The sequence below is a fragment of the Xenorhabdus indica genome, from assembly GCF_014467235.1.
Lineage (GTDB): Bacteria > Pseudomonadota > Gammaproteobacteria > Enterobacterales > Enterobacteriaceae > Xenorhabdus > Xenorhabdus indica.
On the sequence record NZ_NKHP01000004.1, the window covers coordinates 131693 to 189363 of the forward strand.

General features: G+C 41.8%; 50 protein-coding genes (2 of these 50 running past the window's edge). 16 read left to right on the plus strand and 34 right to left on the minus strand.

Annotation, left to right across the window (positions count from 1 at the left end; genetic code table 11):
• The 8 genes from rluE to Xind_RS04955 all read left to right on the plus strand — a co-directional run.
• Window positions 1–532, plus strand: partial view of a 23S rRNA pseudouridine(2457) synthase RluE gene (rluE, locus tag Xind_RS04920; RefSeq protein WP_187649586.1) — the 3' portion only. It extends 98 nt beyond the left edge of the window; only the last 532 of its 630 coding nucleotides appear in the window; its start codon lies beyond the left edge, outside the window; the stop codon is at window positions 530–532.
• Entirely contained in the window at window positions 525–977 is a 453-nt protein-coding gene (locus tag Xind_RS04925) for an NUDIX hydrolase (protein WP_047679736.1), read from the plus strand. Before rluE ends, Xind_RS04925 begins: the two co-directional genes overlap by 8 nt.
• A 110-nt stretch (window positions 978–1087) precedes the next feature.
• Complete coding sequence (gene mnmA / locus Xind_RS04930; protein WP_047679594.1) at window positions 1088–2191, plus strand: tRNA 2-thiouridine(34) synthase MnmA; 1104 nt, start codon at window positions 1088–1090, stop codon at window positions 2189–2191.
• Window positions 2192–2193: 2 nt separating this feature from the next.
• A complete protein-coding gene (gene hflD, locus Xind_RS04935) occupies window positions 2194–2820 on the plus strand; it encodes a high frequency lysogenization protein HflD (RefSeq protein ID WP_047679596.1) in 627 nt (208 codons plus the stop codon).
• A gap of 35 nt (window positions 2821–2855) precedes the next feature.
• Complete coding sequence (gene purB, locus Xind_RS04940) at window positions 2856–4226, plus strand: adenylosuccinate lyase (RefSeq protein ID WP_047679598.1); 1371 nt, start codon at window positions 2856–2858, stop codon at window positions 4224–4226.
• 291 nt (window positions 4227–4517) lie between these two features.
• Window positions 4518–5189: a two-component system response regulator PhoP gene (gene phoP, locus Xind_RS04945; protein ID WP_047679600.1), complete on the plus strand. Its 672-nt coding sequence runs from the start codon at window positions 4518–4520 to the stop codon at window positions 5187–5189.
• Between the two features lie 4 nt (window positions 5190–5193).
• On the plus strand, window positions 5194–6729 hold the full coding sequence (gene phoQ / locus Xind_RS04950; protein WP_187649587.1) for a two-component system sensor histidine kinase PhoQ: 1536 nt from the start codon (window positions 5194–5196) through the stop codon (window positions 6727–6729).
• Between the two features lie 122 nt (window positions 6730–6851).
• On the plus strand, window positions 6852–7973 hold the full coding sequence (locus tag Xind_RS04955) for a ribosomal protein uL16 3-hydroxylase (protein ID WP_187649588.1): 1122 nt from the start codon (window positions 6852–6854) through the stop codon (window positions 7971–7973).
• Window positions 7974–8121: 148 nt separating this feature from the next.
• On the opposite strand, the gene cobB is transcribed toward Xind_RS04955, so the two are convergent.
• From cobB to lolC, 4 genes are all read right to left on the minus strand, one after another.
• Window positions 8122–8940: a Sir2 family NAD+-dependent deacetylase gene (cobB, locus tag Xind_RS04960; RefSeq protein ID WP_047679606.1), complete on the minus strand. Its 819-nt coding sequence runs from the start codon at window positions 8938–8940 to the stop codon at window positions 8122–8124.
• A 186-nt stretch (window positions 8941–9126) separates the two neighbouring features.
• Window positions 9127–10374 carry a lipoprotein-releasing ABC transporter permease subunit LolE gene (lolE, locus tag Xind_RS04965; RefSeq protein WP_187649589.1) on the minus strand — a complete coding sequence of 416 codons (1248 nt, stop codon included), beginning with the start codon at window positions 10372–10374 and terminating at the stop codon, window positions 9127–9129.
• The gene (lolD, locus tag Xind_RS04970; protein ID WP_047679610.1) at window positions 10374–11075 is read right to left on the minus strand and encodes a lipoprotein-releasing ABC transporter ATP-binding protein LolD; all 702 of its coding nucleotides are present in this window, start codon (window positions 11073–11075) and stop codon (window positions 10374–10376) included. The genes lolE and lolD overlap by 1 nt, the downstream gene beginning before the upstream one ends.
• Window positions 11068–12270: a lipoprotein-releasing ABC transporter permease subunit LolC gene (lolC, locus tag Xind_RS04975; protein ID WP_047679612.1), complete on the minus strand. Its 1203-nt coding sequence runs from the start codon at window positions 12268–12270 to the stop codon at window positions 11068–11070. Before lolC ends, lolD begins: the two co-directional genes overlap by 8 nt.
• Window positions 12271–12715: 445 nt before the next feature.
• On the opposite strand from lolC, the gene mfd reads away from it, so the two are divergent.
• A complete protein-coding gene (gene mfd / locus Xind_RS04980; protein ID WP_187649590.1) occupies window positions 12716–16156 on the plus strand; it encodes a transcription-repair coupling factor in 3441 nt (1146 codons plus the stop codon).
• Between the two features lie 115 nt (window positions 16157–16271).
• On the opposite strand, the gene umoD is transcribed toward mfd, so the two are convergent.
• From umoD to yceD, 19 genes are all read right to left on the minus strand, one after another.
• Window positions 16272–16739: a UmoD family flagellar biogenesis regulator gene (gene umoD, locus Xind_RS04985; protein WP_047679616.1), complete on the minus strand. Its 468-nt coding sequence runs from the start codon at window positions 16737–16739 to the stop codon at window positions 16272–16274.
• Between the two features lie 466 nt (window positions 16740–17205).
• Window positions 17206–18510 (minus strand): NAD(P)/FAD-dependent oxidoreductase, encoded by a 1305-nt coding sequence (locus tag Xind_RS04990; protein ID WP_047679618.1) that lies wholly within the window; start codon window positions 18508–18510, stop codon window positions 17206–17208.
• 408 nt (window positions 18511–18918) lie between these two features.
• Entirely contained in the window at window positions 18919–19938 is a 1020-nt protein-coding gene (gene nagZ, locus Xind_RS04995) for a beta-N-acetylhexosaminidase (RefSeq protein ID WP_047679620.1), read from the minus strand.
• Between the two features lie 81 nt (window positions 19939–20019).
• Window positions 20020–20883 (minus strand): phosphotransferase, encoded by an 864-nt coding sequence (locus Xind_RS05000; protein WP_187649591.1) that lies wholly within the window; start codon window positions 20881–20883, stop codon window positions 20020–20022.
• Window positions 20870–21439: a penicillin-binding protein activator LpoB gene (gene lpoB, locus Xind_RS05005; protein ID WP_187649592.1), complete on the minus strand. Its 570-nt coding sequence runs from the start codon at window positions 21437–21439 to the stop codon at window positions 20870–20872. The genes Xind_RS05000 and lpoB overlap by 14 nt, the downstream gene beginning before the upstream one ends.
• A 118-nt stretch (window positions 21440–21557) precedes the next feature.
• Complete coding sequence (gene hinT / locus Xind_RS05010) at window positions 21558–21908, minus strand: purine nucleoside phosphoramidase (protein WP_047679626.1); 351 nt, start codon at window positions 21906–21908, stop codon at window positions 21558–21560.
• Window positions 21909–21939: 31 nt separating this feature from the next.
• Entirely contained in the window at window positions 21940–22716 is a 777-nt protein-coding gene (locus Xind_RS05015; RefSeq protein ID WP_047679628.1) for a metal-dependent hydrolase, read from the minus strand.
• A 22-nt stretch (window positions 22717–22738) separates the two neighbouring features.
• Entirely contained in the window at window positions 22739–23728 is a 990-nt protein-coding gene (gene holB / locus Xind_RS05020) for a DNA polymerase III subunit delta' (RefSeq protein WP_187649593.1), read from the minus strand.
• Window positions 23725–24366, minus strand: a complete 642-nt coding sequence (gene tmk, locus Xind_RS05025) for a dTMP kinase (RefSeq protein ID WP_047679632.1) — start codon at window positions 24364–24366, stop codon at window positions 23725–23727. Before tmk ends, holB begins: the two co-directional genes overlap by 4 nt.
• Complete coding sequence (mltG, locus tag Xind_RS05030; protein ID WP_187649594.1) at window positions 24363–25388, minus strand: endolytic transglycosylase MltG; 1026 nt, start codon at window positions 25386–25388, stop codon at window positions 24363–24365. Before mltG ends, tmk begins: the two co-directional genes overlap by 4 nt.
• Before the next feature lie 72 nt (window positions 25389–25460).
• Window positions 25461–26285, minus strand: coding sequence for an aminodeoxychorismate lyase (gene pabC / locus Xind_RS05035; RefSeq protein ID WP_047679636.1), 825 nt, complete (start codon window positions 26283–26285; stop codon window positions 25461–25463).
• Between the two features lie 176 nt (window positions 26286–26461).
• Window positions 26462–27703, minus strand: a complete 1242-nt coding sequence (fabF, locus tag Xind_RS05040) for a beta-ketoacyl-ACP synthase II (protein WP_187649595.1) — start codon at window positions 27701–27703, stop codon at window positions 26462–26464.
• Between the two features lie 74 nt (window positions 27704–27777).
• Window positions 27778–28014 carry an acyl carrier protein gene (gene acpP / locus Xind_RS05045; RefSeq protein ID WP_012989255.1) on the minus strand — a complete coding sequence of 79 codons (237 nt, stop codon included), beginning with the start codon at window positions 28012–28014 and terminating at the stop codon, window positions 27778–27780.
• A gap of 150 nt (window positions 28015–28164) precedes the next feature.
• Window positions 28165–28899: a 3-oxoacyl-ACP reductase FabG gene (fabG, locus tag Xind_RS05050; RefSeq protein ID WP_047679642.1), complete on the minus strand. Its 735-nt coding sequence runs from the start codon at window positions 28897–28899 to the stop codon at window positions 28165–28167.
• Between the two features lie 11 nt (window positions 28900–28910).
• Entirely contained in the window at window positions 28911–29840 is a 930-nt protein-coding gene (fabD, locus tag Xind_RS05055; RefSeq protein ID WP_047679644.1) for an ACP S-malonyltransferase, read from the minus strand.
• Between the two features lie 18 nt (window positions 29841–29858).
• Window positions 29859–30812 (minus strand): beta-ketoacyl-ACP synthase III, encoded by a 954-nt coding sequence (locus Xind_RS05060; protein WP_047679646.1) that lies wholly within the window; start codon window positions 30810–30812, stop codon window positions 29859–29861.
• Window positions 30813–30818: 6 nt separating this feature from the next.
• Complete coding sequence (plsX, locus tag Xind_RS05065) at window positions 30819–31856, minus strand: phosphate acyltransferase PlsX (protein WP_072032488.1); 1038 nt, start codon at window positions 31854–31856, stop codon at window positions 30819–30821.
• A 29-nt stretch (window positions 31857–31885) separates the two neighbouring features.
• The gene (gene rpmF, locus Xind_RS05070; protein ID WP_038260337.1) at window positions 31886–32056 is read right to left on the minus strand and encodes a 50S ribosomal protein L32; all 171 of its coding nucleotides are present in this window, start codon (window positions 32054–32056) and stop codon (window positions 31886–31888) included.
• A gap of 12 nt (window positions 32057–32068) precedes the next feature.
• On the minus strand, window positions 32069–32593 hold the full coding sequence (gene yceD / locus Xind_RS05075; protein WP_047679650.1) for a 23S rRNA accumulation protein YceD: 525 nt from the start codon (window positions 32591–32593) through the stop codon (window positions 32069–32071).
• A 144-nt stretch (window positions 32594–32737) separates the two neighbouring features.
• Here yceD and Xind_RS05080 point away from each other — a divergent pair, with 144 nt between their 5' ends.
• Complete coding sequence (locus Xind_RS05080) at window positions 32738–33331, plus strand: Maf family protein (protein ID WP_187649621.1); 594 nt, start codon at window positions 32738–32740, stop codon at window positions 33329–33331.
• Window positions 33332–33350: 19 nt separating this feature from the next.
• Here the strand turns inward: Xind_RS05080 and rluC are convergent, their stop codons facing one another.
• On the minus strand, window positions 33351–34301 hold the full coding sequence (rluC, locus tag Xind_RS05085; RefSeq protein ID WP_187649596.1) for a 23S rRNA pseudouridine(955/2504/2580) synthase RluC: 951 nt from the start codon (window positions 34299–34301) through the stop codon (window positions 33351–33353).
• A gap of 572 nt (window positions 34302–34873) precedes the next feature.
• On the opposite strand from rluC, the gene rne reads away from it, so the two are divergent.
• Both rne and Xind_RS05095 read left to right on the plus strand, forming a co-directional pair.
• On the plus strand, window positions 34874–38110 hold the full coding sequence (rne, locus tag Xind_RS05090) for a ribonuclease E (RefSeq protein ID WP_187649597.1): 3237 nt from the start codon (window positions 34874–34876) through the stop codon (window positions 38108–38110).
• Between the two features lie 148 nt (window positions 38111–38258).
• On the plus strand, window positions 38259–38903 hold the full coding sequence (locus Xind_RS05095; RefSeq protein ID WP_047679658.1) for an SDR family oxidoreductase: 645 nt from the start codon (window positions 38259–38261) through the stop codon (window positions 38901–38903).
• 34 nt (window positions 38904–38937) lie between these two features.
• Here Xind_RS05095 and tmaR read toward each other — a convergent pair whose 3' ends face one another.
• On the minus strand, window positions 38938–39258 hold the full coding sequence (gene tmaR, locus Xind_RS05100; protein WP_047679660.1) for a PTS system regulator TmaR: 321 nt from the start codon (window positions 39256–39258) through the stop codon (window positions 38938–38940).
• Between the two features lie 260 nt (window positions 39259–39518).
• Between tmaR and sbcB the strand changes: the two genes are divergently transcribed.
• Complete coding sequence (gene sbcB, locus Xind_RS05105; protein WP_047679662.1) at window positions 39519–40946, plus strand: exodeoxyribonuclease I; 1428 nt, start codon at window positions 39519–39521, stop codon at window positions 40944–40946.
• Window positions 40947–41063: 117 nt separating this feature from the next.
• On the opposite strand, the gene dld is transcribed toward sbcB, so the two are convergent.
• From dld to yieE, 8 genes are all read right to left on the minus strand, one after another.
• Window positions 41064–42779, minus strand: coding sequence for a D-lactate dehydrogenase (dld, locus tag Xind_RS05110; protein WP_047679664.1), 1716 nt, complete (start codon window positions 42777–42779; stop codon window positions 41064–41066).
• A 182-nt stretch (window positions 42780–42961) separates the two neighbouring features.
• On the minus strand, window positions 42962–44344 hold the full coding sequence (locus tag Xind_RS05115; protein WP_047679666.1) for an APC family permease: 1383 nt from the start codon (window positions 44342–44344) through the stop codon (window positions 42962–42964).
• Window positions 44345–45003: 659 nt separating this feature from the next.
• Window positions 45004–46986 carry a ligand-gated channel protein gene (locus tag Xind_RS05120; protein ID WP_187649598.1) on the minus strand — a complete coding sequence of 661 codons (1983 nt, stop codon included), beginning with the start codon at window positions 46984–46986 and terminating at the stop codon, window positions 45004–45006.
• Between the two features lie 146 nt (window positions 46987–47132).
• The gene (locus Xind_RS05125; protein WP_047679670.1) at window positions 47133–47921 is read right to left on the minus strand and encodes an ABC transporter ATP-binding protein; all 789 of its coding nucleotides are present in this window, start codon (window positions 47919–47921) and stop codon (window positions 47133–47135) included.
• Complete coding sequence (locus Xind_RS05130) at window positions 47918–49000, minus strand: FecCD family ABC transporter permease (RefSeq protein ID WP_047679672.1); 1083 nt, start codon at window positions 48998–49000, stop codon at window positions 47918–47920. Before Xind_RS05130 ends, Xind_RS05125 begins: the two co-directional genes overlap by 4 nt.
• A gap of 19 nt (window positions 49001–49019) precedes the next feature.
• Window positions 49020–50153, minus strand: coding sequence for an ABC transporter substrate-binding protein (locus Xind_RS05135; RefSeq protein ID WP_338114334.1), 1134 nt, complete (start codon window positions 50151–50153; stop codon window positions 49020–49022).
• Between the two features lie 228 nt (window positions 50154–50381).
• A complete protein-coding gene (locus tag Xind_RS05140) occupies window positions 50382–51869 on the minus strand; it encodes an amino acid permease (protein ID WP_047679676.1) in 1488 nt (495 codons plus the stop codon).
• Window positions 51870–52027: 158 nt separating this feature from the next.
• A complete protein-coding gene (gene yieE / locus Xind_RS05145) occupies window positions 52028–52891 on the minus strand; it encodes a DNA-binding transcriptional regulator YeiE (RefSeq protein WP_047679678.1) in 864 nt (287 codons plus the stop codon).
• A gap of 191 nt (window positions 52892–53082) precedes the next feature.
• Here yieE and Xind_RS05150 point away from each other — a divergent pair, with 191 nt between their 5' ends.
• Together Xind_RS05150 and nfo are read left to right on the plus strand one after the other, a co-directional pair.
• Window positions 53083–54165, plus strand: coding sequence for a YeiH family protein (locus Xind_RS05150; protein WP_047679680.1), 1083 nt, complete (start codon window positions 53083–53085; stop codon window positions 54163–54165).
• A 125-nt stretch (window positions 54166–54290) separates the two neighbouring features.
• Window positions 54291–55133, plus strand: a complete 843-nt coding sequence (gene nfo, locus Xind_RS05155; protein ID WP_187649599.1) for a deoxyribonuclease IV — start codon at window positions 54291–54293, stop codon at window positions 55131–55133.
• Here nfo and fruK read toward each other — a convergent pair.
• Window positions 55119–56072, minus strand: a complete 954-nt coding sequence (gene fruK, locus Xind_RS05160; protein ID WP_047679684.1) for a 1-phosphofructokinase — start codon at window positions 56070–56072, stop codon at window positions 55119–55121. The two genes, nfo and fruK, sit on opposite strands and share 15 nt — an antisense overlap.
• A gap of 425 nt (window positions 56073–56497) precedes the next feature.
• On the opposite strand from fruK, the gene mtr reads away from it, so the two are divergent.
• On the plus strand, window positions 56498–57671 hold the 5' portion of the coding sequence (mtr, locus tag Xind_RS05165; protein WP_047679686.1) for a tryptophan permease. The gene runs 71 nt beyond the window's last position; 1174 of the gene's 1245 nt are visible here — the first part of the coding sequence; it begins with the start codon at window positions 56498–56500; the stop codon falls past the right edge of the window.

Sequence of the window (57671 nt, forward strand, 5' to 3'; positions counted from 1 at the left end):
GATATTTAATAAACCTTATGATGTTCTCCCCCAATTCACAGACGAGACGGGAAGAACAACATTAAAAAATTTTATTCCTTTTAATGACGTTTATGCCGCAGGTCGTCTGGATCGTGATAGTGAAGGGTTGTTGATTTTAACTAATGATGGAAAATTACAGGCTAAATTAACGCAGCCCAGAAAAAAAACGGCCAAAGTTTATTATGTTCAAGTAGAAGGAATACCCAATGAAGCCGCACTTAACAAGCTGCGCAACGGTATTATTCTGAAAGATGGTCCAACACTCCCTGCTGGAGCGGAATTAGTAGAGGAACCCATCTGGCTTTGGGAACGCACACCACCAATTCGGGAAAGAAAAAGCATCCCAGTGAGCTGGCTGAAAATTACGCTTTTTGAAGGTCGTAATCGCCAGGTACGTAGAATGACAGCTCATATTGGTTTTCCAACATTACGTCTTATCCGTTTCAGTATGGGCTCATTACAGTTGGGGGAGCTGTCCCCTGGAGAATGGAGGGAAATTGATTTTGTTTAGTCCACATATCACTGTTGCCTGCATAGTACATGCAAAAAATCAATTCTTAGTTGTTGAAGAACTTATCAATGGTAAACCTCTCTGGAATCAGCCTGCCGGTCATCTTGAAGCTGATGAAACATTACAGGAAGCTGCTGAACGTGAATTATGGGAAGAAACCGGTATTCGTGCTAAGCCACAGGCATTACTGAAATTACATCAATGGGTCGCTCCTGATGGAACACCTTTTATTCGTTTTTTGTTTTTGATTGAACTGGAAAAAACCGTGAATACGACTCCCCAGGACAGTGATATTCATTGCTGTCATTGGCTCAGCGCAGAAGAAATCATCAATAGCTCACAGCTACGTTCACCACTGGTTGCTGAAAGTGTACGGAGTTATTTAAAACATAAGGCTTATCCATTAACAATACTGGGTAGCTATGGGCCACCTTTTGCCAAATAGTTTCTTATTCAATGGAAAGTAAATCACAAGAGCGTAAAGACGTTTGGTGCACCTTGCCTGGCAACGTGCTACAGTATTACGTTTATGTTTTTCCGCAGTGAGATATATCCATGTCAGATAACAGCCAGAAAAAAGTCATCGTCGGGATGTCCGGTGGTGTTGATTCATCCGTTTCCGCTTACTTACTGCAAAAGCAGGGTTATCAGGTAGCTGGCCTGTTTATGAAAAACTGGGAAGAAGATGACGATGAAGAATATTGCTCAGCCGCCGCTGACCTGAACGATGCTCAGGCAGTGTGTGACAAACTGGGCATTGAACTACACACCATCAATTTTGCAGCCGAGTATTGGGATAATGTATTTGAACATTTTCTTGCTGAATACAAAGCAGGCAGAACTCCAAACCCAGATATTCTCTGCAACAAAGAAATTAAGTTCAAGGCATTCTTAGAATTTGCCGCAGAAGACTTAGGTGCTGATTACATTGCAACGGGTCATTACGTCCGGCGTCGGGATGTGGATGGCATCAGCCAATTACTTCGTGGCCTTGATGGCAATAAAGATCAAAGCTATTTCTTATATACTCTGAGTCACCAGCAAGTTGCAAAAAGTTTATTTCCAGTCGGGGAACTTGAAAAACCTGAAGTTCGCCGCATTGCCGAAGAAATAGGGCTGGTCACAGCAAAGAAAAAAGATTCCACAGGTATCTGTTTTATTGGTGAGCGTAAGTTCCGTGACTTTCTGGGGCGTTATCTGCCAGCTCAACCTGGCCAGATTGTTACCGTTGATGGACAAACTATCGGGCAACATACTGGCCTGATGTACCATACACTTGGTCAGCGCAAAGGGTTAGGTATCGGAGGAACGAAAAATGGCAATGAAGATCCCTGGTATGTTGTTGATAAAGATGTTGAAAATAATACGCTGATTGTTGCTCAGGGGCATGAGCATCCTCGTCTGATGTCTGTCGGCTTAATTGCACAACAACTTCATTGGGTTGATCGCCAGCCATTGAAAACAGAAATCCGCTGCGTGGTAAAAACACGCTATCGCCAGCAGGATATCCCTTGTACCGTCATTCCTTTGAGTGAAGATAAAATTGAGGTTCATTTTGATAGCCCCGTTGCGGCTGTCACCCCCGGCCAATCAGCCGTGTTTTATCAGGGAGAAATTTGTCTCGGTGGTGGTGTGATCGAACAACGTATACAGGAGTAATCGTGGCTAAAAATTATTACGACATTACATTAGCCCTGGCAGGTATCTGCCAGTCAACTCGTCTAGTACAGCAACTGGCCCACGAAGGGCAATGTGATGCCAGTGCTTTTGAAATAACACTCAACAGTATCCTGAACATGAGTCCGACTTCCACATTGGATGTCTTTGGCAATGAAACTTGCAATCTGCGCGTTGGCCTTGATGCTGTTATGGGAGTGCTCAATGGCACAAACAGCGGAGTTTCCGCTGAGCTTACCCGCTACGTTTTAAGCATAATGGCACTGGAACGTCGCCTAAGCAAAAATTCATCAGCAACCAATGAACTGACTAAGCGTATTTCTCAGCTAGAACGCCAACAGGCGTACTTTGAGCCTATGTCCGAAGGAATGCTCAATGCTCTCGCTGGCATTTATGTCGATGTTATCAGCCCATTGGGGCCACGTATTCAGGTTATGGGTTCTCCTGATGTCTTGCGCAATACGTTAGTTCAGGCAAAAGTCCGTGCTGCATTACTGGCAGGTATTCGTAGCGCCGTCTTATGGCAACAAGTAGGCGGTAGCCGTCTGCAATTTATGTTTTCACGTCAGCGCCTGATCCGACAGGCAAAAGACATTCTTGCTCGTTGTTAAATAAATCGTTAAATAAGATCCGGGAGTTTCTACTAATGGAATTATCCTCACTGACCGCTGTTTCTCCTATTGATGGCCGTTACGGCGATAAAGTTAGCGCACTGCGCGCTATTTTTAGTGAGTTCGGCTTACTGAAATTCCGCGTGCAGGTTGAAGTACGTTGGCTACAAAAACTGGCTGCCACAACAGAAATCGCAGAAGTCCCTGCTTTTGATGCAAACGCAAACGCTTACCTTGATGAAATCGTTGTAAATTTTAATGAAAAGGACGCATTACGTATCAAGGAAATTGAACGAACCACTAACCATGATGTTAAAGCCGTTGAATACTTTCTGAAAGAAAAAGTAGCTCACAGGCCTGCTTTACATCAAGTTGCTGAATTTATTCACTTTGCCTGCACCTCAGAAGATATCAATAATCTGTCATATGCATTGATGCTTAAAACTGCCCGTGAGGAAGTACTGCTACCACAATGGCGTCAGTTGATCGATACTATTAAGCACATGGCTCATGATTACAGTGAATTACCTTTGTTGTCACGAACACACGGGCAACCTGCGACACCTTCCACTGTTGGTAAAGAATTTGCAAATGTGGCTTACCGTCTGGAACGTCAGTTCCGTCAACTCAGTCAAATTGAAATTCTGGGTAAAATCAACGGCGCTGTCGGCAACTATAATGCCCATCTGTCAGCCTATCCTGAGGTTAATTGGCTCCAGTTTAGTGAATCATTCGTGACTTCTCTGGGTATTCAATGGAATCCATATACCACTCAGATCGAACCACATGATTACATTGCCGAACTATTTGATTGTATCGCGCGTTTCAATACCATCCTGATTGATTTCGATCGCGATATCTGGGGTTATATTGCCCTTAACCATTTCAAGCAAAAAACAGTCGCTGGCGAAATTGGCTCCTCCACCATGCCACACAAAGTCAATCCAATTGATTTTGAAAATTCTGAAGGAAATCTGGGGTTGGCAAATGCAGTATTTGGTCATCTTGCCAGCAAGCTTCCGGTTTCACGTTGGCAACGTGATCTGACTGATTCTACGGTATTACGTAATCTGGGAGTTGGTCTGGGATATACATTAATCGCGTATCAATCTACTATGAAAGGTCTGAGTAAGTTGGAAGTCAACGAGCAACACCTGTTGGATGAACTGGATCAAAATTGGGAAGTTCTGGCAGAGCCGATTCAGACTGTCATGCGTCGTTATGGTATTGAGAAACCTTATGAAAAATTAAAAGAATTAACACGTGGTAAACGTGTTGATGCTGAGGGAATGAAAAGTTTTATTGATAACCTTGAACTTCCTGAAAAAGAAAAAATACGTCTTAAATCTATGACCCCTGCAAATTATATCGGCTATGCTGAATTACTGGTCAATAAATTAAAATAAAACGTTTTTATTTATATAATAGTGAACGGGAAAATTCCCGTTCACGTATTGCAAAATAGTCAAATCTTATATGAAATATAAATAAGTTGTAAAGTTATAAGCTATTATTGAATCAACTTATTGTTTTTGACAATTCATTCATTAACATACCAACAATAGACTGAATAGTTACTATAGTTGGTTTAATCATAACAGTATATCTATAATCTATTTAAATCCACTGATTAATTTGACTATCTGGCTATTTAAGATTTATTTGATAAATTTTACTGGTTAGCATAAGGAATCATTATGCGAATATTAATAGTTGAAGATAATGCGTTACTTCGCCATCACCTAAAAGTACAGCTCCGGGATATTGGCCATCAGGTTGATGCTGCCGAAGATACAAAAGAAGCAGATTATTACCTGAAAGAAAACCATCCTGATGTCGCAATCATTGATCTGGGATTACCAGGAGAAGATGGTTTGAGTTTAATTAAACGCTGGCGTAGCGATCATATTAATATCCCCATTCTCATTCTCACTGCCCGTGAAAGCTGGCAAGAAAAAGTGACTGTGCTGAATGCCGGAGCAGATGATTACGTTACCAAGCCTTTCCAACTAGAGGAAATTAATGCGCGTATACAAGCCCTGATGCGTCGTAATAGCGGATTAGCATCTCAAGTTGCCGAATTACCGCCGTTTTTAATCGATCTCTCACGTAAGGAGTTTTCTGTTAATGGTAAAAAGATAAAATTGACCGCCTTCGAATATACGATTATTGAAACCTTGATGCGTAATAATGGTAAAGTTGTCAGTAAGGAACTATTGATGAGGCAGTTGTATCCTGACGCTGAATTACGTGAAAGTCATACAATTGATGTATTAATGGGGCGTTTAAGAAAAAAAATACTGAACGAGTGGCCGGATGAGGTTATTGTTACTGTCCGTGGTCAAGGTTATCGTTTTGATGTGAAATAGCGTAATGTTTAAATTACCGGGAAAGCATGTCTCTCTGAGAACACGATTTCTCATGGCGACGACAGTTATTATTCTCGCATTGACTTTGCCATATGGAATTGTCGCCATTGTCGGGTATTTAATGCGTTTAGATAATGATACTTATGCTATACTCAGTAACCAGAGTAATTTATTTTATTCCCTTGCCAGATGGAAAGAAAATAAGCTGGATATTCTTTTCCCTGTAAATTTCCACACAGATAATCGCTCATTAACCCTGATTTATGACGATAAAAATAAAATCCTCTGGCGTCAGCATTACGCACCAGAACTTGAAAAAAAAATCCCCTCTAGCTGGCTGAAAAAGAATGGCCTATATGAATTAGAGGCTTATTATGCAGATATAAATTCTAAACTATATTCTGAATCAGACAATAAACACACAACGAATAACCATGCTGGCACCAATAAGAAGAACAATATCAGCAAAAAAAATAAGAGTGACAATAACAACAAGGTTATTACTAATAGTGATAACATAGATGAGAGAGAGCTATTAACTTATTCTGTTGCTATCAATATTTATCCAGCCACTAAGACTCTCCCTGCAATGACCATTGCTGTTATCAATACCCTTCCACAGAATATACTGCCGTCAGAAAAAATCTGGGAATGGTTTGGATATGTATTGATTGCCAACCTGATTTTAGTTGCTCCATTGATCTGGCTTGCGGCTGACTGGAGTTTACGTCCGATTAAGTCGTTAGTCCTTCAAATAAGCTCTCTGGAAAAAGGTGAACGTGAAGAATTAGATGAAAACCCTCCATCCGAATTAAAAGGTTTGATTAAAAACTTGAATGCATTATTGGATAATGAACGCCAGCGTTATACGAAGTATCGAACAACCTTATCCGATTTGACACATAGCCTGAAAACTCCCCTGGCTGTGCTGCAATCCACACTCCGTTCCCTTCGCTCAAGTGAACAGATGACCATTGAACAAGCAGAGCCAATCATGCTTGAACAAATTGACCGGATTTCCCAACAAATTGGTTATTACTTACATCGAGCCAATATATACAACGATCACAACCTCATTCTAAAAAAAGTTTTTTCAGTTCCAACCTTACTCGATAGCCTTATCAATGCATTGACAAAAGTTTATCAACACAAAGGTGTCAACATCACCTTAGATATTTCCCCTGAACTGCCTTGGTTAGGTGAAAAAAATGATTTTTTGGAAATCATTGGGAATATTTTGGAGAATGCCTGTAAATATTGTCTGGAGTTTGTCGAAGTCACTGCTCTGACAGGTGAAAATTTCATTACCATTATTATTGATGATGATGGGCCAGGTGTTCCTCCCGATAAACGCAGTATCGTTTTCGAACGTGGGCTAAGAGCAGATACATTACGTCCGGGACAAGGATTGGGGTTATCGATCGCCTCAGAAATTGTGGAACAATATGAGGGTAATATTAGCATTGGCAATAGCCATTTGGGAGGTGCCAGAGTGAGTGTAACCTTCCGAAACCAGCGGATAACGAACAATGCTCCCTGACAATTCTCATTAACAACTCATGTTTAATGGGAGCAGGCTCGAATTATTTCATCCAAATCTGATAACTCCATTAACTATCCGTTATAATAGCCAGAAATTTTCTTGTCACTCAGGATATCACCATGAATTATCAGCTGAATCTGGACTGGCAGACGTTTTTGCAGAATCATTGGCAAAAACGACCACTGCTGATCAAACAGGGGTTCCAGCAATTTATCGACCCACTTTCTCCCGATGAACTGGCTGGATTGGCAATGGAAAACGAAATCGATAGCCGTTTAGTCAGCCAGAAAAACAGTCACTGGGAAGTTTCTCATGGGCCATTTGAAAGCTATGACCATCTGAGCGATAAAAACTGGTCACTACTCGTACAAGCCGTTAATCATTGGCATCACCCCTCCTCCGCACTGATGAAACCATTCCGTGTACTTTCTGATTGGCGGATGGATGACTTGATGGTTTCTTTCTCCGTTCCGGGCGGTGGTGTCGGCCCTCATCTTGATCAATATGATGTATTTATCATCCAAGGACAAGGTCGCAGACGCTGGCGTGTTGGCGACAAGATCCCGATGAAACAGCATTGTCCTCATCCCGATTTATTACAAGTTGAACCTTTCGAAGCCATTATTGATGAAGAAATGCAGCCAGGCGATATCCTTTATATTCCGCCTGGTTATCCACACGAAGGTTATGCTATTGAAGATTCACTAAATTATTCTGTAGGCTTCCGCGCCCCGAATGCCCGTGAATTATTTAGTGGTTTTGCCGACTATATTCTGGCGAATGAGTTAGGAAGCCACCGTTATAGTGATCCTGAACTGACATTCCGTGATAACCCCGCGCTAATTCAGGAAAATGAACTGACCACCTTGCGTGCCATGATGCAGGACTTACTGGATCAACCTGAAACATTCCAGAACTGGTTTGGGGAGTTTATCTCCCAGTCACGTCATGAACTGGATATTGCTCCACCAGAACCACCCTATGAAAGTGACGAAATCTATGAATTACTCAAACAAGGTGAAAACCTGACTCGTCTGAGCGGATTACGTGCTTTGCGTGTTGGTGATAAATGTTTCATTAATGGCGAACAGATGGATACACTTCATTTGCAAGCGGCTGATGCACTTTGCCAATATGATAGTGTCAATGCTGATATTCTGGGCGATGCCATTGATGATGTATGCTTTATCAGCTTGCTTACCGCCTTAGTTAACAGTGGTTATTGGTACTTTGATGATTGACTGCTCAATGACTAAATTAAATTTTAAGTTTTATTAAAGCAGTATCAGTGAAAAAGCAGTACCAATGAGTGCCCCAGTCACATCGCTAACAATGTGACTGGGGGACATGGCTGATGAATATAGCTAAAGATGTGTACCTGAGAAAAGATCAATCCATCTGCTGGAGTAGTGATTGAATATATTGAGTGACTATCTGGCTGGCATTACCATAATGTTTTTCATCAAACATACTTTCAACCTGACTAGGCTCTAAATTCAGCTCAACAGTATGCGCACCGGATAACTTCGCTTCATGCACAAAACCTGCCGCGGGATAAACGTGACCAGAAGTACCAATAGCAATAAAAATATCTGCCTTAGCCAAAGCAGAATAAATTTGCTCCATCCCTAATGGCATTTCCCCAAACCACACAACATGGGGACGCAGTAACGAGGGAAATTGACAGCAATGACAGCGATCTTCCATAGACAGTTTCGATGTCCACTCAATGACCTGTCCTGATTGACAGCAACGGACTTTCAGGAGTTCACCATGCATATGAATAATATGCTGGCTTCCCGCCCGTTCATGCAGGTTATCAATATTTTGTGTCACTAACAGGAAGTTATCACCCAGTTCTTGTTCAAGTTTTGCCAAAGCATAATGTGCAGCATTGGGCTGGATTTCCGGCTGTTGTAGCTGCTCTCGACGTGCATTGTAAAATTCCTGAACTAATTCAGGATCACGTTTAAACCCTTCAGGTGTAGCAATATCTTCAACACGATGCTCTTCCCATAAGCCATCAGAAGAGCGAAAAGTTCTGATCCCTGACTCAGCGGAAATACCCGCTCCGGTCAGTACTACCACATGGGGATTTTTTATTTTATTTGCCAAGCGGATATCCCTGTAAAAAATTTGCCTATGAAATCGCTGACGCCGCAGTCGCCTAATCTTACAGAATTTACTGAGCCGATGAATAACACGCATATGACCATCTCCTTAAACTACTCCTTTTTGAAGACCAGTGACTTTTAAAATCAGTCTCTTTAGGAACATTCCCTCAGCATCTGTTAATTTTACCGCTGTTCTATCCCGGACATGTTCAAGCCGTCTTTTCTGCTCAGTTAACTCCGTAAGATAACGCGCTTAGGTAATAGTTAATACTATGGAATATTATTGACCACTCAAAATCCGCGCTGGATCAAGTTTACTGGCCCGACGAGCAGGATACCAACTGGCCAACAAGCTCAAGATAAGAGCTGTTGACAGCACATAGAAAATATCCATAGCATGTAACTCTGACGGCAGAAAATCAATAAAATAGATATCCCCGGAAAGGAATTGATGCCCGAACAACCTTTCCATCCATTTAATGATAGCCGTCAAATTAAGCGATGTGAAAATTCCAACAATAACGCCAATGATACTACCAACCATGCCAGTCAGTAATCCATACCATAAAAATATCGCCCTGATATGTCCATCTTTGGCACCCAATGTACGCAGAATAGCGATATCACTGCTTTTATCTTTGACTGCCATAATAAGCGTTGAAACGATATTAAAACAAGCCACCCCAATGACCAGAATCATAGCCAGATACATGATGCCACGTATCATCTGAATATCGTTATACATGTAACCATAATCTTTAATCCACGTACTGATATAAACATATCTTCCTGTTGCTTTACCTGCATCCAAGACTCTCTGTTCTGCGGCAAAAACATTGTCAGCTTTGATGGCAATGCCGGTAATACCATCACCATAATCCAGATATTGTTGCGCATCAGATAATGGGACCAAAGCTAAACGATGATCCAATAAACCACTCAACTGAAAAATTCCAGCAACCTGTAAACGGAGCCGTTTAGGTTGTAATAATTTCAGACTCGGATCGCTATTAGGTATCATGACTGTTAGCCAATCACCTTTCTTCACATTGAGTGAACTTGCCACTCCTTGTCCTAAAATCACCTGATGTTTTCCCGCCTGAAATGTTTGCCAGGCTCCGTTGCCAACAAACTGAGGCAAAGTACTGACATCAGGCTCAGTGGAAGGTTCTACTCCACGTACTTGAACAGCATGGAGTTTATCACCTCGCTCCATCAAACCGGTAAATTCGATATAAGGTGATGCTCCTACAATACCCGGAGTTCTTTTTACTTGTTCAAGTGCTCGTTCCCAATGCGGAAAAGGTTGTTCCACTGCAAAAATTTGCCCATGTGGTACAACAGAAAGTACCCGGTTTTTCAATTCACGCTCAAAACCATTCATGGCACTCAATCCGATAATCAACACCGCAACACCGAGCATAATTCCCATTGTCGAAATAATTGAAATGAGAGAAACCATTCCCGCATACCGACGACCCCGGCTGAAACGTAATGCAGTGAACAATGCAAGAGGCAGATTTGCCATTACATTCCCCCCATTAGGGTTAATTCATCCTGTAAATATCCGTCGCGCATTTCTACCTGACGAGCCAATCGGTCAGCCAATTTCAGATCATGAGTTACTACCAAAAATGCCGTACCTTGCCGCTGATTCAGTTCTTTCAAAAGCTCAAAGATACTGTCAGCATTACGTTGATCAAGGTTGCCTGTCGGTTCATCTGCCAGTACTAATGATGGTTCATTGACTAATGCACGGGCAATGGCGACTCTTTGACGTTCTCCTCCTGATAATTCAGAAGGTCGATGGTGTGCCCGATTTTCCAATCCAACTGACGCCAGCATCTCCAGCGCCTTTTGTTGAGCCTGACGCTTTTTACCTCCGATAAGTAATGGCATAGCGACATTTTCTAGTGCATTGAAATCAGGTAGCAAATGATGAAACTGGTAAATAAAACCAATTTCACTGTTCCGTAATTGCGCTCGTCCGGAAGCAGACATCTTATTAAGAGACTTTCCCTTGAAAAGAACTTCACCAGCAGTCGGTGAATCCAATCCACCAAGTAAGTGCAACAGAGTACTTTTGCCAGAACCAGAGCTCCCGACAATTGCCATCATTTCTCCCTGTTGCATAGAGAAAGTGACGTTTTTTAATACCTCTGTAGAAACCTGCCCTTCCTGATATTTTTTGCACAAATGATGACATAACAATAAAGGTTGGTTACTCATAACGTAAAGCCTCAGCAGGTTGAATGGCAGCCGCGCGCCAGGAAGGGTATAAAGTTGATAGCAACGAGATAAACATGGCAATAATGGCGATTATTACCACTTGAACAGGTTCAATGGCGACAGGTAACTGCATACCTTCAGTCAGCAGGCCGATAACGGGCATTAAATTATTTAACTGACTGGAAAGCAGTATTCCCAGTCCCGTTCCCAATAAAGCACCAATGATGCCCGCTCCTGCTCCCTGGATCATAAAAATAGTCATTATCTGACGACGGGTCAGCCCTTGTGTCTGCAAGATAGCAATCTCTCCTTGTTTTTCCATCACCAATAAAGAGAGGGAAGTAATAATATTGAAAGCAGCGACTGCAATGATCAGGCTAAGCAATAATCCCATCATGTTTTTTTCCATTCGCACAGCCTGAAAAAACTCTCCTTTGCGTTCACGCCAATCTTTCCAGATTAAATCTTTTGGCAGTGGTTGCTGGCTCAATTCATCCACTTTTAATGGCTCATTGAGGAACAAACGCCAGCCTGTAATATTATTAACGGGATAACGTAAAAGACGTGCTGCATCTTGCTGATTAACCAACATTTCTGTGTCATCAACTTCACTGTTAGCAAAGAATGTTCCAGCTACCGTAAATAAACGCTGACTGGGTATCCTCCCCATAGGAGTTAGTTGGCTGGCACTCGGCACAATAACACGAATTTGATCACCCCGTTTTACTCCCAATCTTGCCGCCAATTTTTCCCCCAAGATCACGGAATAACGACCCGGCTGTAATTGGCCAGGGTCAACATCGACCGTATATTTTGCTAATGGGGTATATTCACCTGGCGTAATGCCCAACATCACTCCGACGCCCACATTACGGGCACTTTGCAGCACAACATCCCCCTGAACGAGCGGCTCGATGCGGGTAACACCTTTTAATCCTGAAAGTTGGCTATCAGGGTATTCAACAGGATTAATTGAACCTTTTTCTGAAGTAATGATTGCCTGAGGCATAAAACCCAAAATACTGGCTTCCAATGAACGCTCAAAACCGTTCATCACCGATAACACAGTAATTAATGCAGCCACTCCCAATGTGATGCCAATGGCTGATAACCAAGAAACAAAGCGGCCAAACTTATCGACCGCGCGTCCGCGCATATAGCGCAATCCGATAAATAATGAGACAGATTGAAACATAGAATCCGCCATATCAAAGGGAGTTATTTAAAAACAATAGATTATTAGAAAAGGTCATATCTTATCTCTGTATTTTGCGTATTCACTTTTACATTGTATTTTTGCATACATATCCTGTACAAAACTCAATCCATATAGTTTATTGATTACATATTATCATCGTTTAACTGAGATTTGCTTATCCCTCTTCCAATTCCCACATTCAGTGAATTAATATATCGCCTCAATACAAACATTAAATCTGTTATTCCCCTGTTGCCAAAGCAAAGTGTTCAGGGATAATAAAGAGGAGTTGTACCTTCATGGAGCCATTCATACTTCGGTTCTGTGTTTTTTACTTTCTCTCAACCTTGCCTCTCAACCTGCCAGCATATTTATTGTAAAGGCTACTGGGTTAAAAATGTGTTGGGAATGGACTGAATCTTAGAGAACACATTAAACGCTTATGTCCGCAAAATATCGTTACCAACTTCCTGAACGTCGCGGTGATATCCGCCAATTAGGCCACCTGATCGGCACTGCTTGCGCCATCGAATGCGCTGAAATCATTGAACGTCACTCAGGGCCTGTTCTGCTAGTAACAAAAGATATGCAGAATGCCTTACGGTTACGTGATGAAATTCCACAATTCACCCATGCCCAAATAAACATACTGTCAGATTGGGAAACATTGCCTTACGATAGTTTTTCACCCCACCAGGAAATCATTTCAAACCGTTTATCTACCCTGTATCAATTACCTTTCATGATGAAAGGTGTTCTTATCTTACCTGTGAATACATTGATGCAGCGGGTTTGCCCGCATGAATACCTCAGAGGGCATGCTTTGATCATGAATAAAGGGCAACGACTTTCCCGTGACAAATTACGTGCTGATCTGGAACAAGCCGGTTATCGCAGTGTGGATCAAGTGCTTGAGCATGGTGAATTTGCCACACGTGGCGCCCTGTTTGATCTCTTCCCTATGGGGAGTGAACACCCTTACCGTATCGATTTTTTTGATGATGAAATCGATAGTCTGCGCACTTTTGACGTGGACAGCCAACGTACACTCATGGAAGTGGAAAAAATCAATTTACTGCCTGCCCATGAATTCCCAACAGATAAAGAAGCTATCGAATTATTTCGCAGCCAATGGCGTGAGCAGTTTGAAGTTCGCCGTGATGCTGAACATATTTATCAGCAAGTCAGTAAAAAAACGCTACCGGCAGGTATTGAATACTGGCAGCCATTATTTTTTGAGCAGCCTTTATCCACACTCTTTGATTATCTGCCAGAAAACACCCTGCTTATTACACAAGACCTAATGGCAACAGCCGAACGTTTTTGGCAGGACACAGGACAACGTTTTGAGAGCCGTAAAGTTGACCCAATGCGGCCATTATTGCCACCTGAACGAATTTGGCTTCCTGTCGATAAGCTATTCGCTGAATTGAAAAATTGGCCCCGCCTCCAAATCAGAAACGAAGAACTGCCACAAAAGGCCGGGAGTATTAATCTCGCTTACCAGCCTTTACCCGATGTATCCGTTGCTGCGCATCAAAAAGCCCCTTTGGATAAAGTGCACCGTTTTATAGAACAATTTAACGGTAAGATCATTTTTTCAGTGGAAAGTGAAGGACGTCGGGAGTCTGTAAACGAATTACTATCGCGGATCAAAATTCATCCAATAAAAATACAACAGTTGGCGGATGCTAAGGAGCCAGGCTGTTTTTTAATGATCGGTGCAGCAGAACAAGGCTTCGTTGATGAGGAGAAAAAACTAGCCCTGATCTGTGAAAGCGACATGCTTGGTGAGCGAGTAAGTCGTCGCCGTCAAGATAACCGTCGCACAATCAATACTGATACCTTGATCCGTAATCTTGCAGAATTGCGTCATGGTCAACCCGTTGTACACCTTGAACATGGGGTTGGACGCTATCAAGGGCTAACGACACTGGAAGCAGGCGGAATTAAGGCTGAATACCTCATCCTGACCTACTCCGGGGAGGACAAATTGTATGTCCCCGTCTCTTCCCTACACTTAATCAGTCGTTACGCTGGAGGAGCAGAGGAAAATGCACCTCTGCACAAACTTGGTGGTGATGCCTGGAATAAAGCACGCCAGAAAGCAGCAGAAAAAGTCCGTGATGTCGCGGCTGAGTTACTGGATGTATATGCGCGGCGTGCCATTAAGCCTGGTTTTGCGTTTAAGCACGATCGGGAGCAGTATCAACTGTTCTGCCAGAGTTTCCCGTTCGATACAACACCGGATCAAGAACAAACCATCAATGCCGTATTGAGTGATATGTGTCAGCCCATCGCCATGGACAGGCTGGTATGTGGTGATGTTGGTTTCGGTAAGACAGAAGTGGCAATGCGCGCTGCTTTTACCGCTATCAATAATAATAAACAGGTCGCCATCTTAGTTCCGACTACTCTACTGGCTCAACAGCATTATGATAATTTCCGCGATCGTTTTGCGAATTGGCCTGTACATATTGAAGTTATGTCCCGATTCCGTAGTGCTAAAGAACAGCAACAAGTTATAAATATGGCGGAAGAGGGTAAAGTCGATATTATCATCGGCACTCATAAACTGTTACAGAATGATCTCCGTTGGAAAGATCTGGGATTGTTGGTTGTTGATGAAGAACACCGCTTTGGTGTTCGTCACAAAGAGCGTATTAAGGCTATCCGTGCAAATGTTGATGTTCTGACCATGACAGCAACCCCCATTCCCCGAACACTCAATATGGCAATGAGTGGTATGCGAGATTTATCAATTATTGCCACCCCCCCCGCGCGTCGTCTGGCAGTGAAAACCTTTGTGCGTGAATATGATAGTTTAGTGGTTCGAGAATCTATCCTGCGTGAAATTTTACGTGGTGGTCAGGTTTATTATCTTTATAACGATGTTGAGAATATTGAGAAAGCAAAAAATCGATTGGAAGAATTAGTTCCTGAAGCCAGAATCGTTGTCGGCCATGGGCAAATGCGCGAACGTGATCTGGAGCGGGTCATGGCAGATTTTCATCATCAGCGTTTTAATGTGCTGATATGTACTACGATTATTGAAACAGGTATTGATATTCCTACAGCCAATACCATTATTATTGAACGCGCAGACCATTTTGGTCTGGCTCAATTGCATCAATTGCGGGGACGTGTTGGCCGCTCTCACCATCAGGCTTATGCTTATTTACTGACTCCTCATCCAAAGGCGATGACCACAGACGCCCAGAAACGGCTGGAAGCAATTGCCTCCCTTGAAGATCTAGGGGCAGGATTTGCGTTGGCAACTCATGATCTGGAAATCAGGGGAGCCGGTGAACTTCTGGGCGAAGATCAAAGTGGTCAAATGGCAAGTATCGGTTTCACTCTCTATATGGAGTTACTGGAAAGTGCGGTTGATGCACTCAAAGATGGGCGAGAGCCATCACTTGAGGATCTCACCACTAACCAAACCGAAGTAGAACTACGCATGCCAGTACTTTTGCCCGATGATTATATTCCTGATGTGAATATGCGCCTTTCTTTCTATAAACGTATTGCGAGTGCTCAAAATGACGATGAGCTGGCAGAATTGAAGGTTGAATTAATTGACCGATTCGGTATTTTACCTGATCCGGGCAGACAGTTATTGCAATCTGCTTCTATCCGCCTGACGGCCCAAAAGTTGGGAATTAGACGCATAGAAGCCCATGAGAAAGGTGGCTTTATTGAATTTAGCCAAAACAACAAAGTGGATCTCAATTACCTCATCGACTTATTGCAAACTCAGCCCAATATTTACCGACTGGACGGGCCTTCTAAATTAAAATTCATGACTGATTTAACCGAAAGGGCCACACGTTTATCGTTCATCCAAACATTATTGGAAACATTTGAACAACATCAGATATAACAGCGACTATACCTAATAAATTTCGAGTTGTGTCGCGGCGGCCAGGAAACCAATCCCCAGGAGCATAGGCCACTATGTGACTGGGGGAGCAGCTCTTTTTTGAAACAGCCTGTTTCTACAAATACGGAGTGAGAATTAATCTCCCCTTTTCATCCAAAGGAATGGTTTGTTTTGGTTTATGTGTCACTCTCACCTTACCAGGTTTATCACCGATCATATAAATAACGTCATACCCAATAATACGTTTTTCCTTGACATAAACCATGACACAATTTTTTAATTGAGAATAGTTCAATGCATGATATTCTCTTTTTATATTTAACATTTCAATAAGAGTGAACATACTATTCTTATATACAGAAAAATGGTTATTCTCAATATTTCCCAATCCGATTAGAAATGGTAACATACCCCCATTACAATAATATTGATGAACATAAGCCATTGTTTTTATAGGCTCTGAAGAGATCACTTGCGCAATTTTAGGCTGTGGGTTTTTAAAATAAAATATTGCAGCGATACCAACGGCAATCATAACAATCAGAGAGTAAATCCCACACTGCCTTGTCTTTAGTTTACTCACATAGCACCTTGTTATATTAATAATTTTATATTCTCCTGAATTTAAACATATTCATTAACTATTTGTAGAAACCAAAAATGCGTTCAATTCATTATTAAGAAAAATCCTATGAGGCCACTAAAATAAATGCTATCAATATTTCAGTCTTTTGATTTTTATTAAGATTTAAAATCTGTTGAATAGAGTTTTTTCATTCAATTTATATCCTCTATTCTTTATACATCATTAGACTGAATATTTTTACTAAATTTTTTCAATTTTTACATATTGACATACATTGTTATGCCATAGTTACCTAATTAAAACTAGCCTTATTACAAGGATTAAACAGGTTTAAAAAACAATAGAGAAATAATTATGAAAGGTATAACAAAAAATATAATAAATAATCAAGACAAAATAATGTTTAATGGTTCATCTGAAATATTTTGGATATCTTAAATCCAGATGAACCACTTTAACCCAATTAATGCAATTTCAAACGTGGACGAATAACACGGTTAATTCCACCAACCAACATCATTAGGCCTGTTTTAATATATCCATGTAATGCAACCTGATGCATGCGGTATAAAGAGATATAAACAATACGTGCAATACGCCCTTCTACCATCATGGAGCCACGCATCAAGTTACCCATCAAACTACCAACTGTACTGAATTTAGATAAAGATACCAGTGAACCGTGATCTTTATACACATACTCCTTCAGTGATTTCTCATTCAATAGAGCCAAGATGTTGTTATAACAACGACTTGCCATTTGGTGAGCAGACTGAGCGCGTGGAGGAACAAAACCTCCCTCTTTTTTCGGGCATGATGCACAATCGCCGATAGCAAAAATATTGTCATCCAATGTTGACTGCAAAGTAGGTTTTACTACCAACTGATTTATGCGGTTTGTTTCCAGTCCCCCAATCTCTTTCATAAAATCAGGCGCCTTAATTCCCGCAGCCCAAACCATTAAAGAAGCCTTGATCTGTTCACCATCTTTGGTGTTCAATCCATGTTCATCTGCACTGGTTACCATAGTTTTGGTTAAGACTTTAACACCAAGTTTGGTTAATTCCTGATGTGCAGCACTGGAAATACGTGGCGGCAATGCCGGCAGAATTCGTTCACCAGCCTCAACCAAAGTCACATTCAATGCGTCTGAATTCAGACTTTCGAAACCATAACTGTTCAACTGTTTAACGGCGTTATACAGCTCTGCTGAAAGCTCAACACCTGTTGCGCCACCGCCAACAATCGCAATGTTAACTTTCTCTTCCGCACATTGATTTGCAGAATATTTCAGAAACAGGTTTAACATCTCATTGTGGAAACGATGTGCTTGTTGTGGGTTATCAAGGAAAATACAGTTTTCTCTTACACCTGCCGTACCGAAATCATTCGATTGGCTACCCAATGCCATGACAAGAATGTCGTAAGCCAACTCACGCTCTGGTACGAGTAAATCATCACTTTCATTGCGGATCTCAGCCAGTGTGACTTTCTTTCCTTCACGATCGATATTTGTAAATGTGCCTAACTGGAAGTTAAAGTAATGGTTACTGGCATGGGCCAGATAACTTAATGCATCAACACCATCATCAAGAGAGCCTGTTGCAACTTCATGCAATAATGGCTTCCATAAGTGGCTGTTGTTGCGATCTACCAAAGTAATTTCGGCTTTTTGCTTACGTCCTAATTTATGTCCCAAACGTGTTGCCAGCTCTAAACCACCAGCCCCCCCACCAATAATGACAATTCTTGTCTTTGGCGTTGTCATAACTACCCCACTGAAAATACAACTAATGTTATGTAAAGCGCTAAAACAATTTTTGGATAACGTTCTTAAATAACATCAGGCATAATAAATTTCGCACTGAAAATATCTCCAGAATATCATGGCTAGTCAGTAGGTCATACCAAAAATAGCCCCTATCAAATTCTTTTGATTAATTAGACGCCAATCACAAAATTTGTGTACTTAGTTTTAATTAATCAGACTTAAATCTGATTTATAAAAATTTGTAATTTACAATGTTAACATTATGTGATTTATGAGGTTTTCTGACAAAATGATATTTTGGAACCAATTTCAAGGAGAAATAGATATAAAGCAACAAAAGAGATAGGATCACCAGACAGTAATCCTACCTAGATTTGATAGCAATCAATCAGACAAATTCAATCATCAGCCGCAGCTTAGCCACTGTTCACATAATTTATTCAATTGCTTGTTTGCCTGCTGCCAACGTTCTGATTTTTTCAACTCTTCCAGACTGAATTGGCCTCCCTGATGATATAACCGTGTTACTTTATTCGAGTTAATCATTGGTAAGTTATCCAAGACATCCGTTGCCCCCTGACGGTTATTGCACACCAAAATCATGTCGCATCCCGCTTCCACTGAGGCTTTTGCACGTTCAGCATACCCTCCCATGACTGCGGCACCTTCCATTGACAGATCATCAGAAAAAATAACGCCATTAAATCCTAGTTGCTGGCGCAAAACGTTGTTCAACCAGTAAGGAGAAGCACTTGCCGGACGATGATCAATCTTAGAGTAGATCACATGAGCCGGCATAATTGCATCAAGCAAATTTCGTTGAATGAAATCACGGAAGATCAACATATCGTGACAGCTAATCGCATCCATTGAACGATCATCCAATGGCGTTTCTTTATGAGAATCTGCGGCTACTGCTCCGTGTCCGGGAAAATGTTTACCCGTTGATTTCATTCCTGCCGAATGCATCCCTCTGATAAATCGTTCAGCCATTATCATCGCCGGTTCAGGCTCTTCATGAAATGAACGTTCACCAATCGCAGTGCACTTATGTCCCAAGTCCAATACAGGAGCAAAACTGATATCAATATCCATTGAGATCATTTCTGATGCCATCAGCCAACCGGACTCTTCTGCCAAATATCCCCCCATCAGTTCATCATTCAAGCAGGCAAAAGACTGTGCGGCAGGTAAGCGAGTAAAACCTGCATGAAAACGCTGTACACGCCCCCCTTCCTGATCAACAGCGATAACTAAACGATGGCGGGAGGCTTCGCGGATCTGACGAACTAAATCACGTAACTGCTGAGTATCGTGAAAATTGCGGGTAAACAAGATCAAACCACCCACTAATGGATGTTGCAGAATTTCACGTTCTTCACTATCCAGCTCATAACCAACAACATCTAACATTACTGGACCCATAACATTCCTCACTTCTATTTGTATTAGTTATTTGTACTGGTTATCTATTAGATATCATCTTATTAATCACCATCCTGCGGACTAAAACGCCAGATTAAAACTCAGGCGCAAGGGATGAGCCAATGCTGAAAATTGTGGCTCTTTTGTCCGCTGCCAGCGGACTTCATACCACATCAACATCATATATCTCACCCACGGCTCCCACTGCTTAATTTTTTGCTCTAATAAGACGATATCAATGTAGCCTGATGCGTAGGTACAATAATAATTCAAAAAAGTCTTCTGCTGTATTTCACTCCATTGATTACCTTTAAATAAGGTTGCCAATGAGAAACCAATATCGACATCCGTTGCATATTCCCAATCAATCAATTTTAGACCTTCTGAAGTCATCAGCAGGTTATCGGGATGAATATCCATGTGAGCGGGTGCTATTTTCAAAGGAGTAGGCATTTTTGCTGTCATAAATAATTTATGTAGCCGCAACCAATCCGGTGAAAGCCTTTGATTATCAATCTGCTGCCACTGGGATGTGATTTGTTGTTTAAGCTGGAGAGAATAACCCAATGGTGAATGGTGATGGAGGTTAGCAACTATTTGCGCCAACGACTGTTGAAATGACGGTAAACCAAATGTTTCAGCCGTAACTTTTGTTCCGCTCAGCCACTCTAATAACAGCCAATCGCCATGCATGGCGATGACTTTAGGTGCAATACCAACAAAAGAGAGCTTGTGTAAGATCCGATTTTCCCGTTGACGATTCACCCCCAGAGTTCCACCATGCCACGTTTGCCTGCGTCCCACCATCTGATGCACGCCATCGGTAATATAGTGGCTTCCCTGGGTCAATCCTGTTAATGGCCTGATTTCCCAATTTTTTGCAGGAATATCAGGCCATTTCTGACGCAATACCTCAAGTAAGGCTGTATTATTAGTCAATATCACCACTACCTGACCAAAGTATCTCGCCTGTTTTGACTAGCATAAGCTGCATCTCTATCTTACGCTGTTCATTGTTACCAGACGCGACAGAATAGAGCACATAATCAGCATTCAAATAACGCGCCAAGCCGATAGATTTACTGCGTAATGCCAGACTATCTTCTGATGACAATCCTAATGCCTGCCGAGCGTAATACACCTGTTTTTTCGGTACTATTTGAAAAACCTGTTTTTTACTGACCACATCTGTAATCGCATCAGTAGCCTGAAGTGTTCTCAATGAGCCATTTGTGTTGTTTTTAACTGTATCAACAAGCAATATTTTTCCTGCCTCCACGCCCTGAGCATTGACCAATTGTTCAACTAATGGCTGAATGATGCTATTCCAGCTAATCGATTGAATCTTTGGAGGTTGAGGAACTTTCTCCAGAGGCTTTGCCGAAGGTTCCGTTTTTTGCTCTGGTTCAGCAGGAGTAACAGGAGCAGGCGGCTGTGGTGGTATTAATGAACAACTCGCCAGCAATATTGCTGATAATATAATTAAGAGAACTCTTTTCATTAATCTACTCCAGTTACAACACTGTTAAGCACAACTATCATACGAATCTGTTATACACCGTTCTATTAACGTAAATCCATTAACGAAAACTTATTAGCAAAAATAGTGACGAATAATATTACCCTGCCAATAATGGGCCTAATGGATGCCCACCTACCAAATGCATATGGATATGAAATACTTCCTGTCCAGAATGGCGGTTACAGTTCATGATAAGGCGATAGCCATCTTCTGCAATTCCTTCTTGTCTGGCGATTTTCGCTGCAACAGTGAACAAACGCCCCAATGCTGGTTCATGCTCTGGAGTAACTTCATTAACTGTTGGAATAAGGACATTAGGGACAATCAGAATATGAGTCGGAGCTTGAGGTGAAATATCCCGGAATGCCGTCACCAAATCATCCTGATATACGATATCAGATGGAATTTCACGACGAATAATTTTGCTGAAAATAGTTTCTTCTGCCATTTCACTTCTCCTTTCTTATCATTTAATTTTCTTAAATATTAATATGGAACAAGTCACAAAAGTTTCTTGTCGTTACTTCTGCCAACTTCTCAACGCTAACTCCTTTCAGTACTGCCATATACTCAGCAACATCACGGACATAAGCAGGCTGGTTCTGCTTGCCACGATAAGGAACCGGAGCCAGATAAGGTGAATCAGTTTCTACCAAAATACGGTCGAGAGGGACAAACCTTGCAGCTTCACGAATTTGTTCTGCATTACGAAATGTAACAATACCTGAGAAAGAAATATAAAAACCGAGATCCAGTAAATCCCTTGCTGTCTCTTTATCTTCTGTAAAACAATGCAGCACCCCACCACAATCCTGTACGTTTTCTTCTCGCAAAACCGTCAGAGTATCATCTCTTGCCTCACGGGTATGAACAATCACAGGCTTATTTAATTCACGACCGATACAGATATGCTGGCGAAATGAAGTTCTCTGTAATTCCGCATTTTCTTTCTGATAATAATAATCCAGTCCTGTTTCCCCCAGTGCGATTACATCATTATCCGTCGCTAATCGTGCAAGCTCATCAAAATCGTAACCCTCATCCAGATTCAATGGATGAATACCGCAGGAATACGCGATATTTTCACGTTTACCAATCATATTTTTCATTTGCTGGAAACCGGGCAACGTAGTCGCTACCGCCAGCATATACTTCACATCCCTTTCTGCAGCTTTAGCCACTACATCATCTACACTTTTGTGCAGTGTTTCATAATCTAAACAGTCGAGATGACAATGTGAATCCACTAAAAACATAATATGCCCGTACCTGAATGTGTTAGCGAGTGGAGCAAAGCTGACTTTCCCAATTGAGTAATTGTTCAGTCAGTAACAATTCCCGATTGATGCCCGCTACGGATATTAATTGATGACGACAACGTGTCCAATCATCAACCATATTTAATAATTTTTCCACACTTTGACTGGCAGCCAAATGGTGGATTAATACCTGCTGATCTTGATTGATACAGTAATTTTGTGCCTCTTGCCGCCATTTCACCGCATCAGACAGCAGGCTGATCAGCCAATATAACGGTTGCTGTGCATCATCACGATTCAATAATGGTAAAAGTGATAAAGTATCATCGCCATATAAGGCCTGTGTTATGGCCTGACAAAATGCAGTTCTCTGTTGCCATTTTTCAGTTTGGAGTAACTGTTTTGCAGCCAATGGCGCTCCCTGTGATAACTTTAATGCCGTCTGAATATCCTGCGATGATATTGCCGGAAGTTGATTTTGCAGCCAGTACAACCCTGTTTGATTTTCGGGAGCAGGCAGAAAATAATAAAAACAGCGGCTTCGCAATGTTGCCAGCAAACTCGCCGGATGTTGGCATCTCAATAAGAAATAGGTATTTCGGGGCGGTTCTTCTAACGTTTTCAACAAAGCGTTAGAAGCTGCATCAGTTAGCGCTTCTGTTGATAGTAACCACACAATTTTAGCGCCACCCTGTTGAGAATACTCGTAAAGTTTCTCACTAAGCTGGCGTACTGCATCTACACCAATGACATTTTTCCCTTTTTCGGGAGCAAGAACATGCCAGTCAGAATGGGTTTCTGCCAGCATCAAATGACAACCGTGACACTGACCACAACTTTTTGCTCCTTGTTTATCCTGACACATCAGCCAGCGGCTTAATCCGTAAAGTAATGCTTCCGCTCCGGTTCCTTCATGAGCGTGAAGCAAAAGGGCATGATGCCCACGACCTTGTTGATGAGATTCAATCAACTGGCGATACGCATGGTTAAGCCACGGATACCAATTCATTCCTGCATTTCCCATTGTTTCAGACAATGAAACAAAATCTGACGAATATCGTCCTGTACTTTTTCTAATGGCTGTGTTGCATCTACTTTTTTGATGGTCTTATCTTGTTCTATAAGTTCAAGATACCTTGTGCGGGTACGATAGAAAAAATCCAGCGATTCTTTTTCAATACGATCCAATTCACCACGCTCACGAGCACGCTGTAAACCAACCTCTGGCGGCAAATCAAGATAAATGGTCAAATCAGGGTAAAAATCACCGAGCGCGGCTTCACGCAATGAAGACAATAAGCTCTGGTTAATACCACGTCCCCCTCCCTGATATGCCTGAGAAGACAGATCATGGCGGTCTCCGACAATCCAACTGCCTTTCGCCAGAGCAGGCTTGATCACATTTTCCACTAACTGCACTCTGGCAGCGTAAAGCATTAATACTTCTGCTTTATCCGTCAATATTTCTCCTCCAATTCCTTCTTTGATCAATTGACGTAATTTTTCCGCTAAGGGAGTTCCACCCGGTTCACGGGTAAAAACAAGATCAGAAATACCATGCTGTTTTAGTGTATCAGCCACAGTTTGGATTGCCGTAGTTTTTCCTGCGCCTTCAAGCCCTTCAATAACAATAAATTTGCTGTTCATTTATCCTGCTTTAATCTCTGGCGATAAAGATTTACCGCTCTATTATGTGCTACTAAATTCGTAGTAAATGTATGCCCCCCATTACCATCTGCAACGAAATATAGATAATCAGTCACGGCCGGATGTGCTGCTGCTTTGATCGATGCAAGACCTGGCATGGCAATAGGCGTCGGTGGCAATCCCTCAATCATATAAGTATTGTATGGCGTAAACGTGGTCAGGCTGCTACGAAAAATGGTTCCGGTATACTTATCTCCCAATCCATATATGACTGTCGGATCTGTCTGTAATCGCATCTTTAACCGCAGACGATTAACAAATACTGACGCAACCTTAGCACGTTCAGAATCTACCGCAGTCTCTTTTTCGATAATAGATGCCATAATTAACATCTCATAAGCACTCTTATACGGTAAATTCTCTGCACGATTTTCCCATTCTTGTTCTACTAATATGACCATTTTTTGGTGAGCACGCCTGAGTAATTCTATATCACGTGTACCTGCGGTATAGAGGTAAGTATCAGGGTATAACCATCCTTCCAGTGATTCACCTGTTTTCATCTCCAACAACTTTGTCAGCTCTTGTGGTGTCTTTCCTTCTGCCACATGCTTCAAGTATGGCGCATTCTGCAATATCTTTGACCAGTCAGAGAGACGACTACCTTCAATAAAGCGGATAGAAAATTGAACCTCTTTACCACTGGAGAACAATTGCAGTATTTCTTTTAACGTCATATTTTTTTGTAGACGATAAGTACCTGCCTTAAATTTGGCCAATTCTGGTTCTAAACGGAATAACCACTGCAATAACTGATTATCTTCAATGAGTTTATGCTGAATTAATAGTGTCTCCAGCCCGGCATAACCTATTCCAGCAGGTACTGTAAGTATAAGATCTTGCGTCAGATTAACCTTCTGAGCAGAAAAATTTTCTATTTTCTTTGCAAAAAGAAAAAGTACTATTGCTGCAACAATAATAATCAATCCAGGTAAAATAAGAATGCTTTTTTTAAGTTTCATTCGATTACCACTTTTATCTGTTTTTCAATGATAGAGACGGATTAACCGCTGTTTAATACCTGCGAATGACAACTACAGTCTTAAACATTCAGGTAATAAATATTCATATAATTCTCTGGATTGATATTTCCACGCAGGTTGATTTTTATGAGCCAGGATCTGATTGACAGCCATCACTGGCATCAGCGAATTACAAATAATCACCTCATCGGCATGTGCCAATGCTTCAGGATAACGCATGACACATGATAAGTTATAATCACTCTCTTCCAATATCTGGATAATCTGCTGTCTCATTACTCCTTCTACACCGCATTGGCTTAAATCCGGTGTATAAACGTTTTTACCTCTTCGCCAAAAAATATTAGCGGTACAACATTCAACCAATAAACCATCGCTATCGAGTACCAACGCTTCATCAATTTTTGCTTGTTCGATAAACCGTTTTATCAAAACCTGCTCCAATCGGTTCAGGTGCTTGATGCCTGCTAAATGAGGATTAATCCCCATAGCAACAGGGCTAAGGCCCAACGAAACACCTTTTTCACGCAGAATACGATATTGTTCTGGATATGCATTTAACGAAAGGATTTGATTTGGCTCACCAATACCATCAACGCTGTACCCACGGCCACCATTCCCTCTGGAAAGGATCACTTTCAAAACACCTGATTCACACCCCGCAACAACTTGTTTAATATGGCTTTCCAATTGTATCCAATCCACTACAGGCATAAACAGTTTTTCAACGCCTTTTTGCAACCGTTTCATATGCAAAGGCAACAAAGCCGCTTGACCTTGCTCAACTCTTATTGTGGTAAAGCAGCCATCACCAAATTGTACCGAACGATCATTAACAGAAAGTTGATCGTGCAATTTACCGTTAATCCAATACATCATCTTATTTTCTGATTCTTAAATAAAAAGGCGTGAAAACCTCAGCTTATAAGGGGCGTTATAATAGTATATGAGTCGTGGCAGTGCAAAAATGTACATCTGAAAAGCATAGAGAAATAAAACATAAAAAAAACCCCAACATAAGAGTTGAGGCTTTTTCTCGGAAATTGACTGTGTTACATCTTACGGAATATCAGTGAACCGTTAGTTCCACCGAAGCCGAAAGAGTTACACAACGCATATTCCATTCCTTCAATGTTGCGTGCCTGACCAGGAACAAAATCCAAGCGGCAATTTTCATCCTGATTAACCAGGTTAATGGTTGGAGGAACAATCTGATCACGCAGGGAAAGAATGGTGAAAATAGATTCCACCGCTCCAGCCGCTCCCAGTAAGTGGCCTGTCATAGATTTAGTTGAACTCACTAATACTTTAGTACCTTTACCAAAAACAGACTCCACTGCCAGAGCTTCAGCAAGATCACCTGCTGGTGTTGAAGTACCATGAGCATTAATATAGCCTACCTGATCCGGAGAAATGCCTGCATCTCTCAAAGCATTTACCATAGCAAGTGCTGCACCTGCTCCATCTTCCGGTGGCGATGTCATGTGATACGCATCACTACTCATACCGAAGCCAACAACTTCAGCATAAATTTTCGCGCCTCGTTTTTTAGCGTGTTCATATTCTTCAAGAACAATAACGCCAGCACCATCACCCAAAACAAATCCATCACGATCTTTATCCCAAGGGCGGCTCGCACCTTGAGGATCGTCATTACGGGTCGATAGTGCACGGGCAGCGCCAAACCCTGCAACACCAAATTCTGTACTTGCTTTCTCAGCACCACCTGCCAACATGATATCGGCGTCATTATATGCAATAATACGCGCCGCATGGCCAATGTTGTGCACACCAGAAGTACAGGCAGTTGCAATAGAAATACTAGGACCACGAAGACCATATAAAATGCTCAAATGGCCTGCTACCATATTAATAATGGTTGAAGGTACAAAGAATGGGCTGACCTTACGAGGCCCGGCCGAAATCAATGTACTGTGGTTCTCTTCAATCAGGCCCAAGCCACCAATACCAGAACCAATAGCAGCACCAAAGCGGCTAGCATTGGCTTCTGTTACTTCGATTCCTGCATCTTCCATGGCTTGAATGCCAGCAGCAATACCATACTGAATGAACAAATCCATCTTTCGTGCATCTTTGCGCGAAATATTGAAATCTTCATGATTAAAATTCTTCACCACACCAGCAAACTTAGTTGCATGGTTAGCGGTGTCAAAATGTTCGATAAGGCCGATACCACTCTGTCCGGTACAAACAGCGTTCCAAGAAGACTCTACTGTATTGCCGACAGGAGATACCATGCCTAGTCCGGTCACGACTACTCGACGCTTAGACACGGTTATCCTCCAGGGAGGGAAAAAATGTAAGACAAAAAACATAGGCGGTCGAACGACCGCCTAGGTATATGTGCTTATTTACCTGCGTTTTCAACGTAGTCAATAGCAGCCTGAACTGTAGTGATTTTTTCAGCTTCTTCGTCTGGGATCTCAATATCGAACTCTTCTTCCAGAGCCATTACCAGTTCAACTGTGTCAAGAGAATCAGCGCCCAAGTCATCAACAAATGAAGCTGTGTTTACAACTTCTTCCTCTTTAACACCCAGTTGTTCAACGATGATTTTCTTAACGCGTTCGTCGATAGTGCTCATACTATTAAATTTCCTATCAAAACTCGCTTTTGCGATGGTTTTCGTAGTTTATAAAATACAGGAAAAGATGCAACCAAATCCCGGCTGGTCGAACCACCAACTGTCTTTTTTGTATAAAAAATACATCAAAAACAGTAGGTTCGCTCATTTTTAAATCATGTACATGCCACCATTGACATGTAATGTTTCACCCGTAATGTAAGCGGCCTCATCAGAAGCAAGAAACGCTACAGCACTGGCAATTTCCTTTGCATCACCGAGACGATTAGCAGGAACTTGAGATAAAATGCCTGCTCGTTGATCGTCTGTCAACGCTCTGGTCATATCCGTTTCGATAAAACCAGGTGCAATAACATTGACGGTAATGCCACGAGAAGCGACCTCACGGGCTAGTGATTTGCTAAAACCAATGACCCCTGCTTTCGCTGCCGCGTAATTCGCCTGCCCTGCATTTCCCATTGTTCCAACAACAGATCCAATGGAAATAATACGCCCATAACGTTTTTTCATCATAGAACGCATTACTGCTTTTGACAGACGAAAAATCGAAGAAAGATTAGTGTTAACAATATCTTGCCACTCATCATCTTTCATACGCATCAACAAGTTATCACGTGTGATGCCCGCATTATTCACTAGAATGTCTATTTCACCAAATTCAGCACGAATATTCGATAGCGCTTGTTCAATGGATGTTGAATCTGTGACATTCAGTACAAAACCTTTGCCTTTATCACCAAGATAGGCACTGATTGCCTCGGCGCCTTTTTCACTGGTCGCAGTACCAATCACACGTGCGCCACGTTCTGCCAATAATTCTGCAATCGCTCGACCTATGCCACGGCTGGCACCAGTAACTAGTGCAATTTTTCCATCAAAGCCCATGTTTTCCTCAGTCATTTATTCAGAGCAATTGTAAGTGATGATACATCATTTACTGCTACAGCACTTAAAGTATCAACAATTCGTTTTGTTAAACCAGTTAATACCTTACCTGGCCCTATTTCTAAAATTTTATCAATACCTTGCGTTGCAAAGTATTCAACAGATTCTGTCCAGCGTACAGGATTATACAACTGACGAACCAGCGCATCCTGAATCGCATCAGCAGATTCTTCTACCCTCACATCCACATTATTGACAACAGGGAACTGCGGTTGGTTAAACACAACAGATTGCAATGCAGTTGCTAACTGGTCTGCCGCAGATTTCATCAGCGCACAATGGGAAGGAACACTGACGGCCAAAGGCAAAGCTCGTTTAGCCCCGGCAGCTTTACATGCAGCCCCTGCACGCTCTACTGCTTCTTTTTCGCCAGCAATGACAACTTGTCCAGGTGAGTTAAAGTTAACAGGTGAAACAATTTGTCCCTGTGCTGATTCTTCGCACGCTTTTGCAATGGATTCATTATCCAGGCCAATAATGGCATACATAGCACCTTGCCCTTCAGGTACTGCCTCCTGCATCAGTTTCCCGCGGAATTCGACCAACTTGATAGCTTGTTGGAATTCGATTACACCAGCACAAACCAGCGCAGAATATTCACCAAGGCTATGACCAGCCAGCATGGAAGGAGCTTGACCACTCTGCTCCTGCCATATCCGCCAAATGGCAACGGAAGCCGCCAGCAACGCAGGCTGTGTTTTCCACGTTTTATTCAGTTCTTCTGCTGGCCCCTGCTGAACTAATTCCCATAAATCGTATCCGAGAACCTCAGAAGCCTCTGCGAAAGTTTGTTCGACAAGCGGAAATTCTGTCGCTAAATCAGCTAACATGCCAAGGGATTGAGAACCTTGGCCAGGGAATACCATTGCAAAATCAGACATGTTTATCTTCCTGTTAAGTTAAAAACGTACTAGCGCTGAGCCCCAGGTAAAGCCACCGCCAAATGCTTCAAGTAAAACAAGTTGGCCACGTTGAATTCTTCCATCACGTACCGCTTCATCAAACGCAGTCGGAACAGATGCCGCAGAGGTATTGCCATGACGATCGAGTGTCACAACAACTTTATCCATAGCCATATTCAATTTTTTAGCTGTTGCAGAAATAATACGTAAATTCGCCTGATGAGGAACCAGCCAGTCAAGCTGCGAATGAGCTAAATCGTTAGCTTTCAAAGTCTCATCAACGATATTCGCTAATTCTCGCACGGCAACCTTAAATACTTCATTGCCAACCATTGTGACGTATGCGGGTGAACTCAATTTTTGGCGATCTTGATGAGGGACTGAGAGTAATTCGCCATAATGACCATCTGCATGCAGGTGAGTTGACAGAACACCCGGCTCTTCCGAAGCACCGACAACCATCGCACCTGCCGCGTCACCGAAGAGGATAACTGTACTGCGATCTTTAGGATCCACAATTTTGGAGACAATATCAGATCCAATAACCAGTGCACATTTAGCGGCACCAGTTTTAATAAATTGATCAACAACACTTAATGCATATGCAAACCCGGCACAAGCAGCCGCAACATCAAAAGCCGGAATATTATTAATACCTAACAACTTCTGGATCTGACAAGCACTACTAGGAAAAGCATGGCTTCCCGTTGTTGTTGCAACAACAATCAAATCGATTTGCGTTTTATCGATACCCGCCATTTCAATGGCTTTTTCAGCCGCTCTGAATCCCATAGTAGCAACTGTTTCACCTTCAGCAGCTATACGGCGTTCACGGATACCTGTACGAGTCACGATCCACTCATCAGTTGTATCCACCATTTTTTCTAAATCTGCGTTAGTACGCACCTGAGAAGGCAAATAACTGCCCGTGCCTAAGATCTTTGTATACATTTATGCTTATTCACTCTTGGGTAATACTGCATCTAGCCGGGCTGCGATCCTTTCCGGAACCCGCTTCTCTACAGCCTTAACGGCTTGCTCGATAGCAGCTTTGAATGCGTATTCATTCGCGGCACCATGACTTTTTATGACAATACCACGCAATCCTAATAGTGTTGCGCCGTTATACTGATCAGGGTTTAGATGACCAAAGCGTTTTGCTATTTGCTTGAGCAAAAACTTCCTGAATATTTTCACCAACCATGACGATTTTTTCTTCTGCCCATCTGGTGATTTAACCAGAGACAGAACCACTCTGATTGCGCCTTCCATTGTCTTCAGCGTAACATTACCTGCGAAGCCGTCACACACGAGGACATCTGTTTTCCCCGTTAATAACTCATTACCTTCCACATAACCTATGTAATTAATTAAATTACTATTCCGTAATATCATGGCGGCTTCGCGGATATTATCTAGCCCTTTGGATTCCTCTTCCCCGATATTCAGCAATGCCACACGTGGATTATTTGCACCTGCAACATCTTCTGCCATCACAGCGCCCATAATGGCAAATTGCACTAACATACGACTATTACAATTAATATTAGCGCCCAAATCTAATACAACTGTTTTTTGCTGTTTCAGATTAGGTATAACTGTCACTAAGGCAGGCCGTTCAATCCCCTCGATCGACTTCAACATCAATTTAGCCAGCCCCATTAATACTCCGGTATTCCCCGCACTGACACATGCTTGCGCTTCACCTGATTTCACTAAATTTAGTGCAATACGCATTGAAGTACCGTGACTGGAACGAATTGCCTGAGAAGGCTTTACATCGTTGGCAACTACATGTTCCGCAGGAATAATTTGCAAACGGCCGAGCAGCTCAGCATTTTTATTTGCAAGCAAAGGAGAAATGGTTTCGGGATCACCGACCAACAGTAGTTTTAATCGCGGATTAGATGCCAGTGCCTGCAATGCAGCAGGCACTATGATGCGAGGACCAAAGTCCCCGCCCATAGCATCTAACGCTAGGGTTAGATTAGCCAAGATATCAACTTGCTAATAATTAGCTGAAATTACTTGTTGATTACCTTGCGGCCACGGTAGTAACCATCAGCAGTCACATGGTGACGCAGGTGAGTTTCACCAGAAGTTTTGTCTACAGAAACTTGTGCTGTAGTCAGTGCGTCATGAGAACGACGCATACCACGTTTAGAACGAGTTGGTTTATTCTGTTGTACGGCCATTGACCTTACTCCTTAAGTACTTTTCTTTAAACTGGCTAATACGGCAAATGGGTTTGGTTTTTCTACTTCAGGAGGCAGAACACCAAACACCATGTCCGCGTCGGACACTTCACAGTGTTCAGAATCATGTACCGGAACTACTGGTAGAGAGAGAATTATTTCATCTTCAATCATAGCCAGTAAATCTATTTCACCAAATTCATTAATGTCAATTGGCTCATACTCTTCCGGTAATGCCTCAGCCTGCTCATCATTGACGACCGGGCTAAAACAATACGTTGTGTGAACATGATGACTGAAATTACTGCCACAGCGCTGACAGGCAAGCGTAACATCCACATCTGAATGCCCTTTTACAACCGCCAGACGCTGATTATCAATCTGAAATGATAATGAGCTATCTACATCACTATCCACACTGACCACAGACTCTACGAGACGAGACACTTGTTCAGCAGAATAACTACCTGTGTAGTCTAATCTTTTCTGGGCTGCACGAAGTACGTCAATGGTCAGGGGTAATTTTACCTTCTGCATAAGGCGCGCATATTATCTTTGTAATGGGACATAGTCAAAGAAAAAGGCCACACATCTGCACCTTTCCGCCAAATATTCGCTTAATAAGCGGCGTATAGTTTAAAATGCCTGCAAATATTTCTCTACGTATTTTATGGAAAAATGATGCTTCCGATTGTTTTATCGTCAACTTCGATATATCGCCGCTTATTGTTAGAAAAAATAGGTTTACCTTTTACCTGTGCAGCACCACATGTTAATGAAAATTCGCAGGAGAATGAAACGCCAGAGCAATTAGTCATGCGCCTTTCACGAGCAAAGGCTATCGCATTACAAAAACATTATTCCAGTCACCTTATTATAGGTTCCGATCAGGTATGTGTTTTAAACGGTAACATTACAGGAAAACCCCATAATTTTGAGAATGCTCTCTCACAACTAAAAAAAGCCAGTGGGCAACGCGTTACTTTTTATACTGGCATTACATTATTCAATAGCAAAACAGGAAATACCGATACGCGCTGTGAACTATTTCATGTCCACTTCAGAACACTGAATGAAGCCGAAATCATCAACTATCTAAAAAAAGAACAACCTTTCAATTGTGCAGGTAGTTTTAAAAGTGAAGGTTTGGGAATTACATTATTTGAAAAACTTGACGGTAAAGATCCCAATACATTAATTGGCCTGCCATTAATTACCCTGACAGACATGCTTATCCGTCAGGGGGTAAACCCTCTGACGGCACAACATTCATAACCAACTTACAACCATTTAATTACATTTGACGCAATTTTTTTAAACATTGGCGTAACCCAGTATCCATTGGCGCTTCAAAGCACAAAGTTTCTCCTGTTGATGGATGGGTAAATTTTAATGAACTGGCATGCAGAAATAGTCGTTTAATTCCTGTTTCTGCAAGCTGTTCATCAAATGTTTTGTCACCGTAGCGATCATCAAATGCAATTGGATGCCCCGCATATAAGGTGTGCACACGGATCTGGTGAGTACGTCCTGTTACAGGGCTGGCTCGTACCAGTGTGGCAAATGCATACCGCTCTTCAACCTTGAAACGCGTCTCCGATGGTTTACCTTCACTGCTAACCTTAACGACCCTCTCACCGCTTTGCAGAATATTTTTTAATAAAGGTGCCTGCACTACTTTACAATGGGATTGCCATTGGCCACGCACCAATGCCAAATAATCTTTCTGCATTTGTTTTAAACGTAATTGTTCATGTAATGAACGTAAAGCTGAACGTTTTTTTGCGATCAGTAAAACCCCGGATGTATCACGATCTAGGCGATGTACCAGTTCAAGAAAACGCGCTTCAGGCCGTAATGCACGCAATCCTTCAATCACACCAAAGCTCAGCCCGCTCCCACCATGTACGGCTGTTCCTGATGGTTTATTGATAACTAAAATATAATCATCTTCATAAAGAATACATTCTGCCAAAGCAGCTACTTTATCCAGCTTTGCAGAAACAGGAACATCCTGTTTTTCTGCTACTCTGACAGGCGGAATTCTGACAATATCATTGGCTGTCAATTTATATTCAGGCTTAACTCTTCCTTTGTTGACTCTAACTTCACCTTTGCGCAAGATCCGATAGACCATACTCTTAGGTACACCTTTTAAGCGAGCCAGCAAAAAATTATCAATTCTCTGGCCTGCTTCATCGTCATCAATAGTGACAAACTGTACAATTTGATTATTTGTTTTCATAGACGCAATTTTAATTATCCAGTAAACAGAGTGCCAATCATTTTTAAATTATGTATAAATAACATCCATATTTTTATTCTTTATTATTAAATTGTCTTAGAATAAAGACTAAAGATTAACAACTTATCACCATTTCATGATAAAAAACTCTTAAAGCGATAAAGTCACCTTGCTATCACCCCAACAGCAATGGAATAATGCTTTCCGGCCACAGTTTACTAAACTATGAATGGCAGATTGAAATTGTTTGTTATCTGTTTGTTTGAACAAAAACGCAGCAATGGCGTAAGACGTAATGTTTAATCAAACAATTTATGGGCTGTGGGTTGCAACTTACTGGACTGGGTAGAACCTGTACTAATTTATTACAGTATCCCCCCCCAATAAAGAGCGCTGCGTTTCTTCCAATGAAAGAAATGAAATTCAGGCTCGCCGACAATCAGGCACCTCTATACAAACGATAGCCGTGAGGCTGGCGGTTTTGTAAAAGACACGAGGTCATCGGTTACCAGTAGTGCTTCTCTTTTTACTCGCAGCTCTATACTAATGTAAAAAATAATGAGTAAGTTAGAATGAAAAGAATGTTAATCAACGCAACCCAACAGGAAGAGTTGCGTGTCGCCCTTGTTGATGGGCAACGTCTTTATGATCTGGATATTGAAAGTCCTGGACACGAGCAAAAAAAGGCAAATATCTACAAAGGTAAAATTACACGGATTGAACCTAGCCTTGAGGCCGCTTTTGTTGATTATGGTGCAGAGCGACACGGCTTCCTTCCTATAAAAGAAATTGCTCGTGAATATTTTCCAAGTAATTACCATGCCCACGGTCGCCCCAACATTAAGGATATACTGAAAGAAGGCCAGGAAGTTATCGTTCAGGTCGATAAAGAAGAGCGAGGCAATAAAGGTGCAGCCTTAACAACCTTTATCAGTCTGGCTGGCAGCTATCTGGTTCTGATGCCAAATAATCCAAGAGCAGGTGGTATTTCCCGTCGTATTGAAGGTGATGATCGCATCGAACTAAAAGAAGCACTCTCTTCTCTTGAAGTACCTGAAGGTATGGGGCTTATCGTCCGTACTGCCGGTGTCGGCAAATCCGCAGAATCCTTACAAGGAGATCTGAACTTCCGCCTGAAACACTGGGAAGCGATTAAGAAAGCTGCAAACAACCATCCAGCACCCTTTTTGATTCATCAGGAAAGTAACGTTATCGTACGAGCTTTTCGTGATTATCTGCGTCCAGATATTGGGGAAATCCTGATCGATAACCCTAAAATCCTCGATTTGGCACGCCAACATATCACAGCTCTTGGCCGCCCTGATTTTGCCAGCAAAATCAAACTGTATAGTGGTGAAGTCCCCCTGTTCAGCCATTACCAAATAGAGTCTCAGATCGAATCCGCTTTCCAACGTGAAGTGAGACTGCCTTCTGGAGGTTCAGTCGTCATTGATACCACTGAAGCGTTGACTGCAATCGATATCAACTCATCCCGTGCAACCCGTGGGGGAGATATTGAAGAGACCGCTTTTAATACGAATCTGGAAGCCGCAGATGAGATTGCCCGTCAATTACGCCTGCGAGACCTCGGTGGTCTTATCGTTATCGATTTTATTGATATGACACCCGTTCGTCATCAGCGTGAGGTTGAAAATCGCTTGCGTGATGCAGTTCGCCAAGATCGTGCCCGTATTCAGATCGGCCGAATCTCCCGTTTTGGTCTGCTGGAAATGTCACGTCAGCGCTTAAGCCCGTCACTGGGTGAGTCCAGTCATCATGTCTGTCCACGCTGTAGCGGTACGGGAACCATTCGCGATAATGAATCACTTTCCCTGTCTATTCTTCGTCTAATAGAAGAAGAAGCATTGAAAGAAAATACTCATCAGGTGCATGCCATTGTTCCTGTTCAAATCGCTTCCTACTTATTGAATGAGAAACGTAAAGCTGTCAGTGCGATTGAACATCGTCAGGGTGGTGTCGGCGTGGTTATCGTTCCAAATGATCAAATGCAGACCCCGCACTTCTCTGTTTTACGTGTCCGTAAAGGTGAAGAAATTTCTGCCCTGAGTTATCAGCTCTTACAGGTTCATGAAACGGAAATGGCAAATGTTCAGGAAGATACACAGCATGAACGTAAGCGTCCTGAACAACCTGCTATTTCGACTTTCGATCTGCCTACAGAAACTCCTGCACCTGTAACGGCAAAAACAAAAGAGAAAAAAACACCAGCAAATAATCAGCAAAAAGCAGACAAACCGGGTTTGTTCAGCCGTCTTTTAAAAGCCCTGAAAAAAGCATTCAGTGGTGAGGAAGAAAAACAACCACGGGAAAAGAGCAAAAAATCTTCCGGTAACGATAATCGCCGTTCATCAGACCGCCGTAATTCACGCCGTCAAAACCAACGTCGAGAGCGCAATGAAAATGAAACTCGTAATAATCGTGAGCGTGATGAACAACGTAAAGGACGTAATGCTCAGCCTAAAAATAATGTGCAGGATGATACCGTAATAGATAACGAGGCTCGTGAAACTCAGCAGCAACAGCGCCGTGAACAGCGTGCAGAACGTCAACGCCGCCGTCAGGAAGAAAAACGCCAACAGCAGTTAGAAATCAAAGCACAACAAGTAAGCAAAACTGAAGTTCCAGAGGAAGAAATAGAGGAACGTCAACCTGTTATGCCGAGGCGCCAACGTCGTCAGCTTGAGCAGAAAATCCGTATTACAGATAGCGTGAAAGAAGAAGCTGTTATTGCTGCCTTGTCAGCAGCCACGTCTGGATCTGCCTCAGTAATTGTAGAAGAAGAGAAAAAAGTTTCTGTACCGACTGTTATCAATACAGAAATGGAAGTAACGGCTCAGCTTTCTACCTCAGACGAATCCATCGCGCAAAATGCAAGTGTGCAAGCCCCATCTGCACAAAGTTCTCTGCAAGGTAATGAGCAGCAAGATAACATCATGCCACGTCGTTCTCGCCGTTCACCACGCCATTTGCGTGTCAGCGGGCAACGTCGTCGTCGTTATCGCGATGAACGTAATCTGACCCAATCACCTGTCCCTCTTGCAATGGCAGTAGTTTCACCTGAATTAGCATCAGGTAAAGTTTGGGTTAGTTACCCTGTCACACCTGTAATAACAATATCTGAAACAGAGATTTCAACTGAAATTTCTGCTGTTGAAGGAATAGCATCAGAACAATCCGTTGATGTCATGCAAATTCCTGCGGTTGCAAAAATGGCTGAACCAGTCTCAATATTTTCTGTTACTGAAGCAACAAAGACAGAGAAAACCACAAGCAATCACAAAGATGTTAAAGCTGAATCAGTGATCTATTCTGTGGCATCAGCTATAGAGCCTGCCTCTGAACTGACTGAAACAGCAACACAGGAAACTGTAGGAGCAGCTATCAGCAATGATATCGTATATCAGGTTAAAGCTGTTGTGCATAACGCGGTATTACATGAACCTGAGGAAAAAGCACATCATGCAGCAGAACCGATCATCGTGACCTCTATCGCTGAACAGGAACACAATGAAGAACAGCCAACTGTCGCAACGGAAATATGCTCTCAGGCAACGGAAATTAAAGCGAAAGAGACAAAAGCTGCTGAACCACAGATCATCATGGCAAAAAATCATCACGCTTATTCCCCAATGACTAAAGCTCCGGCACCGGATATGGCGGGACAACCTGTCATTATTACTGAATGGCAACGCCCTGCTTATCCATTTAAAGGAAAAGGAGGTGCAGGTGGGCATTCTGCAACCAACGTCGCAACATCAGCAATGTCAAAGCCACAGTCATTCGAATAATCGAATAATGTAATCGCCTATAAATCAAATGGCTCCCAGAAAAGGAGCCATTTCTTATCATTCGCGCTAGAAAAACCGTCTGTTTCATTTCCTTTGAGCTCTGATTCCAATAAACTCAGATAGTTATCATTTAAAATGGTGAATTATTATGGATAAAATTTCGTCTACGAAACCTTGGTTGATTTTTGGTGCGGGCAAAGGTATCGGGCGCTATCTAACCGATATCGCACTAAAACAAAAACGTCCGATTACGGCATTAATTCGTAATGAACAACAGGCTATTGAACTAAGTTCAATAGGTGTGAATGTGATACAAGGTGATGCCTGTGACAGCCGAAGTATAGAAAAAGCTATTGAACATGCCGGAGAAAATCCCATTGTTTTTTCAACCATCGGAGGAGGTAATTCAGATCACTACGGCAATATTTCCATCATAGATGCGTTGGAAAACGCGCAAATTTCTCGCATGCTCTTGGTGACATCCATAGGATGTGGTGATAGTTGGCACACCTTATCACCACGTGCCAAATCATTATTCGGTCAATCAGTCAGGCTCAAATCACTGGCAGAAAGTTATCTGCAAACCAGTACATTAGACTTTACAATTATTCGTCCCGGTGGTCTGACTAATCAAGCAGGTACAGGGCATTGCCAACGTTATCAGGGGGAAATTCACGGTATGGTGAGTCGTGAGGATGTCGCTTTGCAATTGGCACATATGGCTGAAGATAAAGAGACTTATTACCAGATTTACGCTTTGGTCGATCCTGAACTAAAACCTCACTGGGGTTGATAAAGTAACCACGCCTTCCGGCGTGGTCAATCGCTTATTTTACTCCACCATCCATTGCCTTAAGCTTTTTGGATAATTCGCGGCGTTCTTTAGACAACTCAGCATTTTTGATAATGTATTCGTCTACTCGCTCTTCATAATCGCTACGCATATGGACGATAATTCCTTGAATATCTTCAACTGACATTCCCGGTTTAATGTAATCACTCAGATTATCCAGTAACAGTACACGTTTTTGGTTGTCGCGGATCTTTTTCTCATTATCTACGATTTCTCGTTGTAATTTATTTTTGCGACGAAAAATACGCACAAACTCTAATACATTATGGAATGTCGGCTTATTCGCGTTGTCCATTTTTTACACCTTTCTTTAATTAGAACGATAATTTTTTATGCTGACTACACAATACAATTTCAGGCAACACATAGACAAGCCAGTTTCGATAATTTATTGACGTAATGAGCCTATAGGTTACCATATCTTTAATCTAGCCACACAACAAACTAACTTACCGCGGATAAGACAACTCAAATTATATGAGCATGACTGATAGACAAGAATAATACATTGAAATCTAATTAGTTAAACCAACAACCAATGGATACAGAATTGCCTTGAGTAACGATAAAACCCCCACTTTCTACGTTCATGATTATGAGACCTTCGGTAAACATCCTGCCTTAGATCGTCCTGCGCAGTTTGCAGGAGTTCGTACTGACAGTGATTTTAATATCATTGAAGAGCCTTTAGTGGTGTACTGTGCCCCTGCTGATGATTATCTCCCTGATCCTGAAGCTATCATGATTACGGGAATTACTCCCCAATTAGCGCTGAATAAAGGGGTTAATGAAGCGGAGTTTGCACGCTTGATCCATGCTGCATTCAGTAAACCCAATACCTGTATTCTCGGATATAACAATATCCGTTTTGATGATGAAGTCAGCCGTAATATCTTTTATCGCAATTTCTACGATCCTTATGCTTATAGTTGGCAAAAAGGTAATTCTCGTTGGGACTTGCTTGATGTGTTACGTGCCTGCTATGCCCTGCGCCCAGAAGGGATCATCTGGCCAGAAAATGATGATGGTCTACCTAGCTTTAAACTGGAACATCTGACAAAAGCCAATGGCATAGAACATACTCAGGCCCATGACGCGATGTCAGATGTTTACGCCACTATTGCTATGGCGAAACTGATTAAACAGGCACAACCTAAGCTGTTCGATTATTTTTTCCAGTTAAGAAATAAACAGAAAATCAGCAATCAGATTGATATTCCACAAATGAAACCGCTGGTACATGTATCAGGTATGTTTGGCACTTTACGTAGTAATATTAGCCTGATTGCACCTTTGGCCTGGCATCCAACAAACCGTAATGCCGTTATCATGTGTGATTTAGCGGGTGATATCACACCTCTGCTGGAACTTAGTGCAGATGAATTACGTGAACGCTTGTATACCCGACGAAATGAATTACAGTCAGATCAAGCACCTGTTCCCATCAAACTAGTGCATATCAATAAATGCCCGATTATTGCGCCTGAAAATACTTTGCGCCACCAAGATGCAGAGCGGGTTGGATTAGATCGCAACCAATGTGCACAAAATCTGGCTATCTTACGTAGCAATCCACAAATCAGGGAAAAAGTGGTCGAATTGTTTTCTCATCCAGAAGAATTTCCAGAATCCGATAATGTTGATGCTAAGCTATATAGTGGCTTTTTCAGTGACGCTGATAAAACTGCAATGGAAATTATTCGTGAAACCACTCCTCAAAATCTGCCTGCGTTGGATTTAACATTTCAAGATACACGCATTAAAGCACTTCTGTTCCGTTATCGCGCCAGAAACTATCCGGCAACTTTGGATTATGATGAACAACAGCGTTGGTTGCAGCATCGTCGGGAGATACTGACACAAGAAAATATCACCCAATATTTTGCAACTATTGAACAACTTTTTATTGAACACCAATCTGATGAAGAGAAATGCCGTCAATTAAAGGCGTTGATCGACTATGCAGTTCAACTGGCTGAATGAATTTCAGTCAAAACAGAAAAAGACAGAACCCAGGTTTTGTCTTTTTCAATCCTTGTACAATGACTCTAGTTATGCTGATGATCAGAGCATTTATCAAAACATTGACCTGCACACTTTTTACCCCAATTTACCCCAATTTTTCAGCTTAGATGTTTTACCAATCCCTGGATTCAAACTATTAGTCGGATCATTCTTTTGATAAAACTGTTTAAGCGGGGGCTTAGCCTTATACAAATGACCTACATTGTGCTCAGCAGGATATTCTGCTCCTCTCCGGTCTAAAATTTCCAGCATCTTCTCTTTCAATGCTTTAATATTTTTACCTTTTTTGACAATGTAATCCTGATGAAATACATGACACATAAAGTGACCATAATATAAACGATGTACCAGTGCATCATTGATTTCTGGCGGCAGATGTTCAAACCACTCACGATCATTACGTCTGAGAGCAATATCCAATGGCAAAATATCTTCTACTTCATTGCTGTGCACTGCCTGATACCGAATAGCGGCTCCTGCTGCTACAAAGCGATGTAAAAAAGCCTTGGCACCTTCTTCTGGGGTACAGACGAAATATTCCCCCTCTGCCTGTTTGAAATAACTCTCTAACCATTCATTCGCTTCTTTTATACCTTCACCAGACATTTTTAATAACAAATGATGTTCAAAACGATCCCGATATGCTTTCAGACGCGCGGGTAAATGTGAAGGTAACAAACGGCTTAGTCCCTGCATTACCCGATCTATTAAATGTGCTGGCAAAAAAGGAATTTTGCCGAAAATGGTATCCATCCGCCCTTTTAAGCTGAAGAACTTTGGCATTTTATCAGTGCCAAGTTTATCAATCATAACGAAGATATCTTTGCCATAAACTTCAGCGACATCAAAAATATCCCGATGCATATACTCACCAGCAATCGGCAAGTGCTGAAAACTCGATAAGATATGTCGGCGTAATTCTGTCAAAACTTCCGGTTGATTCGTACCGATATAGAATACTTGTGTAGAAGGTTCTGCCGCGAAGGTATCTAAACGAACGGCGAAAACAATCAATTTACCTGCGCAACCTGAGGCTTCAAACAACCTGCGTTCATCAGCATTAAAACGTGATGGGGTATCCGCATCAATATCACGAACCCGCTGGGTATATTCATGATCAGAAGCGACTCTTTTATTTTGCTGAATATCTTCAATACGGTAACGTTGTTCTTCTAAACAAGTCAGGATTTCTTCTGGCGAATTCCCCAATTCTATACCTAAATGATTGATAAGCTCGGCTTCACCTTTTTCATTCACACGTCCATACAAAGCCATTTCGGTATAAGCAGGCCCACGCTGAACTAAGGAACCACCAGAATTGTTACAAACTCCGCCAATAACCGATGCACCAATACAGGAAGAACCAATGACCGAATGCGGTTCACGGCCAAGCGGTTTTAATACTTTTTCCAGATTCCACAATGTGCTACCAGGGAATGCAATGATCTGATTGACAGATTTGAGAACCTGTATTTTATCCATTCTCAATGTACTGATAATGATAATATCGCGATCATAATCATTACCATTGGGCGTAGAGCCTTCCGTTAACCCCGTATTAGCAGCCTGCATTAAAATAATCTTGTCTGCTTCTACACATGCCTTGAAAACTTTCCACTGCTCCAGTAATGAGCCGGGAAAAACAACAGCAAGGGCATTTCCTTGCCCGGAACGAAAGCCTTTGCGATAGCGTTCTGTTTTTTGAGGTTCAGTAAGAATATGAGAAGAACCCACAATATGAGTAAGAATTGCAATGAGTTGCTGATTTTGAAGAGTCTTAACATCATTCATAATGATTTTCTTACCTTAATGTAGAATCAAACGGAAATACTTTTAATGACATTATTAAGGACAAAGTTTAATCATATTATATGACGTATATTGGTTATTTTTTAATTAAAATTAATTTGTTATTGACAAAAAAAACAGCACTCAAAGGTGCTGTTTCTTAAAAAACAATATGGCAATGAATTTTATACAGATTCACTGAATTGTGGCATGGGCTGCCGGAAGCTGCGAGTCAGGAAGAACATATAAAGCAGACCGATACCTGCCCAAATTAGACCCAACTCCATAGAGCTTGCTTCCAGATTTGTCCACAATACCCCTACTGTTGCTGCACCAAATAATGGCAACAAAAGGAAATTGATAGTGTCTTTCAGAGTATTATTACGGCGTTCACGAACGTAATATTGCGAAATTACGGCTAAGTTTACGAAAGTAAATGCAACCAACGCCCCGAAGTTGATCAATGCCGTCGCCGTCACCAGATTTAAAAATCCACTTGATAAGGCAACTACCCCAACCAAGATAACGTTGATTGAAGGCGTGCGCCATTTCGGATGAATATAGGCAAATATTTTCTCTGGCAATACACCATCGCGCCCCATAACATAAAGCAAACGAGCCACACCCGCATGTGCCGCCATACCAGAAGCCATTACAGTGACACAAGAAAACACCAGGATAATGGCCTGGAACAGTGCACCAGCAACATACAGCATAATTTCTGGCTGAGATTCATTCGGGTTTTTAAACCGAGAAACATCTGGGAAATAGAGCTGTAAGAAATAAGAGACAGCAATAAAGATAACACCACCGATCAATGCAGTGAGGAAGATCGCTTTCGGGATCACTTTACCTGCATTAGGTGTTTCTTCAGACAGAGAAGTGATGCCATCAAAACCAAGAAATGAGAAACAAAGTATCGTTGCCCCGGTAATCATTGGAATTAATTTCGCCTCTTCTGATGTAAATGGCCGGGCACTAAATAGTGTTCCTGCACCTTCACCGCTATGTATGCCGTGTATTAATAAACCGACAAACGCAACTATAACGGCAATCTGAACAACGACAATCAGACCGTTGAGATTAGCAACAACATTAATACCACTCAGGTTGAAAACGGTCATTAACACCGCCAGACTAACTACGAAGACCCACGGATCAATACCAGGGAAAATGGCCTGAAGATAAATTTTTGCCAGCAAGATATTGATCATCGGCATCAGCAGATAATCCAGCAAAGATGACCAACCTACCATAAACCCAAGATGGGGATTCATTGATTTTTGTACGTAAGTGTAGGCAGAACCTGCTGACGGGAATCTTTTTACCAGTTTCCCGTAACTCAAAGCTGTAAATAAAATTGCAATCAGCGCGATAGCATAAGATGTCGCAACATGCCCATCCGTCAATTTGGAAACGATACCAAAGGTATCAAAGATAGTCATTGGCTGTATATAGGCAAGCCCCATCATGACCACTTGAAATAAAGTCAGTGTTCTTTTCAGTTGAACACGATTGCTGGCACTTGCCTGAACAGTACCGAGAGTGGCTGTAGTATTATGCGACATGAGCGAAACCTCCCATAACTTCGATCTGGGTATTACTACAACTACTTAATCGATAGTTACTGGGTAGACTTCGCATCTGTCTATAAACAGAAAAGAAAGAAGAGTTGGAAGATAGCGAACTGACAGAGGGCCGTGCCCCATAATCGTCATTGCAGCAGCGAGCGCCAATTGGCACAAGTGCAAAAGCGAATAATTGCTCCATATTTGCGTTCCTCAATACAGCAGCTCTTTTCATTAGTAGCTGCTTATGGTCAGTATCGATCCGGAGAATGTCCGGTCTCTTGGTGTTGTAAAAAATAACTCAATGCAAAAAAAATAACTGATGCATAATTACGCACCAGTTATTTTTAGTGGACGCATTTTGCACTTCAAGTCCAGAAATAGCAAGGGCTATCACACTAAAAATTCATTATTTTTTACAATACAAAAGAGTACGCTGGAATCTCTTCTTACTGAAAGAGTTCAAAAACGCAATGCTATCACATCCTTTGATTGGCGATTAATAATCTTTTAGCACAGAAGTAAATTATTTGCTATTTAAATATGACAAGCATGATATCAAAAAAATCTGCTCTTAGTCATAATGACGATAAAGAGCAGATTTAATATTACATTTAATCGATAATAATAACTCTAATTAATATAAACCGAAATGTTAATTAAAAGTCATAATTAATGCCGATATTGTAACGGCGACCGTCAAGAGTAGCTCCGTGGATTTCATCCGTCACACGTTTATCAAAGACGTTATAGACACCACCTAATACTCTCAGATTTTTCGTGAGACTATAAGTCATACCCAGATCAACAAAAGAATAGGAAGGTGTACCACTTCCTATTGATGAACGGTACTGAAAGTTCTTTGTTTTCCCACGGAAATTAATACGAGCCCATGTTTCCATTTCTGGCAATGTCTGCCAGTTTAGGGTTGCATTAGCCATATGTGTTGGCATCTTATTCAACGGTTGGCCCTTAAACTTGCCCGTTTTCTGCTTAGAATAGGAATAAGTATAGTTTGCTGCCAATGATAGATTTTCTCTGATATCCCAATTTATGGTCGTCTCTATACCACGAATGTTCGCTTTACCAACGTTCATTCTTCCATTAACAAAATCATAATCACCCTTACCAATTGATTTACAAGATACAAGTGATTTACAAATGTTAAATTCAGTGATTTTATCTTTAAAGTTTGTATTAAAGATTGTGATACCCACATTAAAATTTTCTTGGTTGTTCCAGATCACGCTAATTTCTTCATTAATGCTTTTTTCTGGTTTCAGTTTTGGATCACTTTCGATCACGCCATTGCTACGTCCCCCTCCCGTCACTTGCAACCAATTAGGCGCAACATGTCGCAAGTTAGGTGAGCGATATCCTGTAGTGATACCACCTTTAATTGTCCATTGCTCATCGGCACGCCAGACGCCATATAAGCGAGGGGTTACATGGGCACCAAAAAGTTGATCTTTATCTAGACGAATACCTCCCGTCAGAGCGAAGTCATTGATGATTTGCCATTCATCTTCAGCAAACAACGCCCAACTCCAGCGAGTAAGCTTATTTGTATTTGTACCGTTCTCAGACGCCGATTTATTGCCATTATCGCGCAGGTCTTCATAACGATATTGTCCTCCTACGCTTACTGTATGATCATCTAAGGTAAATGTGGTTTGATTATTAAAAATAGTATCTGCGAATTTCATCTCACGTTCAGGGTTCTTCGATTCATCCCGCTGAATATAAGATGTCATTGTGCCAAAGTCATAAACACCGTTATGTGTTATCGAGTAATTATTACGCGCATAACGGCTGGTGTTATCTTCACAAGATCTTTTCGTACATGGACGAGTTTTACCAATTGTTGAATCACGATCTTGCTCATAACGCCCGACTTCAAAATCAAAGCTATTTTGCTCATTTGGTGTTAAAGAAAAAGTCGCCGCACCATTACGCATTTCTTGTTTTCTATATCCATCAATAAATTTATCTTCATTACGGTGAGAAAACAGGCCAGTCACTTTTAATCCTAATAAACCATCAATTAACGGTCCTGCAACATAAGCGCTGGTTTGGTAGCTATTACCTGATTTTGTACGTTCAGTCAGGGTAGTATCTGCACGTAAACTGCCATTCCACTCTTTATGAACCTTACGAGTAATGATATTGATAACACCGCCCATTGCATCGGAGCCATAAAGGGAAGACATTGGCCCACGTACAACTTCAACACGTTCAATTGATGCCAGCGGTGGCAGCCATCCCTGCTCAATACCTGAACCATCACTGTTTGGACGAGTGCTGCGAGTGTCAACACGCTTACCATCAATTAGTATCATTGTGTATTGTGATGACATACCACGGATACTAATATCACTGCTGCTACCGCCCCCCGTAACGACGACTCCCGGAACATCTTTCAATGCATCCGTCACGTCACGGTAAGCTTTGGTTTCCAACTGCTTACGACTAACCACCGAAATGGAGGCTGGTGCATCTTCAATTTTTTGCTGGAAACCCGCAGCAGTGGTAACAATAATTTTATCTTCGCCATTATTAGCTGCATTAGCAGCCAAAACAACGCTGGATGAGACAGCAGCAATAACGCCTAAGACAAGTTTCTTCTTTGCAAAAACGACCATTCCCGATTCTCCAAGATGTAAAATAAAACTATTTAATTTGGATAATCGACATAAACTCAATATGCAGGGATAAGAATTTATCCCTACCAGTGTTATCTTTTTATTTACTCTTCAATTAAATAAAACAACTTATGCTTTTTATTATTTTAACCAGCCAAATCCATTACGAGGCCATCAATTAATACTTGAGGTATTCCCTGAGAACAGCGTTCTATCCTGCCCTTAACACCATATACTTGAGCCAGACTGTCCGGTGTTATTACCTGTTCAGGTAAGCCTTCAGAAATTAATTCACCTTTTTTCAACATTAATATATGGTCACCATGACGCAGTGCAATATTAATATCATGCACAACAACAACGGTAATAATATTACGGCGACGTGTTTCACGTGCGACTAAATCCATAACGTGATACTGGTAATTTAAATCCAGCGCACTTAACGGTTCATCTAATAATAATAATGTCGGCTTTCTTATCAAGGATTGAGCCAAACCAACCAATTGTTTTTGTCCACCGGATAATTGATCCAAATAGCTCAACGCCAAATGTTCAATCCCAAGCTGGCGTAACAATTCCATGACTTCTTGTTCGCACTGCTCACTACTCACACCACCTGATGCCCGCTGAGCAACAATCACAGATTCCAGCACATGCAGATGGACACCTGCAGGCAATGATTGAGGCAAATAAACCACGTTCTGGGCACGTTGGGCAAAATCCATCTGCATTAAATCCTGCCCATCCAACAGTAAAGCACCATTGGCTTTATTTAAACCCGCCAGTGAACGCAATAACGTTGATTTTCCGCTGCCATTAGGCCCGAGTAATACCGTAATTTTCCCACGTGGTAGTGGATTTACATCCAGATTTTCAATAACAGGATGCTTTGGGTAACCCGCCGTGAATCGACTGATTTTCAGTCCCTGATTCATACACTCCCCCTATGGCGTAACACGATACTCAAGAAGAAAGGAACACCAACCAAAGATGTCACAATTCCCACAGGTATGATGACACCCGGGATCAAATTCTTGGACGCGATAGACGCCATTGACAGTACCAGTGCACCTATCAGGGCACTCGCTGGCAAATAGAAGCGGTGATCTTCACCAAACATCAGTCTGGCAATATGGGGAGCAATCAGACCAATAAACGCAATCGGCCCAACAAACGCCACCGCCAGTGCGGTCAGAATACTAATACGTAACAAAGTGCCCAAACGGAGACGACGGATATTAATACCAAAACTAATCGCCCGATCTTCCCCTAGACGCAAAGCGGTCAGTTTCCAGGAATTCATCATAGAAACAGGCATAAGCATCAGGAATACCAGCAGCAAAGTACCCAGTTTGATCCATGTTGCCTTTGAAAGACTACCCATTGTCCAGAAAACCAGCCCCTGCAAGGTATCTTCCGTCGCAATAAACTGCATCATGGCAACCAGCGCCTCGAAGGTAAATACCATTGCAATACCAAATAGCACTACACCAGAAGTGGCAACTTTTGTCCAACGTGTAATCCCATCAAGCATCAAAGCAGCCAACAGAGCAAAAATAAAAGCATTTACAGAGATAAGCCACTGATCAGGTATACCAGGAATACCAATACCTAATATGATTGCCAATGCCGCGCCAAAAGAAGCGGCATTGGTAACGCCCAATGTAGATGGGCTGGCCAGCGGGTTATTCAGAACGGTCTGCATTTCAGCGCCCGCCAGCCCCAGAGACAAGCCAACCACTACCGCCATTAAGGCATAAGGTAATCGAATATCCCAGACAATTACCCGGGTTCCTGCATCCATACTCTCCGGCGAAATCAGTGTCTGCCAAAGAGCAGGCAAAGATAGCCCTGACGGCCCCATTGTCAAATCTAATACTAAAGAGATGCCGATAATCAAAACTATCAACAACATCCATGCAATACGTCGATACAGAATATGACGATAGTGTGCTTTGATATCACACTCATCTTGTTGTTTCACCATTGGCATAGGCTCGGTAGTGACGCTCATTCTTATTACCTGTTACTGCTTATTTTTCACTGACCCAATATGTGCCTGCTGGCTCAATAGCCAAGAATTTAGAATGAAGTTCTTTCAGTGTTTGCTGTGGGTCTAAATCAGCAAATTTTTCAGGATAGAACCAATTAGCAAAAACTTGGGTAACGACAACGTTATAAGGCGAATTATAATAATGATGCCAGATAGCATGGGTACGACCTTCCTTCACTGCGGTCAGGGTATTGATACCTCTGCGTTCAGTGATAGATTTCAAACCTGCGCGGGCAATATCTGCGGAAGTCTGAGCACCCATCTGGATACCTTCACTTTTCTCACCTGGATCTTGCGCACCACTGGCGATGTAAATATAAGGATCAACAGCAATCACTTTTTCCAGGTTCATTGTACCCAGTGGCGTTGGCAGAATCTCTTTAGCGATATTTTTACCACCAGCCAGATCAATGAAATTCCCCATGTTGCCATTGCCTGCCGTACCACAGCAATCTTCGATAGAGCCTGCTCTCAGCTCAATAAATACAGAAGGTTTTTTCTCCGCGGGTATACGGTCAGTAATATCAGTGACCAGTTTCTGATTCTTTTCATAAAAATCAGCGTAAGCACTCGCTTGTTTTTCACGGTGCAGCATTTTGCCTAACATACGAATGCTTGGCAGCGTATTTTTCAATGGGTCGTTGCGGAAATCGACAAAAACAACAGGAACACCTGCTTTTTCTAATTGTTTAACCAATTCACTGTTTTTGCCTGGACCATGACCAGATAAGCCAAAGATAGCCACATCAGGATTCAATGTCAGCACTTTTTCAGAACTGACACTATCAGCACTGGTGTTACCTATCAGCGGAATATTGTCAATTTCAGGGAATTTGGCTTTATAAACAGAGTAAGTTTGTGGGTCAAGTTTACGAAAATCCCCCTGCCAACCCGCGATACGGGCCAGAGGTTTATCTCCTTCTAATAAGGCGATGGCATGGAATAAACGACCTTCACCCAACAAGATACGATTGACTTTTTCAGGCACTTCTACAGTACGTCCAGCAACATCCGTGACTGTTTCAGCCCAAGATGCAAAACTTGTCATCATCGCAGAGCTTGCCAATAGACTGATACTCACGCCTTTCACGATTGTTTGAAATCCAAACTTCACTTTAGTTAGCCTCTTTATGCAATAATTTTGCCGTTAACAATAAAGCAAATAAGAATAATTATCAATGCGACTTATTCGACATATCCGAAATTTAATTGTTATAATTTTGCTTTTATTCTATAAAAAATAAAAACTGCCGATTCCATCACAGAACAGGCAGTTTTTATAAAATACAAATAATAATATATTAATAAAAAAGCTTCATTCTATTGGTTTTCTATTAACAATTTATTCATAATTTGTATTCTTTAATGATGGAAATTCCATCTCGCTGTATTTGACAAAACGCGTTTTCTTTTTCAGCTTATAACCAAACCAAATAATTAAGAATAATGGAATGCCGATATAAGTTGCCGTAACACCATACCAGTCTATAGTATCTTGCAGGAATGCCTGATAGTTCTGGCCCAATGTGATCAGCAAACACAGGATAAACGCAAAAATCGGCCCGATAGGAAAAAAACCGGAACGATATGGCAGTTCATTGAGATCTCGCCCTTGAGCAATATAGCCCTTACGGAAACGATAGTGACTAATCGCAATACCAAGCCACGCAATAAAACCCGTCATACCTGAGGTATTCAACAACCACAAATATACCGTCTGGTTGCCAAACATTGAGCTGAGAAAACATAATCCCGCTACCACGGTTGTAACATAAAGCGCATTACGTGGAACACCACCTTTCGACAAATAACCAAAAATCTTAGGCGCCTTACCTTCTCGTGCCAATGTGAACAACATGCGGGTTGAAGCATACATTCCTGAGTTCCCCGCAGATAATACAGCGGTTAAGATTACTGCGTTCATCACGGCGGCGGCTGATAACAACCCCGCATTTTCAAATACCAGTGTGAATGGGCTGACACTAATGTCCTTCACACCATTACGTAACAAACTCGGATCTGTATAAGGAATAATTAAGCTGATAATTAAAATGGCAAACACATAGAATAATAAGATACGCCAGAATACCTTACGTACAGCACGGGGAATGTTTTTCGCGGGATCTTTTGATTCCCCTGCTGTGATACCAATAAGTTCAGTCCCCTGGAATGAAAAACCAACAATCATTGCTACCCCAATCATGGCCGCAAACCCACCAGCAAATGGTGCATCACCAATAGTCCAGTTATGCCAGCCAGCGCCTTCAGCGCCTTTCATGATACCGACAATCATCAGAATGCCGACAACAATGAAAACAATAACTGTAGAAACTTTGATTAGAGAGAACCAATATTCCGCCTCTCCGAATCCTTTAACTGAAATAAAGTTCAACAGGAAAATCAAACTAAGGAATAAAGCACTCCATATCCAGCCCGGTACATCCGGGAACCAATATCCCATCACCAATTGAGCAGCAACAAGGTCAACTGCTATCGTAACCGCCCAGTTGTACCAATAGTTCCACCCTAATGCGAAACCAAAGCCTTCATCAACATACTTAGAACCATAGGTGGAAAACGACCCTGATACAGGCATGTAAGCAGCCAACTCACCTAAGCTGGTCATCAGAAAATAGACCATCAGGCCGATCAGTGCATATGAAAGCAGAGCCCCACCTGGGCCGGCTTTCGAAATGGTCGCTCCAGAAGCAACAAACAATCCTGTGCCAATTGATCCGCCAATGGCAATCATCGCCATATGTCGTGCTTTTAATTCACGGCGCAGGATTTTTGGAGCCTGATCCCGTGGCATGCTTTGTTCTTGAGACATTCTATTCCTATATCATCGAGAATAATTTTTAGTGCGGGATTGTAACAAATCTTTGTCTCCAGAATAGCGGCGATTGGAGGTTATAAGATACCTTCATGATCAGCCGCTAATTATAAGCTACACGATTATATGTTATTCCATATGGCATTAAATTGATGCTAATGACAATAGCTCAATAATTTTTGTAACGCGTTAGACATGTGTTTCTGTCGGTGATAAATCAGATAAAGCGTACGATAAAGTTGTAGCCCCGGTATTATTAACTCAATCAACGTGCCATTCTGTAATTGCTCCCGGACAACCCGACGCGACAAACAACTAATTCCCATTCCATACTGAACGGCATGTTTGATCGCTTCCGAATTGCCTAATTCCATTGCAATATTGAAGCGGGGCATCTGCGAGAACAGAAGATGGTCGAGAACTTCTCTTGTTCCTGAGCCTTTCTCTCTTAATATCCAGGGTGCCTTAATCAGATCTTCCACCGTCAAATTAGCGTTTGCCAGCGGGCTTCCTGGTGAGGAGAAAACAATCAGTTCATCTTTCATCCACGGTTGACTAATTAATTCAGGATTGTGACATAACCCTTCAATCAAGCCCAAATCGACCCGGAATTCCACAACCGACTTTATAACATCTTCAGTGTTACTGATATTCAATTCCAATGGTGTATCAGGATAATCCTGACGGTATTTCGCCAGCATTTCAGGCAACATATAGTTACCAATCGTACTACTGGCTGCTAGTCGCAGTGCTCCCAAGTCTAATTTGAAAAGCTGCTCCACCTCACCAGCCTGTTCAAGCAGTGCCAATGCTTTAGGGTAGAGCAAACGACCATGCTCATTAGTAACCAGTCGTTTTCCTACTCTGTCAAAAAGCTGCACACCCAACTGCCCTTCAAGATCGGTTAACGAAGCACTGACCGCAGATTGTGATAACGCTAATTGTTGAGAAGCCTGTGTCGTTGAACCACTTTTCAGAACTTCTGCAAAAATCTCCAGCTGTCTCAGAGTGATACGCATATGGCCTCGCGGGAAGCAAAAAATAAAATGATAAGATAATCTTGATTTTAGACACTATTACGCAACTTAACAAAAGTCACCTTCAATCAATCTAATTTACTGGTTAAACATATAAAAATAATCAATTTTAATAATTAAATTATTTGCTATATGCTTATTCCCAAAATACATAAGTAATACGAGTGGCAATAATGTCTGAAAGTAAAATTGATGCAACTGGCACAGCTACCCGCCACCCTGCACTATATTTCATTCCCGGAATTGTATTAACTGTAATACTGACAACAATTGCCACTTATCTGAGTCATATCCCATGGTTTACCAAGCTGGGACTCAGTGTTTTGACCATCGCAATTCTGCTAGGGATTATTGTCGGAAATACGCTATGCCCTTTATTAGAATCAACTTGTGGCAAAGGGGTCCATTTCGCCAAACACTATCTGTTGAGAGCAGGTATTATTCTTTATGGTTTTCGATTGACATTCCAGCAAATCACCGATGTTGGCGTAACAGGCATCTTGATTGATGTTGCTATGCTATCCTCTACTTTTTTTATTGCATTATGGCTTGGGCACGTTTTTTTCAGAATGGATAGCCAAACAATCATACTGATTGGTGCAGGAAGCAGTATTTGTGGTGCCGCTGCGGTTATGGCTACTGAACCTGTCGTTAAAGCCTCTTCCGATAAAGTCAGCGTTGCCATTTCTACAGTTGTGATATTCGGCACACTTGCCATCTTTATTTATCCCTGGTTTTATCAAATTAACATCCAACATCAGTGGTTCTCTTTTTCTCAAACAGAATTTGGCATGTTTTCCGGCTCTACCATTCATGAAGTTGCCCAAGTCGTTGCTGTTGGTCATACACAAGGAAATGATGCTGAAAATACGGCCGTTATCAGCAAAATGATCCGCGTTATGATGTTGGCTCCCTTTTTATTACTGCTTTCTGGTTATATTAGTCGCACAAAAGCTAAAAACTGTGCCAACGATCATGGAAAAGCGTCAATTACCATTCCATGGTTTGCAGTATTTTTTATTATTACAGCAGGTTTCAATTCTCTCCAGTTATTACCTGCATCCATTGTCAGTCATATCATTATCGTTGATACTATCATGCTAACAATGGCTATGGTTGCTTTAGGATTAACAACCCATGCCAGCGCAATTCGTCAGGCTGGTACCAAACCTATTTTGTTAGCCCTCCTTTTGTTTATCTGGTTGATGGTTGGGGGACTAATTATTAATAAAAGCATTCATTATTTATTTGGTTAACATTATTTTCCCAAAAGTTCGGCTTTATATTTCAGATGCTGCTCTACTATCTGGGTTCATGCTTTACAGAATTTCATTAACAACAAGAACAATGCATAATTAATGAAACAAAACAGGAGAAAGATATGAAATTTGTTGGAGCCCATGTGAGCGCTGCTGGTGGTGTTGATCAAGCTGTAATTCGAGCTCATGAATTAAAAGCAACCGCTTTTGCACTGTTCACGAAAAATCAACGCCAATGGAATGCCCCACCTTTATCAACAGAAGTGATTGATAAATTTAAAGCTAATTGTGAGCACTACGGCTACGGCAGCCGACAAATTCTTCCTCATGACAGCTATCTGATTAATCTAGGACACCCTGAAGCAGAAGGGCTGGAAAAATCCCGCGCTGCATTTCTTGACGAAATGCGGCGTTGTGAACTGTTAGGTATTGATTTACTTAACTTTCACCCCGGTAGTCATCTTAATAAAATTGATATTGATAAGTGCCTTGCGCGTATTGCTGAATCTATCAATATTGTGTTAGAAAAAACACAAGGTGTAACGGCTGTGATTGAAAATACTGCCGGACAAGGAACCAATCTTGGTTTTAAATTCGAACAGTTAGCTGCCATTATTGAGGGTATCGAAGATAAAAGCCGGGTTGGTGTTTGCATTGATACCTGCCACGCTTTTGCAGCAGGCTATGATTTACGTACCGAGAAAGATTGCGATGCCACATTTAAAGCATTCGATGAAATTGTAGGATTCAAATACCTGCGAGCCATGCACCTTAATGATGCCAAAAGCGAATTCTCCAGCCGTGTTGACCGCCATCACAGCCTTGGTGAAGGAAACATTGGTAAAACACCTTTCAGCTATATCATGAAGGATAACCGTTTCAATGGCATTCCAATGGTACTTGAAACGATCAATCCAGATATTTGGGATCAAGAAATTGCCTGGTTAAAATCACAGAAAATTTGATTGCCTGACAGAAGTCAGCTTGATCTTTGACATCATTGATGCCAATTCAGTTCGGCTTCTGATCCCTACATTCGGCTGGCCAACCGTCAGTGCAGAGACGGCGGTTGCCAGACGCAATGTATGTTCACTGGATTCACGCATCAATAAGCCGTAAACCAACCCACCAACCATTGAGTCTCCCGCACCAACTGTACTGATCACTTCACAATATGGTGGCTTTGCCAGCCATGCACCAGAAGCATTAACCCACAATGCTCCCTGCTCTCCTAATGAAATAACAACATGCGCAATCCCTTTATGACGCAATGTATGAGCCGCATCAATTATGCTATCCAAATCAGGCAAAGGCTTACCCACCCAAGTTTCTAATTCATGACGATTGGGTTTTACCAACCAAGGAGTTGCCTTAAGCCCTGCCACAAATGCTTCCCGACTGCTGTCAAAGATAATACAAGGGCAACATTGCTGTAATCGTTTCATCCAGTCCGTAAAAGACTCTGGAGAAACACCTTCCGGTAAGCTGCCACTAACCACGACCATATCAAACTGCCCTAGCCATGAAAGAGAATCATCAATAAATTGATTCCACTCCTCTTCTGTTACATGGAAACCTGAAAAATTAAAATCCGTTACATCACCATGTTTTTCTGTCAGTTTCACATTGATACGTGTTCTGCCAGAAACTAAATGGAAACGATTGTTCATTTGGTTCTCATTGAAAAAATGTTGAAAACCTTCCTGATTTTCCTTTCCCAGAAAACCACTAACTGTGACATCAATACCCAAATCGCGCAGTACCTTTGCAACGTTATTCCCTTTACCAGCAGCATGTAGCCCTGCTGTCTTTACGCGATTAACGGTTCCCTTAACAATATCTGGACACAGGCCAACTAAATCATAAGCTGGATTTAAAGTTATTGCGGCAACTCGACGGCTCATCTTGCCCAGTTTCTCCTGAATAAATAATCATAAATCATATTAAAATTCCTCTACTATTTATAACATCAAAATTGAATCGTTTCAGTTAAAATTACTATTAGAATGATCATTAACAAAGTAATAACGTATGTCAGTTGTTGTAGGAGTCGGTATCATCATTATTGTGACCAATTAATTTTGCTGCAATCTCAATAATCTTCCTGATCCCCATTTCGAAGCCAGTCGTACTGCTATTAAACTGTGACAAGAGAAAAAATTCTATTTATCTATTTGATAAATTGGTTCTCTATCAGTGTATGCAGAATAAAACAACCGCTATTTGCACATTCCCATTGCACATTCCCATAAATAACTGTTTACACATGTCATTCATTAATGTATCGTCGCGCTAGTACAAAGGTAACACTGATTCATCAGGAGTCTATATGACCATTGAGGTAACGCAAAATTTGAAACGCCCTTCCATATTAGGCGGAGCCATGATCATTGCTGGTACTGCCGTCGGTGCTGGTATGTTCTCCATTCCCATTGTCACCTCTGGGGTATGGTTTATAGGATCGATAATTTTGCTGATATACACTTGGGTTTGTATCTATTTCTCCAGCCTGATGATTTTGGAAGCCAATATGAATTACCCCAGTGGAGCCAGTTTCCACACCATTACAAAAGAATTACTGGGGAAAGGCTGGAATACACTCACTGGGTTATCTATTACCTTTGTTTTATATATTCTGACTTACGCCTATATTTCAGCCGGTGGCTCAATTATTCTGCGTAACTTAAAAGATATTATTCCCTTGTCACAAACCGGGACAGGTCTTATTTTCTCATTTATTGTTGCCTTTATTGTTTGGTTATCAACCAAAGCAGTCGATCGCTTAAGCACTATTTTAATCGGTGGCATGACAATCACATTTATCATGTCAGTGGGAGGTATGTTTACGGAAGTGAAATCTGCTATTTTGTTTGATCATGCAAATACTGAAACCAGTTACTTACCTTATGCTTTCATGGCTCTGCCATATTTACTGACGTCATTTGGTTATCATGGCAACGTTCCGGGGTTAGTGAAATACTATAATAAAGATGTCAAAGCCGTTGCACGCAGTTTGCTCTATGGCTCTTTGATTGCACTGACTATTTACATTTTGTGGCAGTATGCCATTCAGGGAAATATTCCCCGTGAAGCATTCAAACAGATTATTGCTGATGGCGGTAACGTTAGTGACTTACTGAACCAAATGGATAGTACATCCGACAATGCAACAATAAACCAGCTATTAAATGCCTTTTCATATATGGCATTATCCAGCTCATTTTTAGGTGTATCTCTCGGTTTATTTGATTACCTGGCTGACTTTTTCGGATTTGATGATAGCAAAACGGGGCGTTTAAAAACGGCTTTAGTAACATTTATTCCGCCTACTGTGCTGGCATTATTCTTTCCAAATGGTTTCCTGTATGCGATTGGTTTTGCAGGATTGGCAGCAACTATTTGGGCCGTTATCGTACCAGCACTTATGGCCCGAGCCAGCCGCCAGCGTTATCCACAAGCCACCTATCGTACCCCTGGTGGTAACTTCCTGATAACATTTATTA

Bases quoted from the DNA above. Each gene is read 5' to 3' on its own strand.
- mnmA (WP_047679594.1), top strand. From the start codon at position 1,088: ATGTCAGATAACAGCCAGAAAAAAGTCATCGTCGGGATGTCCGGTGGT.
- purB (WP_047679598.1), top strand. From the start codon at position 2,856: ATGGAATTATCCTCACTGACCGCTGTTTCTCCTATTGATGGCCGTTAC.
- phoP (WP_047679600.1), top strand. From the start codon at position 4,518: ATGCGAATATTAATAGTTGAAGATAATGCGTTACTTCGCCATCACCTA.
- phoQ (WP_187649587.1), top strand. From the start codon at position 5,194: ATGTTTAAATTACCGGGAAAGCATGTCTCTCTGAGAACACGATTTCTC.
- Xind_RS04955 (WP_187649588.1), top strand. From the start codon at position 6,852: ATGAATTATCAGCTGAATCTGGACTGGCAGACGTTTTTGCAGAATCAT.
- cobB (WP_047679606.1), bottom strand. From the start codon at position 8,940: ATGCGTGTTATTCATCGGCTCAGTAAATTCTGTAAGATTAGGCGACTG.
- lolE (WP_187649589.1), bottom strand. From the start codon at position 10,374: ATGGCAAATCTGCCTCTTGCATTGTTCACTGCATTACGTTTCAGCCGG.
- lolD (WP_047679610.1), bottom strand. From the start codon at position 11,075: ATGAGTAACCAACCTTTATTGTTATGTCATCATTTGTGCAAAAAATAT.
- lolC (WP_047679612.1), bottom strand. From the start codon at position 12,270: ATGTTTCAATCTGTCTCATTATTTATCGGATTGCGCTATATGCGCGGA.
- mfd (WP_187649590.1), top strand. From the start codon at position 12,716: ATGTCCGCAAAATATCGTTACCAACTTCCTGAACGTCGCGGTGATATC.
- Xind_RS04990 (WP_047679618.1), bottom strand. From the start codon at position 18,510: ATGACAACGCCAAAGACAAGAATTGTCATTATTGGTGGGGGGGCTGGT.
- nagZ (WP_047679620.1), bottom strand. From the start codon at position 19,938: ATGGGTCCAGTAATGTTAGATGTTGTTGGTTATGAGCTGGATAGTGAA.
- lpoB (WP_187649592.1), bottom strand. From the start codon at position 21,439: ATGAAAAGAGTTCTCTTAATTATATTATCAGCAATATTGCTGGCGAGT.
- hinT (WP_047679626.1), bottom strand. From the start codon at position 21,908: ATGGCAGAAGAAACTATTTTCAGCAAAATTATTCGTCGTGAAATTCCA.
- Xind_RS05015 (WP_047679628.1), bottom strand. From the start codon at position 22,716: ATGTTTTTAGTGGATTCACATTGTCATCTCGACTGTTTAGATTATGAA.
- holB (WP_187649593.1), bottom strand. From the start codon at position 23,728: ATGAATTGGTATCCGTGGCTTAACCATGCGTATCGCCAGTTGATTGAA.
- tmk (WP_047679632.1), bottom strand. From the start codon at position 24,366: ATGAACAGCAAATTTATTGTTATTGAAGGGCTTGAAGGCGCAGGAAAA.
- mltG (WP_187649594.1), bottom strand. From the start codon at position 25,388: ATGAAACTTAAAAAAAGCATTCTTATTTTACCTGGATTGATTATTATT.
- pabC (WP_047679636.1), bottom strand. From the start codon at position 26,285: ATGTATTGGATTAACGGTAAATTGCACGATCAACTTTCTGTTAATGAT.
- acpP (WP_012989255.1), bottom strand. From the start codon at position 28,014: ATGAGCACTATCGACGAACGCGTTAAGAAAATCATCGTTGAACAACTG.
- fabG (WP_047679642.1), bottom strand. From the start codon at position 28,899: ATGGGCTTTGATGGAAAAATTGCACTAGTTACTGGTGCCAGCCGTGGC.
- fabD (WP_047679644.1), bottom strand. From the start codon at position 29,840: ATGTCTGATTTTGCAATGGTATTCCCTGGCCAAGGTTCTCAATCCCTT.
- Xind_RS05060 (WP_047679646.1), bottom strand. From the start codon at position 30,812: ATGTATACAAAGATCTTAGGCACGGGCAGTTATTTGCCTTCTCAGGTG.
- rpmF (WP_038260337.1), bottom strand. From the start codon at position 32,056: ATGGCCGTACAACAGAATAAACCAACTCGTTCTAAACGTGGTATGCGT.
- yceD (WP_047679650.1), bottom strand. From the start codon at position 32,593: ATGCAGAAGGTAAAATTACCCCTGACCATTGACGTACTTCGTGCAGCC.
- Xind_RS05080 (WP_187649621.1), top strand. From the start codon at position 32,738: ATGCTTCCGATTGTTTTATCGTCAACTTCGATATATCGCCGCTTATTG.
- rluC (WP_187649596.1), bottom strand. From the start codon at position 34,301: ATGAAAACAAATAATCAAATTGTACAGTTTGTCACTATTGATGACGAT.
- rne (WP_187649597.1), top strand. From the start codon at position 34,874: ATGAAAAGAATGTTAATCAACGCAACCCAACAGGAAGAGTTGCGTGTC.
- Xind_RS05095 (WP_047679658.1), top strand. From the start codon at position 38,259: ATGGATAAAATTTCGTCTACGAAACCTTGGTTGATTTTTGGTGCGGGC.
- tmaR (WP_047679660.1), bottom strand. From the start codon at position 39,258: ATGGACAACGCGAATAAGCCGACATTCCATAATGTATTAGAGTTTGTG.
- dld (WP_047679664.1), bottom strand. From the start codon at position 42,779: ATGAATGATGTTAAGACTCTTCAAAATCAGCAACTCATTGCAATTCTT.
- Xind_RS05115 (WP_047679666.1), bottom strand. From the start codon at position 44,344: ATGTCGCATAATACTACAGCCACTCTCGGTACTGTTCAGGCAAGTGCC.
- Xind_RS05120 (WP_187649598.1), bottom strand. From the start codon at position 46,986: ATGGTCGTTTTTGCAAAGAAGAAACTTGTCTTAGGCGTTATTGCTGCT.
- Xind_RS05125 (WP_047679670.1), bottom strand. From the start codon at position 47,921: ATGAATCAGGGACTGAAAATCAGTCGATTCACGGCGGGTTACCCAAAG.
- Xind_RS05130 (WP_047679672.1), bottom strand. From the start codon at position 49,000: ATGAGCGTCACTACCGAGCCTATGCCAATGGTGAAACAACAAGATGAG.
- Xind_RS05140 (WP_047679676.1), bottom strand. From the start codon at position 51,869: ATGTCTCAAGAACAAAGCATGCCACGGGATCAGGCTCCAAAAATCCTG.
- yieE (WP_047679678.1), bottom strand. From the start codon at position 52,891: ATGCGTATCACTCTGAGACAGCTGGAGATTTTTGCAGAAGTTCTGAAA.
- Xind_RS05150 (WP_047679680.1), top strand. From the start codon at position 53,083: ATGTCTGAAAGTAAAATTGATGCAACTGGCACAGCTACCCGCCACCCT.
- nfo (WP_187649599.1), top strand. From the start codon at position 54,291: ATGAAATTTGTTGGAGCCCATGTGAGCGCTGCTGGTGGTGTTGATCAA.
- fruK (WP_047679684.1), bottom strand. From the start codon at position 56,072: ATGAGCCGTCGAGTTGCCGCAATAACTTTAAATCCAGCTTATGATTTA.